Origin of the sequence: Streptomyces sp. NPDC050287 (genome assembly GCF_044459385.1) — a bacterium.
Lineage (GTDB): Bacteria > Actinomycetota > Actinomycetes > Streptomycetales > Streptomycetaceae > Streptomyces.
In genome coordinates this window covers 1-55247 of the sequence record NZ_JBITIY010000023.1, presented here as the reverse complement: position 1 = coordinate 55247, position 55247 = coordinate 1, and the positions used below count along the sequence as shown (strand labels likewise).

General features: G+C 69.2%; 53 protein-coding genes and 10 pseudogenes. 33 read left to right on the top strand and 30 right to left on the bottom strand.

The annotated features are described in order from the left end of the window. Positions 1 to 132: 132 nt before the first annotated feature. The gene (locus ACIBK3_RS44015) at positions 133 to 915 is read left to right on the top strand and encodes a phosphatase PAP2 family protein (RefSeq protein WP_399374065.1); all 783 of its coding nucleotides are present in this window, start codon (positions 133 to 135) and stop codon (positions 913 to 915) included. A gap of 116 nt (positions 916 to 1031) precedes the next feature. Here ACIBK3_RS44015 and ACIBK3_RS44010 read toward each other — a convergent pair whose 3' ends face one another. The 4 genes from ACIBK3_RS44010 to ACIBK3_RS43995 all read right to left on the bottom strand — a co-directional run bounded on the left by ACIBK3_RS44010 (position 1032) and on the right by ACIBK3_RS43995 (position 5744). Continuing rightward, entirely contained in the window at positions 1032 to 2438 is a 1407-nt protein-coding gene (locus ACIBK3_RS44010; protein ID WP_399374064.1) for an adenylosuccinate lyase family protein, read from the bottom strand. Then, positions 2435 to 3994, bottom strand: a complete 1560-nt coding sequence (locus tag ACIBK3_RS44005; protein ID WP_399374062.1) for an NAD-dependent succinate-semialdehyde dehydrogenase — start codon at positions 3992 to 3994, stop codon at positions 2435 to 2437. The genes ACIBK3_RS44010 and ACIBK3_RS44005 overlap by 4 nt, the downstream gene beginning before the upstream one ends. A gap of 163 nt (positions 3995 to 4157) precedes the next feature. Then, the gene (locus ACIBK3_RS44000; protein ID WP_399374060.1) at positions 4158 to 4850 is read right to left on the bottom strand and encodes a type 1 glutamine amidotransferase domain-containing protein; all 693 of its coding nucleotides are present in this window, start codon (positions 4848 to 4850) and stop codon (positions 4158 to 4160) included. Positions 4851 to 4883: 33 nt separating this feature from the next. Then, positions 4884 to 5744 carry an SDR family NAD(P)-dependent oxidoreductase gene (locus ACIBK3_RS43995; protein WP_399374058.1) on the bottom strand — a complete coding sequence of 287 codons (861 nt, stop codon included), beginning with the start codon at positions 5742 to 5744 and terminating at the stop codon, positions 4884 to 4886. Between the two features lie 184 nt (positions 5745 to 5928). On the opposite strand from ACIBK3_RS43995, the gene ACIBK3_RS43990 reads away from it, so the two are divergent. Beyond that, positions 5929 to 6810, top strand: a complete 882-nt coding sequence (locus ACIBK3_RS43990) for a helix-turn-helix transcriptional regulator (protein WP_399374055.1) — start codon at positions 5929 to 5931, stop codon at positions 6808 to 6810. A gap of 697 nt (positions 6811 to 7507) precedes the next feature. Here the strand turns inward: ACIBK3_RS43990 and ACIBK3_RS43985 are convergent. Continuing rightward, positions 7508 to 8368, bottom strand: a complete 861-nt coding sequence (locus ACIBK3_RS43985; protein ID WP_399374131.1) for an alpha/beta fold hydrolase — start codon at positions 8366 to 8368, stop codon at positions 7508 to 7510. A gap of 61 nt (positions 8369 to 8429) precedes the next feature. Between ACIBK3_RS43985 and ACIBK3_RS43980 the strand changes: the two genes are divergently transcribed. Beyond that, positions 8430 to 8867 (top strand): winged helix-turn-helix transcriptional regulator, encoded by a 438-nt coding sequence (locus ACIBK3_RS43980; RefSeq protein WP_399374054.1) that lies wholly within the window; start codon positions 8430 to 8432, stop codon positions 8865 to 8867. Between the two features lie 101 nt (positions 8868 to 8968). Then, positions 8969 to 9164 (top strand): annotated as a pseudogene (locus tag ACIBK3_RS43975) (LysR substrate-binding domain-containing protein); the annotation flags it as partial. 62 nt (positions 9165 to 9226) lie between these two features. Here ACIBK3_RS43975 and ACIBK3_RS43970 read toward each other — a convergent pair. Genes ACIBK3_RS43970 through ACIBK3_RS43960 form a run of 3 tightly spaced genes read right to left on the bottom strand, consistent with a single transcriptional unit; the run spans position 9227 to position 10766 of the window. Further along, a complete protein-coding gene (locus tag ACIBK3_RS43970) occupies positions 9227 to 9433 on the bottom strand; it encodes a hypothetical protein (RefSeq protein ID WP_399374052.1) in 207 nt (68 codons plus the stop codon). Between the two features lie 23 nt (positions 9434 to 9456). Continuing rightward, positions 9457 to 10323, bottom strand: a complete 867-nt coding sequence (locus tag ACIBK3_RS43965) for an NAD(P)H-binding protein (RefSeq protein ID WP_399374049.1) — start codon at positions 10321 to 10323, stop codon at positions 9457 to 9459. Next, positions 10320 to 10766: a nuclear transport factor 2 family protein gene (locus ACIBK3_RS43960; protein WP_125506522.1), complete on the bottom strand. Its 447-nt coding sequence runs from the start codon at positions 10764 to 10766 to the stop codon at positions 10320 to 10322. Before ACIBK3_RS43960 ends, ACIBK3_RS43965 begins: the two co-directional genes overlap by 4 nt. Before the next feature lie 135 nt (positions 10767 to 10901). Here ACIBK3_RS43960 and ACIBK3_RS43955 point away from each other — a divergent pair, with 135 nt between their 5' ends. After that, positions 10902 to 11747, top strand: coding sequence for a helix-turn-helix transcriptional regulator (locus ACIBK3_RS43955; protein WP_399374048.1), 846 nt, complete (start codon positions 10902 to 10904; stop codon positions 11745 to 11747). A gap of 186 nt (positions 11748 to 11933) precedes the next feature. On the opposite strand, the pseudogene ACIBK3_RS43950 reads toward ACIBK3_RS43955, so the two are convergent. Next, positions 11934 to 12123 (bottom strand): annotated as a pseudogene (locus tag ACIBK3_RS43950) (ISAzo13 family transposase); the annotation flags it as partial. On the opposite strand from ACIBK3_RS43950, the gene ACIBK3_RS43945 reads away from it, so the two are divergent. The 3 genes and pseudogenes from ACIBK3_RS43945 to ACIBK3_RS43935 all read left to right on the top strand — a co-directional run. Continuing rightward, positions 12113 to 12430, top strand: a complete 318-nt coding sequence (locus ACIBK3_RS43945) for a transposase (RefSeq protein ID WP_399374046.1) — start codon at positions 12113 to 12115, stop codon at positions 12428 to 12430. The pseudogene ACIBK3_RS43950 and the gene ACIBK3_RS43945 overlap by 11 nt on opposite strands. Positions 12431 to 12671: 241 nt before the next feature. Beyond that, the gene (locus ACIBK3_RS43940; RefSeq protein WP_399374044.1) at positions 12672 to 12989 is read left to right on the top strand and encodes a hypothetical protein; all 318 of its coding nucleotides are present in this window, start codon (positions 12672 to 12674) and stop codon (positions 12987 to 12989) included. A 183-nt stretch (positions 12990 to 13172) separates the two neighbouring features. Continuing rightward, a pseudogene (locus tag ACIBK3_RS43935) lies at positions 13173 to 13418 on the top strand (hypothetical protein); the annotation flags it as partial. Positions 13419 to 14126: 708 nt separating this feature from the next. Here ACIBK3_RS43935 and ACIBK3_RS43930 read toward each other — a convergent pair. Then, entirely contained in the window at positions 14127 to 15044 is a 918-nt protein-coding gene (locus ACIBK3_RS43930; protein WP_399374043.1) for a cupin domain-containing protein, read from the bottom strand. 170 nt (positions 15045 to 15214) lie between these two features. On the opposite strand from ACIBK3_RS43930, the gene ACIBK3_RS43925 reads away from it, so the two are divergent. Together ACIBK3_RS43925 and ACIBK3_RS43920 are read left to right on the top strand one after the other, a co-directional pair. Further along, positions 15215 to 15901 carry an SDR family oxidoreductase gene (locus ACIBK3_RS43925; protein WP_399374041.1) on the top strand — a complete coding sequence of 229 codons (687 nt, stop codon included), beginning with the start codon at positions 15215 to 15217 and terminating at the stop codon, positions 15899 to 15901. Between the two features lie 132 nt (positions 15902 to 16033). Then, on the top strand, positions 16034 to 16951 hold the full coding sequence (locus ACIBK3_RS43920) for a zinc-binding dehydrogenase (RefSeq protein ID WP_399374039.1): 918 nt from the start codon (positions 16034 to 16036) through the stop codon (positions 16949 to 16951). Between the two features lie 703 nt (positions 16952 to 17654). On the opposite strand, the gene ACIBK3_RS43915 is transcribed toward ACIBK3_RS43920, so the two are convergent. From ACIBK3_RS43915 to ACIBK3_RS43905, 3 genes are all read right to left on the bottom strand, one after another. Continuing rightward, a complete protein-coding gene (locus ACIBK3_RS43915) occupies positions 17655 to 18182 on the bottom strand; it encodes a hypothetical protein (RefSeq protein WP_399374038.1) in 528 nt (175 codons plus the stop codon). Positions 18183 to 18604: 422 nt separating this feature from the next. Then, positions 18605 to 19645, bottom strand: coding sequence for a fumarylacetoacetate hydrolase family protein (locus ACIBK3_RS43910; RefSeq protein WP_399374036.1), 1041 nt, complete (start codon positions 19643 to 19645; stop codon positions 18605 to 18607). Positions 19646 to 19660: 15 nt separating this feature from the next. Continuing rightward, complete coding sequence (locus ACIBK3_RS43905; RefSeq protein WP_399374035.1) at positions 19661 to 20533, bottom strand: pirin family protein; 873 nt, start codon at positions 20531 to 20533, stop codon at positions 19661 to 19663. An 85-nt stretch (positions 20534 to 20618) separates the two neighbouring features. Here ACIBK3_RS43905 and ACIBK3_RS43900 point away from each other — a divergent pair, with 85 nt between their 5' ends. Then, complete coding sequence (locus ACIBK3_RS43900) at positions 20619 to 21080, top strand: MarR family winged helix-turn-helix transcriptional regulator (protein WP_399374033.1); 462 nt, start codon at positions 20619 to 20621, stop codon at positions 21078 to 21080. Here the strand turns inward: ACIBK3_RS43900 and ACIBK3_RS43895 are convergent. From ACIBK3_RS43895 to ACIBK3_RS43880, 4 genes are read right to left on the bottom strand one after another with little or no spacing between them, the layout of a single operon-like run. Continuing rightward, positions 21069 to 21959, bottom strand: coding sequence for a fumarylacetoacetate hydrolase family protein (locus tag ACIBK3_RS43895; protein WP_399374031.1), 891 nt, complete (start codon positions 21957 to 21959; stop codon positions 21069 to 21071). The genes ACIBK3_RS43900 and ACIBK3_RS43895 overlap by 12 nt on opposite strands. A 58-nt stretch (positions 21960 to 22017) precedes the next feature. Further along, positions 22018 to 22683: a GntR family transcriptional regulator gene (locus ACIBK3_RS43890; RefSeq protein ID WP_399374029.1), complete on the bottom strand. Its 666-nt coding sequence runs from the start codon at positions 22681 to 22683 to the stop codon at positions 22018 to 22020. Position 22684: 1 nt separating this feature from the next. Further along, the gene (locus ACIBK3_RS43885) at positions 22685 to 23227 is read right to left on the bottom strand and encodes a VOC family protein (RefSeq protein WP_399374027.1); all 543 of its coding nucleotides are present in this window, start codon (positions 23225 to 23227) and stop codon (positions 22685 to 22687) included. A 1-nt stretch (position 23228) separates the two neighbouring features. After that, the gene (locus ACIBK3_RS43880) at positions 23229 to 23906 is read right to left on the bottom strand and encodes a polysaccharide deacetylase family protein (protein ID WP_399374026.1); all 678 of its coding nucleotides are present in this window, start codon (positions 23904 to 23906) and stop codon (positions 23229 to 23231) included. A 385-nt stretch (positions 23907 to 24291) separates the two neighbouring features. On the opposite strand from ACIBK3_RS43880, the pseudogene ACIBK3_RS43875 reads away from it, so the two are divergent. After that, a pseudogene (locus tag ACIBK3_RS43875) lies at positions 24292 to 24432 on the top strand (IS30 family transposase); the annotation flags it as partial. A 167-nt stretch (positions 24433 to 24599) separates the two neighbouring features. On the opposite strand, the gene ACIBK3_RS43870 reads toward ACIBK3_RS43875, so the two are convergent. Continuing rightward, a complete protein-coding gene (locus ACIBK3_RS43870) occupies positions 24600 to 24980 on the bottom strand; it encodes a MerR family transcriptional regulator (protein WP_399374024.1) in 381 nt (126 codons plus the stop codon). Between the two features lie 150 nt (positions 24981 to 25130). Between ACIBK3_RS43870 and ACIBK3_RS43865 the strand changes: the two genes are divergently transcribed. Both ACIBK3_RS43865 and ACIBK3_RS43860 read left to right on the top strand, forming a co-directional pair. Beyond that, positions 25131 to 26210: an amidohydrolase family protein gene (locus ACIBK3_RS43865; protein ID WP_399374023.1), complete on the top strand. Its 1080-nt coding sequence runs from the start codon at positions 25131 to 25133 to the stop codon at positions 26208 to 26210. Positions 26211 to 26225: 15 nt separating this feature from the next. Then, positions 26226 to 27161 (top strand): alpha/beta hydrolase family protein, encoded by a 936-nt coding sequence (locus tag ACIBK3_RS43860; RefSeq protein WP_399374021.1) that lies wholly within the window; start codon positions 26226 to 26228, stop codon positions 27159 to 27161. On the opposite strand, the gene ACIBK3_RS43855 is transcribed toward ACIBK3_RS43860, so the two are convergent. Next, positions 27074 to 27943, bottom strand: a complete 870-nt coding sequence (locus ACIBK3_RS43855; RefSeq protein ID WP_399374020.1) for a Tn3 family transposase — start codon at positions 27941 to 27943, stop codon at positions 27074 to 27076. The genes ACIBK3_RS43860 and ACIBK3_RS43855 overlap by 88 nt on opposite strands. 21 nt (positions 27944 to 27964) lie before the next feature. Between ACIBK3_RS43855 and ACIBK3_RS43850 the strand changes: the two genes are divergently transcribed. Together ACIBK3_RS43850 and ACIBK3_RS43845 are read left to right on the top strand one after the other, a co-directional pair. After that, positions 27965 to 28210: a hypothetical protein gene (locus ACIBK3_RS43850; RefSeq protein ID WP_399374019.1), complete on the top strand. Its 246-nt coding sequence runs from the start codon at positions 27965 to 27967 to the stop codon at positions 28208 to 28210. A gap of 246 nt (positions 28211 to 28456) precedes the next feature. Further along, the gene (locus ACIBK3_RS43845; RefSeq protein WP_399374017.1) at positions 28457 to 29407 is read left to right on the top strand and encodes an SDR family NAD(P)-dependent oxidoreductase; all 951 of its coding nucleotides are present in this window, start codon (positions 28457 to 28459) and stop codon (positions 29405 to 29407) included. Between the two features lie 73 nt (positions 29408 to 29480). Here the strand turns inward: ACIBK3_RS43845 and ACIBK3_RS43840 are convergent. Both ACIBK3_RS43840 and ACIBK3_RS43835 read right to left on the bottom strand, forming a co-directional pair. Then, positions 29481 to 29813: pseudogene (locus tag ACIBK3_RS43840) on the bottom strand (transposase); the annotation flags it as partial. A 74-nt stretch (positions 29814 to 29887) separates the two neighbouring features. After that, a complete protein-coding gene (locus ACIBK3_RS43835) occupies positions 29888 to 31231 on the bottom strand; it encodes a class I adenylate-forming enzyme family protein (protein WP_399374015.1) in 1344 nt (447 codons plus the stop codon). 518 nt (positions 31232 to 31749) lie between these two features. On the opposite strand from ACIBK3_RS43835, the gene ACIBK3_RS43830 reads away from it, so the two are divergent. From ACIBK3_RS43830 to ACIBK3_RS43775, 12 genes and pseudogenes are all read left to right on the top strand, one after another. Continuing rightward, positions 31750 to 31998, top strand: a complete 249-nt coding sequence (locus ACIBK3_RS43830; RefSeq protein WP_399374130.1) for a transposase — start codon at positions 31750 to 31752, stop codon at positions 31996 to 31998. A 79-nt stretch (positions 31999 to 32077) separates the two neighbouring features. Then, the gene (locus ACIBK3_RS43825) at positions 32078 to 32305 is read left to right on the top strand and encodes an IS3 family transposase (RefSeq protein WP_399374013.1); all 228 of its coding nucleotides are present in this window, start codon (positions 32078 to 32080) and stop codon (positions 32303 to 32305) included. A 551-nt stretch (positions 32306 to 32856) separates the two neighbouring features. Further along, positions 32857 to 32991, top strand: a complete 135-nt coding sequence (locus ACIBK3_RS43820; RefSeq protein WP_399374012.1) for a hypothetical protein — start codon at positions 32857 to 32859, stop codon at positions 32989 to 32991. Between the two features lie 147 nt (positions 32992 to 33138). Then, positions 33139 to 34260 (top strand): glycosyltransferase, encoded by a 1122-nt coding sequence (locus tag ACIBK3_RS43815; protein ID WP_399374010.1) that lies wholly within the window; start codon positions 33139 to 33141, stop codon positions 34258 to 34260. A gap of 194 nt (positions 34261 to 34454) precedes the next feature. Next, positions 34455 to 34923 (top strand): annotated as a pseudogene (locus ACIBK3_RS43810) (SDR family NAD(P)-dependent oxidoreductase); the annotation flags it as partial. A 26-nt stretch (positions 34924 to 34949) separates the two neighbouring features. Next, positions 34950 to 35177: pseudogene (locus tag ACIBK3_RS43805) on the top strand (hypothetical protein); the annotation flags it as partial. A 366-nt stretch (positions 35178 to 35543) separates the two neighbouring features. Next, positions 35544 to 36548 carry a methyltransferase gene (locus tag ACIBK3_RS43800; RefSeq protein WP_399374008.1) on the top strand — a complete coding sequence of 335 codons (1005 nt, stop codon included), beginning with the start codon at positions 35544 to 35546 and terminating at the stop codon, positions 36546 to 36548. Between the two features lie 322 nt (positions 36549 to 36870). After that, positions 36871 to 37023, top strand: a pseudogene (locus ACIBK3_RS43795) (NAD(P)-binding protein); the annotation flags it as partial. A gap of 77 nt (positions 37024 to 37100) precedes the next feature. After that, complete coding sequence (locus ACIBK3_RS43790; protein ID WP_399374007.1) at positions 37101 to 37901, top strand: amidase; 801 nt, start codon at positions 37101 to 37103, stop codon at positions 37899 to 37901. A gap of 135 nt (positions 37902 to 38036) precedes the next feature. Then, positions 38037 to 38948: a helix-turn-helix domain-containing protein gene (locus tag ACIBK3_RS43785; RefSeq protein ID WP_399374005.1), complete on the top strand. Its 912-nt coding sequence runs from the start codon at positions 38037 to 38039 to the stop codon at positions 38946 to 38948. Positions 38949 to 39143: 195 nt separating this feature from the next. Continuing rightward, positions 39144 to 40121, top strand: coding sequence for an SMP-30/gluconolactonase/LRE family protein (locus ACIBK3_RS43780; protein ID WP_399374003.1), 978 nt, complete (start codon positions 39144 to 39146; stop codon positions 40119 to 40121). 29 nt (positions 40122 to 40150) lie between these two features. Then, on the top strand, positions 40151 to 41050 hold the full coding sequence (locus ACIBK3_RS43775; RefSeq protein ID WP_399374002.1) for an MBL fold metallo-hydrolase: 900 nt from the start codon (positions 40151 to 40153) through the stop codon (positions 41048 to 41050). 541 nt (positions 41051 to 41591) lie between these two features. Here the strand turns inward: ACIBK3_RS43775 and ACIBK3_RS43770 are convergent. Then, complete coding sequence (locus tag ACIBK3_RS43770) at positions 41592 to 42509, bottom strand: peptidoglycan-binding protein (protein ID WP_399374001.1); 918 nt, start codon at positions 42507 to 42509, stop codon at positions 41592 to 41594. Between the two features lie 569 nt (positions 42510 to 43078). Between ACIBK3_RS43770 and ACIBK3_RS43765 the strand changes: the two genes are divergently transcribed. Next, positions 43079 to 44107, top strand: coding sequence for a helix-turn-helix domain-containing protein (locus tag ACIBK3_RS43765; RefSeq protein WP_399373999.1), 1029 nt, complete (start codon positions 43079 to 43081; stop codon positions 44105 to 44107). Positions 44108 to 44170: 63 nt separating this feature from the next. Here ACIBK3_RS43765 and ACIBK3_RS43760 read toward each other — a convergent pair whose 3' ends face one another. Continuing rightward, complete coding sequence (locus ACIBK3_RS43760) at positions 44171 to 45226, bottom strand: aldo/keto reductase (protein ID WP_399373998.1); 1056 nt, start codon at positions 45224 to 45226, stop codon at positions 44171 to 44173. A gap of 371 nt (positions 45227 to 45597) precedes the next feature. On the opposite strand from ACIBK3_RS43760, the gene ACIBK3_RS43755 reads away from it, so the two are divergent. Beyond that, entirely contained in the window at positions 45598 to 46173 is a 576-nt protein-coding gene (locus tag ACIBK3_RS43755) for a TetR/AcrR family transcriptional regulator (protein ID WP_399373996.1), read from the top strand. Between the two features lie 53 nt (positions 46174 to 46226). On the opposite strand, the gene ACIBK3_RS43750 is transcribed toward ACIBK3_RS43755, so the two are convergent. Together ACIBK3_RS43750 and ACIBK3_RS43745 are read right to left on the bottom strand one after the other, a co-directional pair. Then, positions 46227 to 46628, bottom strand: coding sequence for a hypothetical protein (locus ACIBK3_RS43750; protein WP_399373995.1), 402 nt, complete (start codon positions 46626 to 46628; stop codon positions 46227 to 46229). Between the two features lie 357 nt (positions 46629 to 46985). Then, a complete protein-coding gene (locus tag ACIBK3_RS43745; protein ID WP_399373993.1) occupies positions 46986 to 47387 on the bottom strand; it encodes a RidA family protein in 402 nt (133 codons plus the stop codon). 57 nt (positions 47388 to 47444) lie between these two features. Here ACIBK3_RS43745 and ACIBK3_RS43740 point away from each other — a divergent pair. Next, a pseudogene (locus ACIBK3_RS43740) lies at positions 47445 to 47591 on the top strand (winged helix-turn-helix transcriptional regulator); the annotation flags it as partial. 23 nt (positions 47592 to 47614) lie between these two features. Here ACIBK3_RS43740 and ACIBK3_RS43735 read toward each other — a convergent pair. The 3 genes from ACIBK3_RS43735 to ACIBK3_RS43725 form a co-directional block, all read right to left on the bottom strand. Next, on the bottom strand, positions 47615 to 48412 hold the full coding sequence (locus ACIBK3_RS43735; RefSeq protein ID WP_399373992.1) for an SDR family NAD(P)-dependent oxidoreductase: 798 nt from the start codon (positions 48410 to 48412) through the stop codon (positions 47615 to 47617). 44 nt (positions 48413 to 48456) lie between these two features. Next, on the bottom strand, positions 48457 to 49410 hold the full coding sequence (locus ACIBK3_RS43730) for an alpha/beta hydrolase family protein (RefSeq protein WP_399373990.1): 954 nt from the start codon (positions 49408 to 49410) through the stop codon (positions 48457 to 48459). A 68-nt stretch (positions 49411 to 49478) separates the two neighbouring features. Then, positions 49479 to 50363: an NAD(P)H-binding protein gene (locus ACIBK3_RS43725; RefSeq protein ID WP_399373989.1), complete on the bottom strand. Its 885-nt coding sequence runs from the start codon at positions 50361 to 50363 to the stop codon at positions 49479 to 49481. Positions 50364 to 50529: 166 nt separating this feature from the next. Here ACIBK3_RS43725 and ACIBK3_RS43720 point away from each other — a divergent pair, with 166 nt between their 5' ends. Together ACIBK3_RS43720 and ACIBK3_RS43715 are read left to right on the top strand one after the other, a co-directional pair. Next, on the top strand, positions 50530 to 51417 hold the full coding sequence (locus ACIBK3_RS43720) for a LysR family transcriptional regulator (RefSeq protein ID WP_399373988.1): 888 nt from the start codon (positions 50530 to 50532) through the stop codon (positions 51415 to 51417). A gap of 483 nt (positions 51418 to 51900) precedes the next feature. After that, on the top strand, positions 51901 to 54357 hold the full coding sequence (locus tag ACIBK3_RS43715) for an RICIN domain-containing protein (protein ID WP_399373987.1): 2457 nt from the start codon (positions 51901 to 51903) through the stop codon (positions 54355 to 54357). Positions 54358 to 54413: 56 nt separating this feature from the next. Here the strand turns inward: ACIBK3_RS43715 and ACIBK3_RS43710 are convergent, their stop codons facing one another. Further along, positions 54414 to 54983: an FCD domain-containing protein gene (locus ACIBK3_RS43710; RefSeq protein WP_399374129.1), complete on the bottom strand. Its 570-nt coding sequence runs from the start codon at positions 54981 to 54983 to the stop codon at positions 54414 to 54416. Further along, positions 54981 to 55151: pseudogene (locus tag ACIBK3_RS43705) on the bottom strand (transposase family protein); the annotation flags it as partial. The gene ACIBK3_RS43710 and the pseudogene ACIBK3_RS43705, both read right to left, overlap by 3 nt. Positions 55152 to 55247 lie beyond the last annotated feature (96 nt).

Below are 55247 nucleotides of genomic sequence, written 5' to 3'. Positions count from 1 at the left end.
CAGCACGATTCCTCCACCTCGCCCACGCACCGGCCGACCGGCCTCGACCCGACCTCACAAGCCCCGGCCGGTCCCGGCCCCTGGCCAACGACACGGCCGTGGACCCCAACTCTGCTGTATTCCCTGGGGTTCGTGGCGATCTACCTGCTCGCGGTCTGCACTCCGGTCGGGCAAAGGGCGGAGAACGCCGTGTTCGATCTCGGTGTACACGACATGGAGAAGGCATGGATCTATCCCTGGTCGGGAGCGGCCTACGGCTCGACACCCCTGCCACCGCTGGAAGCCAGCCACACCAAGACCCTGATCGTGGGCTTGGCCGTCATCGCGGTCGTGACCCTGGTGCGCAGGTGCTGGTGGCAGGGGTGTGCGGCGGTCGGGGTCGTTGTGGCCGCGATCGGGTGCAAGGAGGTGCTCAAGCCGGTCCTGCCCCGCCCGGACCTGGTGAACGCAAGGGAATCGCTCATCGAGGGGAGCTTCCCCAGCGGGCACGCGGCCATCCCCGCCGCGCTGACCCTCGGCGTCATCCTCGTCGCGTCCCCCCGCATCCGTCCCTACGTCGCCACGGTCGGCGTGCTGTGGCTGGCCTGCATCGCCGCTGCCGTCCAGGCCCTCGGTCACCACCGGCCCAGTGACGTGCTGGGGTCAACACTGCTGGCCTGCGTCTGCTACAGCCTCGTGGTCTGGCTGCTGCCCACCGCCGCCGCACCGGACATCACGCGCAGCCCCCGCGCGCTGCCGCCCGTCGCCCTGGCACTGTCCGCGGCCGTCGCGCTCGTCGCCGGAGTACGGAGCGACTCCCTCGCGCGTTCATTGATCGACTCCGCCGCGGGCTTCGTGTGTGCCTTGCTGCTCTGGTACACCGCGACGGAGGGGCCCGCACACAGCGCACGCCGCACACGTCCCACACCGGGCTGACCAACCCGGCCCTCACCGTGGGCAGCGGGAACCGGGGGCGGTTGTCAGCGGCGCCGCTGCCGGCAACAGTACGAAGCGCGTTTCCCGAACACCGCCGCAAGCTGTCCCGATCGCGCCTATTCGCACGTCTTGAACTGACGAGAGCCGTCTCGGTCCTCCGCGTCGGTTCGCTCCGCGGCAACCCCCACTGCGCTACGGACCATGGCCCGGGCGCTTCCCAGGTAACCGGCGGGGTGGCAGAGCGCGTCGATCCGGTCTTCGCCGAGGATTGCCGCGACATCCGGGTCTTTTCGCAGTTCGACGGCCAGCTCTGTGCCGGTATCTCGTACTCGACTGCAGGCGGCGTAGACGAGTTTGTGGGCGTGCTGACGGCCGATTTCGGGTGCGAGTGCCATCATCACGGCTTCCGCGGCGATGAGCCCGCCAGTCAAGCTCAGGTTGGCTCGCATTCGCTCCGTATCGACATGCAGACCGGCCATCGCCTGCTCGGCCTGAGAAAGCGATGAGGCGAGCAGCAGGAATGCCTCGGAGATCACGGCCCATTCGACGTGCCAGGGCCCGGTGGCGCGCTCGAAGTCCTGCATGATCGCGTCGAGCATGGCGGAGGACTTGTCACGAAGCAGCTTCGCCGCTGCCACCATGAGTTCGCTGGAGATGGGGTTGCGTTTCTGGGGCATGGTGGAACTCGCCCCCCGACCCGGCACGAATGGTTCGGCGAGTTCGCCGAACTCCGTTGAGCACATCAACGCGACGTCGGTGCCGACCTTGCCGATCGAAGCACCGATCGCCGCGAGCAGGCCGACAATCTCAGCAAGGCCGTCCCGCGCGACGTGCCACGTGATTTCGGGGTCGCGAAGGCCGAGTTCCTCGGCCAGTTCGGCCCGTACCCGAAGGCCGGCCGGGCCCGGGCCGAGAGAAGCCAGGGTTCCTGCTGCTCCTCCGAACTGCACCATCAGGTCCCGCTCCTGCACAGCGGTCAGCCGATCGGCATGGCGGTCCAGCGCGGACAACCAGACGGCCACCCGGTAGCCGAAGGTGACGGGCAGGGCGTGTTGGAGATGAGTGCGGCCGGCGGTGACCGTGTCGATGTGCTCCGTGGCCAGATGGCGCAAGTGTGCGCGCAGGCGATCGAGCGCATCCGAGACCAGGGTCAAGCCCTCGGCGCACTGGAGAACCGTCGCCGTGTCCATGATGTCCTGGGTGGTGGCTCCCCAATGCACATATCCGCCGGCGTCACCACATTGCTCAGCGAGTTGCTCGACGATGGGCAGGATCGGGTATCCGACCGTCTCTGTGTCGCGGCGAAGCCGATCACGGTCGAGTCGCGCCGGGTCGCACGATGCCGCGATCACGTCCGCACTGTGGCGCGGTATGACGCCGACTCGTGCCTCTGCCTGCGCCAATGCGACTTCGACGCGAACAACCTGATCCACGTAGGCCCGGTCACAGAAGACAGCCCGCATCTCGGCTGTCCCGAACAAGTCCCGGAACAAGAACGAGTCGAAAACGGTGCTGCCGGTCATCGCCCGCCCTCCGGCCCACCGACGCCGGATCGGATCGGCGTTGCCGCGGCGAGGGCGCCGTTGTCCCCGGACTGGGGAGTACCCATGTGGATGGCTACGTACTTCTGCTCCAGATATTCGTCGATCCCCGTGTTACCACCTTCCCGGCCGATGCCGGACTGCTTCATGCCACCGAAGGGAGCGCTCGGGTCGGACACGTAGCCGCGGTTGAGACCCACCATGCCCGTTTCGAGCTGTTCGCTCATCCGGAGCGCCTGACCCAGATCCTGGGTGTAGAGGTAGCTCACGAGACCGAACTCGGTGTTGTTGGCGTCGTGAAGGGCTTCGGCTTCGGTGGTGAAGGTCTGGATGGCAGCGACCGGGCCGAAGATCTCCTCGCGGGTGATGCGAGTGCCGGCGGGGACGTTGGTGAGTACGGTGGGCGGGTAGAAGTAGCCCGGTCCCTCGGGAAGCCGAGCGCCGGTGCGCACTCGGGCGCCCGCGTCGACTGTTTCGTCGACCAGGTCCGCGACCCTGCGCCGCTGGCGTGCGTCGATCATCGGCCCGAGGTCGGAGGCAGGGTCCGTGCCGGGTCCGACAGTGATGGTGCTCATGCGCGCGACGAGCTTCTCACTGAACTCGTCGACGACGTCGGCGTGTACATGGAAGCGATTGGCGGCGATACAGGCCTCACCGACGTTCCGGAGCTTGGCGGTCATCGCACCCTCGACTGCGGCGTCGATGTCGGCGTCGCGGCAGACGATGAACGGAGCATTGCCCCCTAGCTCCATCGAGGTCCGCAAGACGGTGTCGGCTGCCTGGGACAGCAACCTGCGGCCGACGGGCGTGGAGCCGGTGAACGACAGCTTGCGCAGCCGGCCGTCCAGGAGGAGGGACTCGGTGATCGCGGCGGCTCGTGTGGTGGGAACGATGTTGAGCACGCCACCGGGGAGGCCGGCTTCGGTCAGAAGCGCCGCCAACGCAGCCGTAGTCAGAGGGGTCTGCGGCGCGGGTTTGACGACCATGGTGCAGCCGGCAGCCACGGCCGGGCCGATCTTGCGGGCCGGCATGGCCAGCGGCGCGTTCCAAGGCGTGATCAGCAGGCAGGGCCCGACCGGCTGACGGGTGACCAGTACTCGGGCGGTGCCGTCCTCGTTGACCTTCCAGCTTCCGTCGATCCGGACGGCTTCCTCACCGAACCAGCGCAAGTAGTTCGCGCCGTACTCGACCTCCGCCCGGGACTCGGCCAGTGACTTGCCCATCTCCAGGGTGATCAGCAACGCGAACTCGTCAATGCGCTCGATCAGCAGATCGTGGGCACGCCGAAGAATCTCGCCCCGCCGGCGCGGGGGTACCGCAGCCCACTTCGCCTGTGCGGCACTTGCAGCGTCAAGGGCGGCCAGCGCATCCGTCGGGGTTGCGTCCGACACCTCGCACAGTGTCCGCCCGGTGGCCGGATCCTCCACCGGGAAGCTACCCTCGCCGGATGCCGATCGCCATCGACCGCCGATGAACAAGCCCTTCTCGACACGTCCAACGGCATCGGGTTGAGACAGAGATGTGACCACGGATTCCACGCTTCTTCCTGAGCGATCATGATGGGGATCATCAGCCGACGGATGCGGTTGGTGCCGCCGTTCCCGGACCAGTGGGGGCGGGCGGCACAAACCGCGGCAGCCGGGGAAAGACGGAGTGGAGGGCAGGCTGTCGGCTTCCCGGCTGGTCAGCTGGTGCGCACTGCTACTTGAGCGCGCCGATCATGGCCTCGGCCATGGGGGCGCTGGAGGCCGGGTTCTGGCCGGTGAAGAGGTTCCGGTCCTGCACGTTGTACGCCTGGTACGCCGGTCCTCCGGAGTGCTTCGCACCCTTCTGACGCAGCGTGCCGGCCAGCAGCCACGGAGCGCCTTCCGCAGTGCCGAAGCTCTGCTCCTCCTCGTCGGTGAAGGCCGTCATCTCCCGACCTGCGAACAGCCACTTGCCGTTCTCGTCCACGGCGGACAGAAGGCCGGCCGGGCCGTGGCAAACGGCCCCGATGATCTTCCCGGTCGCGTCCGCCTCGGTGAGCAGGCGGCCGAGGTCACGGTCCTGGTAGAGGTCGACCACAGGACCGTGCCCGCCGGGGATGACCACAGCGACGTAGTCGTTGATGTCGATTTCGTCCAGCTTGAGCAGCGGACCGAACTCACTCAGGGCCCGCGCGGCGTGCTCCACGTAGTGCGCACAGTCCGGGCCGGCGATCTCCGGGTCGGCACTGTGGGCGTCGAGCGGCTGCAGAACGCCGCCCGGGGAAGCGAAGTCGACCGTGAAGCCGGCCTGCACGAACTTCTCATGGGGCGCGGCGAGCTCTTCGGCCCAGTACCCGGTCGGGTATTCCGATCCGTCGTTGCGTTCCCAGATGCCGGCAGCGGACATGACGATCAGAATCTTGCGCACGACCAATTCCTTTCTATGACAAACAGGGGATTCTCACGCATCAGCGAAGTCAGTGGCGTCGGCGGTCCGCGCGGTGGCCTCCAGGTTCGCGCGCAAGGCATCGACCTTCGCGGTGGCGTAGGTGTGGGCGTCCGAGCCGAGCAGCTGGCGCAGCGGGCCCTCGCCGCTGACAACCTGGCGGATGATCGCCTCCGCGCCCTTGACCGGGTTGCCCAGCTGGTTGCCCTGGAGCTTCAGGTGGTTCTCGGTCATCTCACGCAGACCCGGGTACGCATCCGTCGTCGAGGCGGGCAGCGCGAGCGAGTCGGTGGTGAGGAAGTCGGTGCGGAAGTAGCCGGGCTCGACGATGGTGACCTTGACGTCGAAGTCGGCCATCTCCTGGGCCAGCGCTTCGGTGAGACCCTCGAGCGCGAACTTGCCCGCGCAGTACAGGCCCCAGCCCGGAACCGCGGTCAGCCCGAGAATCGACGACACGTTGACCACATGACCGCTCTTCTGCTCGCGAAGCACCGGCAGCGTGGCACGCAATACGTTCCACACCCCGGCGACCTGGACGTCGAGCATGTCGCGAACCTCGCGGGCACTCGTCTCCTCCACCGCGGCCAGGTAGCCGTAGCCGGCGTTGTTGACGACCACGTCGAGGCCGCCGAATCGCTCCGTGGCCTGGCGGACAGCCTGCCGGACCTGCTCGTCATCACGCAGATCGACAGTCAGCGGCAGCAGCCGCGAAGTGTCGGCGCGGTCACCGAGGGCCGCCAGCAGCCGCTCCGTGGAACGGGTCGTCGCGGCGACCTGGTCGCCACGCTGGAGCAGCTGCGTGACCAGCTCCAGGCCCAGACCGCGGGAAGTACCGGTCACGAACCAGGTCGCGGGTCGATCCGTCGGGAAACTCATGGTCGTCCTTTGCTCACGATTTCGGGGATGCGCCTCCGGGCTGTTCCCGTGGTGGCGTGCTTCAACAGTGACCCGCCGCAAACCCCTCTGGGGGGCCTGTCTCGCGCCCTGTGGAGGCGCGGTCCTCGGAACCTAGGACTCGCCGGTCCACCCAGGACCGCGCCGGCTCAGAGATACTCGAACCGTGAACAGAACCAACCAAGAACTCGCCGATTTCCTACGGCGCGCCCGCAGCCAGATCGACCCCGCCGGCGCCGGCCTGCCCCCCGACGGACGCGTCCGCCGCGTACCCGGCCTCCGCCGCGAAGAAGTCGCCCGCCTCGCCGGCGTATCCACCGACTACTACGCCCGCCTCGAACAAGGCCGCCGCATCACTCCCTCCGCCGCCGTCGTCGAAGCCCTCGGCCGCGCCCTCGGCCTCGACGCCGCCGGACGCGCCCACCTCAACGACCTCATCGGCCTGACCTCGGCACCCACCCCCCGCCGAAGCCACGACGTCCAACGCGTCCGCCCCGGCCTCTACCAGCTCCTCGACGCCCTCGACGGCGAACCCGCCGTCATCCTCGGCCGCCGCACCGACATCCTCGCCGCCAACCGCATGGCCAAAGCCCTCTTCACCGACTTCGACCAGCTCCCCGCCGCCCACCGCAACTACGCCCGCTGGATGTTCCTCGACGAAGACGCCCGAGCCCTCTTCCTCGACTGGCCCGACCAAGCCCGCGCCGCCGTCGAAAGCCTCCGGTTCGAAGTCGGCCGTAACCCCGACGACCGCGCCATCGCGGACCTCGTCACCGAACTACGCGAACACAGCCGGGAGTTCGACCAATGGTGGGAACAACACCGCGTCCACCAGCGCACCCACGGCTCCAAACGCCTCCGTCACAACCTCGTCGGAGACCTCACCGTCGAATACGAAACCCTCACCCTCCCCGGCGACCCCGAGACCACCCTGTTCATCTACACCACCGAACCGGAATCACCCTCACGACGAGCCATGGACATCCTCGCCAGCTGGACCGCAACCACCCCCACCCTCGAACCGAACTCCAACATCACCGAGCAGTAACGCCTATCCGAGTTCGCCGGCAACAGCAGCATCGCGGGCGAATCGACCTGCGGAAGGCCGCCGCATCGGCCCGTTCGTCGTTCGCCGACCAGCTGCTGATCATGCGCAGCGCCCTGTAACCGCCCCGGAACGACAAGGGTGTTGTTGTTCACTCACACGGTCAACGACTATGGACCGCGCCCAAGTCTGGGCAGCCCCGATCGCGGGCACAACAGAGTGCGTTGGCGACCATGAAGTTCTCCACGCTGTTCACAGCACGCACACCGTCCCAGCACCGGCACACATCAACCGAATCGAAGGTCAGCGGCTGAGACTCGGTCCACCGGACAGTCAAGCCGCATCCACCGATCGGTTGACCACGGTGTGCGGAACCGGTCATGACGGCCGCCCGCCGAGCTGCCAGTCGTGGACCTCGATGTCGGCGTACCGGCCGGCAGTCAGAACCACGCGAGCCATGTCCGGATCCGCGCGGCCCGGACCATCACCGCCGTACCCAGCCGGCTGGCGCCATCGGACAGCAGCGGCCCGTACCCGACCAGTTCGTCGCGAGGGGGCGTCCCTGTTCTGTCGCGGATGCGTCGCCGAGGTGGCCACGCACGCGGGGTTCGAAGGCGGTGCGGCTCACGACGAAGCCCGCCGCGGCCCCTTGCTGTGGGTTCGGTCGGCTTTCTTCCGGACGGGTCTTGAAGGCGTGAGCTCAGACGGCCCTGGCGTGCGCGATGAGAAGGTCGGCGAAGGCGTCCGGCTGGTCGATCGGGGTGATGTGACCGCAGTCTTCAAGCAGGTGCTGGTCGAGGCAGCCGGTGATCGGCTCGAGCTGGCGGGCGGTGGCCGTGCCGATCACGCCGCCGCCGATGGCGAGGGTCGGCGTCGTCAGTCGCTGGTCCTGCGCCCAGTTTCCGATCCACTCCGCGGTGGCCGGCATCGCGCGGTAGTGGTCGAAGGCGTTGCCGAGACTTGATTTGCCCCGATAGGCCTCGACGATCACTCGTGTGAGGTCTGCCGGCACACCTCGGCGACTGCCGGCGGAGAGGAAGAAGCGGACGTAGCGCTCCGCCGAGTTCTCCAGGACGTCCTCGGCCAGACCACCGGGCGCCTGGTGGAAGCCGAACCACCATGGCGGCCCCTGCCGCAGGAAGGCCTCGGCGCCGGGCAGAAGTCCGATCAGCCCTTCGGACAGGGTCAGGCTGGTCACGCGCTCGGGCGACGATGCTGCCAGGGCGAATGCCGGCGTGACACCCAGATCGGTGCCGACGACGTGTGCCTCGCGGTCCCCGAGGACGTCCAACATTCGGAGCAGGTCCGTGGCGATCGCGGATGCCTGGTAGCCGCGGACGGCGGGTGTGCTGTCGCCCAGCCCGTGCAGGTCCGGCGCGATGGCCCGGAAACCTGCCGCGGCCAGCCGGGGCGCGACATCGCGCCAGATCGCGCGGGTGTGCGGGAAGCCGTGCAGCAGCAGCGTGGCCGGCCCCTGCCCGAGAGTCTCCACGACGAGTTCGACCCCGTCGATCGGTACGCGGTGCACGGTCGCGCCGGGAAGGTGAGGAAACAGAGTCATCTGGCGCACAGGGGCCCTCCTTGGTTACGATTGGGAACGTGGTAACCATAGGAAACCCCCGATGAACGGGGAAGAAGGCACTTTCCCGGAACCAGGTGACGGCGTGGTAACTGCCTCGCGGCAGGGGAACCTGTTCGATCCTCTGTGCCCGACGAGGCACCTGCTCGACCGGGTTGGCAGGCGATGGTCGACCATGGCGGTGCTGTCACTTGCCGCCGCCGAGGGCGAGCTGCGGTTCACCGAGCTGAAGCGCGAGATGACCGGTGTGTCGCAGAAGATGCTGGCGCAGACCCTCAGGGCACTGGAACGAGACGGGCTTGTCAGTCGTCGTGTCGAGGCGAGCAAGCCTCCACGGGTGTACTACCGGCTGACCAGCCTGGGCACGACGCTCGTCGCGCCGCTGCGGAGTCTGCGAGCGTGGGCTGAGCAGTACATGCCCGTGGTTCAGCACAACTGCTCCATGTTCGACGCCGCGGACCGCGAGGACGGGCACAGCTGACAGCCGCAGGGGCGCTGCTCGGCACGCGGCTTGTCGGGGACAGTCCTGCCGAACCCGGAACGGTTCAGTCGTGTGATGTGCCGGCCTGGCGTGCCCGGTGCCGCGTCGGCATCCCGGCGACGACCACGGCCCCCGGTATGTCGACGCTGGTGGCCGGCGGCCTCGGGGTGACGCTGCTGCCGCGCACCGCCGTTCCGCGTGGAGACCTCCCGCTCCAGCCAGCTCCGCACCGCTTCCTTCGCCGACCCGGCCCTCACCTGTCGCGTCGCCCTCGCCATGCGCACGGGCGCGGCCCGCTACGACGGGGGCCACGTACGGCCAGCGCCTCGGGCAAGCGCCCCGCCCGGGTGAACCGGCCCTCAGGCCGGCGGGAACGCCCAGCTCTGTTCGGCGTCTCCGGAGGCCGGCCGGGGAGAATCGGGGCGCGGGCCGTCCAGGTGGGCGATGACGACGGCGGCCCAGTCGGCCGCGCGGTGGATGCCCACCAGGGGCGGGGCCGGGGCGCCGGGCGGCAGCGCGCCAAGGACGGCGGCCGCGCTCACGAGCTGGTCCAAGGAGGAGTTCACGCCGGGGCCGGCACAGATGTCGGTCAGTCTTCGGGTGTCCCGACGTTCGCCCAGTGGGGTGCGTGGTCCTGGACGAACTCGGCGAAGGTGCGGGGCGGGCGGCCGGTCAGGTCCAGCACCGCGGTGCTGACCTGGCCGTCCCGGCCGGTTTGGATGCCGGCGTCGACGGCGGCGAGGGCGGTCGCGAAGGCGTCCGGCATGCCGGACGCACGGTAGGTGTCCGCCTGCTCGGCGACCCCGACGGGCACGACCCGGATCGGCCGGCCGGTGTGGATGGTGATGATCCGTGCCGCGTCCTGGTAATTCAGCGCCTTCGGCCCGGTGAGTAGGTAGTCACGCCGGTCGTCGGGGTGACCGTCGGGTTCGGTCAGTAGCCCGGCGGCCACCGTCGCGATGTCTCGAGCGTCGATCCAGCCCACCCGGCCGGTTCCGGCAGCGGTGCGGATCTCACCGCGTCGCCGGATCCGCTCACCCAGCGGGTGGGGGGCCAAGAAGTTCTGCATGAACCCGGAGGGGCGCAGCACCACCCATCCGGGCCGGGTCCGCACGTGCGCGGCCAGTTCCAGCGCGCCGGCGGCACCGGGCAGCACGATGGCGGAGCCGAGCAGCACCACCCGGCGCACGCCGAGGCGTTCGGCCTCGGCCAAGAACGGTTCGACCAGTGGCATCGGATCCGTGGTGTCTACAGGAGGCACCAGGTAGACCCGGTCCATCCCGTGCAACGCGGCCGGATGGGTGGCCGTATCGCTCCAGTCGAACCGAACCGCGTCCGGGGCGTCGGCCGGTGGGATGCGGCTTGCCACCCGGACCGGCACACCGCTTTTGCGGAGCAGTTCGGCCAGGGTGCTTCCCGTCTTCCCGGTGCCGCCGGTAATCAGCACGCCGGTCATCGGGTGGCCTGCGAGCGCAGCGAGCCGAGCAGTTCGGGCAGCGTGCCCGCCGCTGAGGCGGCCGCCAGCGGGTTCCAGTAGTCCCGATAACGGGTGATCAGGCCCTGGTGGGTGGTGAGCACCGTGATGTAGTCCAACTGGTACGGCGCATCGGTGGCCACCGTGCGGCCGCGCGCGGTGAACTCCACCACGATGGTGTCCGGCTGGTCCGTGTGGCGCACGGTGAGGGTCGGGATCGCCTGCACGTCCATCAGGTCCGGGTAGCCGGCCAGATAGCCCCGGACGGCCTCACGTCCGGTCAGCCGTCTCGGTGAGGCCCCTTCGGCGAAGGGGAACTCGGCAGTGCCGTACTCCGCCCACAGATCGGCGACTGCATCCATGTCTTTGGCCAGCAGCAGCTCCAGCAGCCGGCGAAAGGTCTCTTCGGAAGTTCGCGGTGACACGGTGATTCTCCAGCGTTCTGCGGGACGTGTGACCGCACCAGAGTGGGCGCACGAGGCAGTGCCGTGGAACGCACCAGTGAGCCCCGGACCACTGGTCCGTGGCTGAGCCGAGTGCCGTTGTGCCAACCTGGCCGGGTGAGCAGAGCAGATCTGGCTGACTTCCTGCGCCGTCGACGGGAGGCGCTGCGCCCGGCCCAGATGCCGGCCACGGCTGTCCACCCACCCGGCCTGCGTGCCCGGCGCACCCCTGGGCTGCGGCGGGAAGAGGTGGCCGCCCTGGCCGGGGTGTCCACGAGCTACTACGAGCGACTGGAGCAGGCCCGCGCGCCGCGTCCGTCGCCGCAGGTGCTGTCCGCGCTGGGCACGGCACTGCGCCTCACCGACACAGAGCGTGAGCACCTGGCACGGCTGGCCGGGCAGATCCCGCCCAGTACTGACGCCGATCGCGCGCCGGTGCCTGCCGATGCACGCCGACTGCTGCAGCGGCTCGGGCCGATTCCCGCCTATGTGGTGAACGACCTGGAGGACATCGTGGCCTGGAATGCTGCGGCGGCCACGTTGATCATCGACTTCGCGCAATTGCCCGTCCACGAGCGCAACACCGTGCGCCTCGCCATCCGGCTGGGCGGCACCCTCTGCTCGGCACCCGTCGGCGCGGAAGGCGACTTCGCCCGGCAGTCCGCCGCCCACCTGCGCGCGGCCGGCGCCCGCCACCCGGCGGACCGTGCGCTGGGCGAGCTGGTCAACGAGTACGCCGCGCACAGCCCGGACTTCGTCGCCGGCTGGCGCAGCCACGACGTGCACCCCCGGCCGACGCTGCGCAAACGCCTGCGTCATCCCGAACTCGGCGAGCTGGAACTGGACCGTCAAACCCTGCTCATGCCCGGCACCAGCCTGCGGCTGGTGCTCTACACCGCAGATCCCGGCAGCCCGAGCGCCACCGCACTGGCCCAGCTGGGCCCTCCCGACGCGGCGCCGTGACCGTTGGCCCAGGCCAGGCGGGGCTCGCGAGAGGGGACAGGCTTTGGTACATCGCCCGGAGGTACCTGGGGGATCCCACCGGGTGGACTGAGATCTACGAGGCAAACCAGACGCTGATGGATGCGGCGGCCCGGGAGCACCCCGGACCGCCGGTGTTCGGGAGGAGTGTCGGGCCGAGTGACCCGGCACGGTGGCCAGGACCTGGTCGGGGAAGGCGAGCCGGGGTGGACGGCCGCGCCGCGTATCGCCGTCGTGGGTCAGGGTCTCTGTGAGGGCGTCCAGTTTGTTGCTGGGACATGCCGGTCAGGGCGGGATCGGACAGCAGTGCCTGGTCCCACTGCGGGGCGGCGCCTGCGCGACGCGCCTTGAGCACCGGGAAGCCGACCATCGAGCGCGTCTACCTGATCACCAGCCTGAGCATCTTCGACGCCACCTGCACTGAACTCGCCACCTGGATCCGGGGCCACTGGGGTATCGAGAACCTTCTGCACCACGTCCGGGACCGCACGTTCCGCGAGCACGACTCCGAGGTCCGCACCGGCACCCTGCCCCGCGCCATGGCCTTCTTGCGCAACCTTGCCATCAGCGTCTTCCGCCAGGACGGCCAGACCAACATCGTCGCCGCCCTCCGCCACACCGGCCGTGACTACCTCCGACCCCTGCAAGTCCTCGGCCTCACGTGACGAACCCGGACAGATCCCGATCAAGCAATGACCCTTTCAAGGCAGGCTGTTGTCACCAGGATTTCTGGACAGGGCACGCAGCGCCAGAACCCGTGACCTGTGACGTTGCTAATAGTGGACCGTCGGTAGAGCTGGTGCGGCCCCCATGCACTCACCTGAAATGTTCTCGCTTCCGCAACCCACGTCGATGCCTCGGCGTCCTTCTCCATGACAGACGGCTGCCGATCACCCGGGAGAGCACGTGGCGAAGAAGGACCAGACGACCGACGCGGCAAGGAAGGACCGCGAAAAGTGGATGGCGCGTTTCCAAGTACGGCTGGCCATGCAGCCGGGCGTGGACCGGGCAGTCGTGCTCCAGGCGGTCAAGGATGTCACGGCGCATTGCGCGGATACGGGGGAGGACCCGCAGACCGTCTTCGGTGATCCGGACGCCTACGCCGTGCAGGCCGCCGCGCGGCTGGTGCCGGCGGACCGGGCGGCGCGCGCGAGGCGACACAACGCCGTGGCGGACGCGTTCAGTTCGGTGCTCAAGAGGGTCAGGGATGTCCCCGGTCTGTGACCGGTTGAAGCGACGGGCCTACGCGGACGAGCTTGCGCACATCTACCCCAAGGTCATGGTGGAGCCGAGCGTTCTCTACATCGCCGAGGAGGGCGCACCGGCGACCTCGGCCGGAACAGCCGCCGGTATCGACTTGTGTCTTGAACTTCTCAGGCGTGATCACGGAACGGCCGCAGCGCTCTCAACAGGCATTTTCAAGCAGAGTTTGGGCATGCCGCCGCTGCACTGGCTGACAAACGCAGCGGGTGCGGCACGCGCAGCAGTTGCTGGAGACCACGGACCACGGACCTCGGTATCGAGTCGATCGCTCGTCGGTCCGGGATGGGTAGCGCAACGAATCTTCGTGCGCACTTCACCCGCCAGGTCGGCACGACTCCTAGGGCGTACCGTGCCGCGTTCCGAGGCGAGTCTGCGGTGGTGGCGCTGTGACGGCGCGCAAGAACGCGGCAGTGACTGCCGGCTCCGCCGCATCCACGGGACCAGCCGACTCCACCGCATCCACCGGACCAGCCGACTCCACCGGCTTCCCCAAGTACATCGCCGCCTCCGGCGCTTCCGCCGCCACCTGAATCCGATCACCGAGCTCCCGCTGGACGTTGGCCATCGAGAAGCCCCCGGGCGGCGGTCAGCCGATGAAGCTGTCCGGCCTCAAGACGGCCGCCCTGGTCAACGATCAGCTCACCGTCTTCCCGCCACAGGCGCGGTGTACCAGCTCCAGCGGCCCGTCGACTTCGCTCTGGTCGACGCGCCCCATGAAGTTGTCGCCACTCTGCGGCAGTCCTCCCCGACGGTCTCCTACAGCCCCTGACGCACACATCGCAGCGGGCCGGAACCGTCAACGGTTCCGGCCCGCTCCCGGACAGCTCTCCACAGCGGGAAGAAAGAGACAGGATGGGGGTGGGACAGCTGGGCCGGGCAGACCAGTCGCCCGGATGGTCCTGCCTAGTTGGGCCTGCTTGGCCGGAGCCCCTGGCGACGCGCAGGTCGCTGCAGGCCGCGGTGTCCCGGGTGCAGCATGCACCGGGATATCCAACAAGGCTTCAGCCGCCGCGCGAGGCTCAGCCTCGTCCACAGGAGGAGTCGGTGACGGGCCGGTGCCGTCGCAGGAGCCCGAAGCGCCCCTCCCCGATGCGTTTGTCATGCGTGGCGACTTCTGCTGCGGTACGCGCCCGGCGCGAGGCCGCGGTTGCGTCGGAACGCCCGGCTGAAGGAGTGCGCCGAGGTGTAGCCCACGGCGGTCGCGATCGACTCCACGGTCTCGTCGGTGTCCCGCAGCCGCAGAGCCGCGAGGTCCATGCGCCACCGGGTGAGGTAGTCGCCCGGGGTCTGACCGGTCGCCGCCGGGAAACGGCGCGACAACGTCGCCCTGGACACGCTGATCGCGGCGGCGAGGGTGGCGGTGGTCCACGGGTGGGACGGCTCCTGGTGGATCTTGGTGAGGGCGTCCCGGACGGGCGGGTCGAGAAGACCTCTCAGCCAGCTGACGCGTTCTTCGGCTCGGGCGTCGATTCGCGTGCGGATGACCTGGATCAGCAACAGGTCGATGAGGCTGTTCAGCGCCGCCGTCGTACCGAACCGTGGGTGGGAGAGTTCTCGCACGAGGAGCCGGACGACGTCGTCGAGATGGGGGTGCGTGAGCGCTTCGATGTGGACGACGTCGCTGAGTGCGCCCAGGATCGGAGTGCGCACTTCAGGGTCCTGCTCGTAGTGCAGTGTGACCAGTCCCGCGCAGGCCGGTCGTGAGCCGAGCCGGACCACGTCGCCCCTCTCGCGGGCCCGGGCCGCCTCGGCCCGGTCGCAGGCACCCGGCCTCACGCCCGGCTCACCGGACAGCCCGTGCTCGGTTCCCGCGGGCAGGAACACGACGTCCCCGGTCCGCAGTTCCCGAGGGCGTCGATCCGGCAGGCTGAGCCACACGGTGCCGGCCGTGACGGCGTGGAGGGCGGCACCGGGGTAGGTGTCCAGCCACAAGCCCCACGTACCGCCGGCCTCGATCTGGGTTCCGAGCGAACCACGGGCACCGGCGGCGACAAGGGCGTTGGCCAGGAGATCCACCTCCCCATCTTCCCTCGTGACCGAGTGGTGCCGGGGTGCGCGTGGGGAGCGTCACACCAGTGAGGCAGAAGGACACATCATCGAGGCTGACGGGCGGCGACGAGCCGCGCGGGCCCGTCCTAGCGTGCCACCTGTACAGGCGCCACACGCAGGAGAGTGAGAGCCCGATCATGGAAAACACCGTCGCCCTGGTGACCGGCACGAACCGAGGGATCGGTCAGCAGTTCGCCCGGCTGCTGCTGGAACGAGGCGCGAAGAAGGTCTACGCCACGGCGCGCAACGTCGAACGGATCACCGTCCCCGGTGCCGTGGCGCTGCCACTCGACATCACCGATCCGCAGTCCGTGTCCGCCGTGGCCGAGCAGGCCCAGGACGTGACCCTGCTCGTCAACAACGCGGGGGTCGCCCACGCCCAGGACGTGGTGACCGGCGATCTCGACAAGATACGGGCGGAGATGGAGACCAACGTGTTCGGGACACTGGCGATGGTCCGCGCGTTCTCCCCGGTGCTCGCCCGTAACGGCGGGGGCGCCATCGTCAACATCCTGTCAGCCGCCTCCTGGTTCACCTATCCGGGCAGCAGCTCCTACGCGGTGAGCAAGGCAGCGCAGTGGAGCCTCACGAACGGGATGAGGATGGAGCTGAGGGCCCAGGGAACCACCGTCACCGGCGTCCATGTCGGAATGGTCGACACCGACATGACCGCGGCGCTGGATGTCGAGAAGACCGATCCGGCCGAGTTCGTGCGGATCGTTCTCGACGGGCTGGAAGAGGGCCGCTCGGAGATCGTCGCGGACGACCTCAGCCGGCGTGCCAAGGCCGCCCTCGCCCACGAGCCCGGCCTGTTCGCACCCTGACCCGCACCGTTTCCGGGCCGAGTCATCGGTTCCGGCCCAGTCATCGGTTCCGGCGAGCAGCCGGTTCCGCTTTTTCCCGCGGCACGGCGCATACCCGGCTCGTGACCGTACAGTCCAAGAAGGGACAACCCTGTGCGTGCTCTGGTAGTGGATCCGGACGCCGCCGCTTCCGTGCGACTGACCGAGGTGGCCGAACCCCGCCCCCGCCCGGACCAGGCGCTTGTGGCGGTTCGTCACATCGGCCTCAACTACGGCGAGCTGGTCTTCGCGAGCCGGTGGCCCACTGGCTCCGTACACGGCCACGACGCCGCCGGCGTCGTCGTCGAGCAGGCGGCCGACGGTACCGGCCCGGCTGCGGGCACCCCCGTGGCGATCGGCCTCGCCGCCCACACGTGGGCAGAGCGCGTGGCCGTCGATCTGACCCGGCTGGCCGCTGTCCCCGAAGGGGTCGACCTCGTGGACGCGGCCGCGCTGGGGGTCGCCGGCGTGACCGCCCTGCGCGTGCTGCGCACGCGCTCGGTGTTGCAGAGGCGGGTGCTGGTGACCGGAGCGAGCGGCGGTGTGGGGCGGTTCGCCCTCCAACTCGCCGCCATCGCCGGTGCGCACGTGACGGCTTCGGTCGGCTCCGCCGAGCGCGGGGTCGATCTGCCGAAGCTGGGCGCGGACGAGGTGGTGGTCGGTGTGGAGGGTCTGGAGGATCCGTTCGACCTGGTGCTGGACACGGTCGGTGGTCCGCAACTGGCCGCGGTCTGGTCTCTGCTCGCGGCCGGCGGCACCGTTCACGTCGTGGGACATGCCTCAGGGGAGCCGACCGCCTTCGACACCGGCGCGCTGTTCGCCTTCGGTGAGCCCAGATCGATCACCACGTACGGCGACGTGACCTCTCCGGTCGATGCCGACCTCGCTGACCTGCTCGCGCTGCTGGCTGCCGGGAAGATGTCGGCGCAGGTCGACCTGCGCGGAAGCTGGGAAGACACCACCGACGCCGTGACGGCGCTGAAGAGCCGGCGGGTCAAGGGGAAGGGCGTGCTCGACGTGACCGGGGGGTGACCTGGGCTGTCCTGGGCGGGAACGGTGTATTCGGTGAGGCCGTCGCTCGGCGCGATTCCGTAGTCGTCGGCGATTTCCTTGCCGCCCGCCCGCAGCGAGCTCGTCACCGAGGTTGTCTGGCTGTGCCCCAGTGCCCGCCGCCGTCGCCGAACAGGGGCAGACAGGCCCTGATGACGTTCCCGTACCGCACAGCGCCGGGGAACCCCGTCAGCGGTCCGGCGTCCGTGGTGCCGTTCAGAGCCGGGCCGAACACGCCGACGTTGAACTGCTCGCGGTAGCTCCGGCAGTAGCTCGCGACCAGGGTCCCGTCGGACGTGTGGGCAGTGACCTCGGCCTGGACCCTTCTGCCCTCGACGGGTACCCCGCCCGGAAGTCGACCTTGGCGAGCTGCTTGCGCTGCACCTTCTCGCTGAAGCCGCCCAGCTGCCCCGTGTGTTCCCAGGCCAGGTGATAGGTGACCGGCCGGCCCTCGCCGTCCTGGCGTCTCCAGCCGCCGGCGTACAGGGCGGATGCTTCGTCCCCGGGCTGCTCGGGCCCGAGCAGCCCGAACCGCGCGCCCGTGAAGGTCGGCAGCAGGTACTCGCGGATGCCCTTGGTGAGGCCCTCGCCCGCTCGTAGCTGAAAGTGGCCGTGGCTTCGATGTTCTCGGCCGCCGCGTCGGGCACGGTGATCCTCACCGGCTGCGCCTGCCGGGCATCGACGGTCACGCTGGTGTCGCGTCCAGCCGCAGCCTCGGCTGCACCAGCACGGCGTGAGTGGGTGAGGTGTAGTCCGGGTGGATGACCCCGCTGAGGGTGTAGTCGCCTTTGGGCAGGCGTACCGTCAGCTCGCCGTCCTCCGCGTCGGCGTAGCTCTCGTAGAACTTCCTGCCGATGGCCTCCAGGGAGGTGGCGGTGTCCCCGGTGGGCTCGCCGTTCTCGTCGAGGTGCTTCAGCGTCAGGTCGTACGACTCGATCTCGCGCTCCACCCCGACGGCGGTACGCACCTGGACCGTGCCGTCCGCCGACGCGGCGGTGACCGAGCCGCCGAAGGTGCCGTCGGCGCTGCCGGCGCGGGTGTCCGCCGTGACGTTCGCGCTCGCCTCGCCGCCCGCCGGGACGGTGAGCCGCTGCGGCGACACGGAGAACATGCCCTCGGCGGCCGGTTTGCCGTCCACCGAGAACGCGTCGACGGACAGCTCCAGGGTGACCGGCTGCGTACCGAGGTTGCGGTACGTCAGCTGGCTGGTCACCGGTTCGTCGTCGTTGTGCGGCCACTGCTGCGTGCCGAAGCTGACCGGTTCCTGCTCGGTGATGACGCTCTGGTCCAGCGCCCGGACCAGGTCGGTGCGGCCGGTGCCCTGCTGGAAGGAACTGTACGGACCCGGCTTCGCGGAGCCGGTGAGGACCGCCTTGAGGCGCTCGCCGCTCCAGTCGGGGGGCGGGCGGCCGTCAGGTTGTCAGGCGTCCGCGGTTGTTTCCTGACAAGAAGTCACCGTCGGCCGCCCCCGCTTCGGACACGGGGGCGCCTCCATGTCTTTCGTCAAGCGAGGCGTGAGGTTCGGGGTTCGGGGTTCGCGGTTGGGGGATACGGGATGACGATGTCGAGGGTCACGACGTGCTCATGGCGGGGGTGGCGCGGGGCGGCGCTCCAGGACAGCATCGCTCCTGGGGCTCACGAGTCGAATGACGGTGCCGGGGATGCGCCGGTTGACGGTGCCGGGGGTGCGCCGGTGTAACTGGGCACTCCGGCGCCACGCGGTGCGATCTGCCGTGCGCCGACCGGATTGCTGAGCACTCCGACGCCGGAAGCCTCCAGCTCCACCACGTCACCGGGCTGGATCCAGCGGTCGAGCTCCAGGCCACAGCCTCCGCCGACCGTGCCGAGGGCCAGGAATTCGCCGGGGTGGACCGGCTCGTCGAGTGAGGCCCACGCCAGCACTTCGGCGAAGGAGAACTGCCGGTTCCGGGTGGTTCCAGTCGCCCAGGTCTCGCCATTGACGCGAGCTGTCATCTCAACTGCCCACTCGTCCACTTCGTCCATCGTGAGCACGCAGGGCCCCATCGCGGTGCAGAAGTCCTTGCCCTTGGACGGCCCGATGCCGAGGCTCATCTCGAACAGCTGGATGTCCCGTGCGCTCACGTCGTTGAAGATCGTGACGCCGGCGATCAGGCCGGCCGCCTGGTCCGGGGTGAGGTTCACGCCGCCGCCGGAGGTGAAGAAGCCGAGTTCGAGTTCGAAGTCGAGCTGCCCCGTGTACGACGGCCACAACAGTGGTTCACCGGGCCCGATGACCGTCTCGGTGTTGCACTTGTAGCAGATGGGCATGGAGGTGAAGGCGGGCGGAACGGGCAGCCCGGAGCCCGCCGCGTGGTCGGAGTAGGTGAGGTAGTCACGGATCCGGCGCGGTCGTGGGACCGGCGCCAGCAGCCGGACCGTGTCCCTGGGCAGGACTGCGGGTGCGCCGTCCGGCGCGATCAGCTCGGGCCCGAGCTGATCGGCCAGCTGCACCGCCCGCGCTGCCAGGTCCTTGCCGCGTCGGCCGCTTTGGAAGAATGACACCATCTCTGTGGGCAACTGGGGCACGTCACCGCGACCGCGGTGCTGCATTTCCGAAGCGGCACGCAGGACACGATCGGGATCGACGACGGCCTCACCGTGCTGGATTCCCAGCCTGGGCTGCTCGCTCAGGTCGGCGTAGGTGACCAGACGCATTTGTCTCCCGTTCTCTCAGCGGTACTGCAGGCGGGCCTGGCGCGGCACGTCGCCGAATGCGCCTCGGTCGAAGTCATGGAAGGCCTGTTCGATCTCGGCCCGGGTATTCATGACGAAGGAACCGCCGATGGCGACGGGTTCCCTGATCGGCTCTCCGCTGTAGACCATGACGACGCTCGGCGTGTCCCCATCGCCCGTCTCCAGGGCGATCGACGACACGAGCGCTCGGGGAACGGGGTCGGACCAGGCGGTCTGGCCTTCCCGTACGGTTCGTCCGGCGATGGTGAGCTGCCCGGTCAGGACGTACAGGAACGCGCGGTCTCGACCCGGCAGGACGTGGTCGAGACGCCGCCCGGGCTCCAACGTGATGATCGCGCCGGAGACGGGCCACTCGTTGACCGCCGGCCCGGTGATGCCGCCCACCTCGCCCGCGATCAGGTCGATCCGTGCCCCGTCCCGCTCGATGACCGGGCGCCGTGACGCGCGCAGGTCCTGGTAGCGGGTGCCGGTCAGCTTGCGGTGTGCCGGCAGATTGACCCACAGCTGGAGCGTGTGGGCCCGCTCGTCACGGAAGGCGAGTTCGAGGTGGATGATGCCGCGTCCCGCCGTCATCCACTGCACGTCCCCCGTGGTCAGCGCGCCGGCGTTGCCGGCGTTGTCACCGTGCTCAAGGACGCCGTCGAGGACGAGGGTCACGGTCTCCAGCCCGCGGTGCGGGTGCCAGTTGAAACCGGGGGAGGAGAACCAGTCTTCCCCGAGCACCACGAACGGATCGGTCAGCTCCGGCCGCGCCGGGCTGATGATCATGTACTTGTCGTCCACCTGTGCGTCCGGTCCAAGATGTGTCTTGGTCTCGACCCGGACGACGGTGCGCGGTGCGGCTTCCATCAGTTCCCCACTCCATCGAGTTGACGTGTCACCCCAAGAGTCATGCCGCGGAGTTGATTAGTCAACTCGCGAGTATGATGGCCTCATGGTGCTGAAGGGACTGACCGAACGTGAGCTTCGCGCATGGCGGACGTCCTTCGAGATGCTGGAGCTGCTGAGGACACGTATCGAGCAGCAGCTCCAGGCCAGCAGCGGTCTGTCCAACGCGGACTACACCGTGCTCGCGCTGCTGTCCGAGGCGCCCGACCGACGGATGCGCGTCTTCGAGCTCGCCAGGGGAGCCGGCTGGGAAAAGAGCCGCATGCACCACCAGCTCACCAGGATGGGCAAGCGAGGCCTGGTCATCCGGGAACGGTGCGGCTCGCGCGGGATGGAGGCGGTGATCACGGCGGACGGCCTCGCCGCGCTCAGGAAAGCTGCTCCCAGCCACGCTCAAGAGGTCCGGCGCCTGTTCGTCGACCGCCTGACACCCGAAGAACTCGACCAGTTCGCGGGCCTCTCGGCCACCATCCTCGACTCCCTGCGAGCAGACTCGTCACCCGGCTGACGCCGATGCGACAACCGAGTCGGTACGTGAGAGGAAACGCTGGCGGAGTTCTCCGATGCCCACCACCCAGCTGCGCAGTTCGTCGCCCGGGCCGAGGAAGCGCGAAGGTGTCCGGCCCGCTCCGACCCCGGCTGGTGTGCCCGTGAAGATCACGTCGCCGGGGTACAGGGTGACGATCGACGACAGGTATGCCACCAGTTGCGGGATCGAGAAGAGCATGTCGGCCGTCCGGGCCTTCTGCATCTCCTCGCCGTTGACCGCGCACCCGAGCGTCAGATCGTCCGGATCGGCCAGTTCGTCGGGCGTCACCAGCACCGGGCCGGTGGGCGAGAAGCCGGGGTGTGACTTCGCCAGGCAGAACTGCGGGGCCGGGCCGCGCATCTGCAGCCGCCGTTCGGAAAGGTCCTGGCCCACCGTCAGGCCCGCCACGTGGTCCCAGCCCTTGCTGACGTCCACGTCGCGGGCGGTCCGGGAGATGACCGCCACGATTTCCACCTCCCAGTCGACCTCCCCGTAAGGCAGCGACACGTCGGTGACGGGGCCGGAGAGGGAGCTGGAGAACTTGGTGAACACGGTCGGCTCTTCGGGCAGGGTGGTGAAGCCGCCCTCGGCGGCGTGGTCGCGGTAGTTGAGGCCAATGGCGAACACCTGGCGGGGCGCGGGCGCGGGCGGACCGAGCGTCGCCGGGTCGAGCGTCGACAGGTCGAACTCGGCGGTCGCAGGGACGCCTTGCGCGGCGGCCCACCGCTTGAGGTCGTCGAAATTCTCGTAGGCGGCTTGCGGGTCCGGGCTGAACCGGCCGTTGCTGGCAGTGGCGACGTCTATGACGCCGTCAGCGAGCAGGAGGGTCAGACGACCCCCGAGGTTGGCGATCCGCATGGGTGCAGACTCCTGTGAAGACTCGAGTGCTCATGAATTTTCGAAAATCTGGCCGTGCTCAGTCTTCCAACGCGGCCAGCAGTGCGGTGGTGGTCCTGCGGATGTGCGCCCGCAGCAGCGCGGCGGCCAGGTCGGCGTCGCGCTGGAGGGTCGCCTCCAGGATGGCGGCGTGCTCGGCCGCGACGTCGCGATCGCGGTCGCGGCCGAGCGAGAACGCCCAGCGCCGGTACACCTCGGCGGCATCGCGCAACGACGCGGCGATCGTCCTGAGTCGTACGTTGGCGCAGCCATCAAGCAAGGTGTCGTGGAAACAGGCGTGCGCCGCGGCCCAGTCCTCGCTCACGCGAGGGGTGACTTCGCCGTCCACGACCGGAGTGCGCGCCAGCTCATGGTGAGCGGCCAGCAAACGGGACTCCCAGGCGACGTCACCATCGGCAACGGCGCGGCGCAGCGCCAAGCCCTCGATCTCCTCACGGGCATCGCTCAGATCCCGTAGGTCGGTGCCGGACAACGGGGACACCTGGAAGCCTTGCTGCTGCTCACCACGGACCAGTCCTTGCTCGGCGAGCCGGACCAGAGACTCCCGCAGCACGCCCATGCTCGTCCCGTAAACCCCGCACAACTCGCCGTAGCGGAGTCGCTGTCCCGGGCGCAGTACGCCGCCCAGGATGTCGCCGCGCATGCGCATGAATACGTCCTGCGCCTTGGTCCGGCCCGGTGGCACGTCAGCGCCAGGGGTTGTTGCTGGTGTGGTCGCCGCCGAGCCAGCGCGCGAGGTCGGCGTGCGCGGTCTCGCGCCGCTCGGCGTAGATCTTCTCCGCCTCGGGGTGGTCGACGGCGAACTCGACCATCAGCCCGTCAGGGTCCGTGACGTACAGCGAGAGGCAGTACCCGTGGTCCATGACGAACGTGTCCGGCTCGCTGTAGCCGGCTGCGGCGAGACGCTTGCGAATGCCGTCCTGGGTCTCCTGGTCGACCTTGAAGGCGATGTGGCTGCGCGGCGGCGCTCCGGGCGCGAGTTGGCGGTCGCGTGTGAACTCCTCGTGGTCCTTCGGATCGGCGTACTGGAAGAAGGCCAGGGCGCTGCCGTCGGCCATGCCGTAGAAGGTGTGGCAGTAGGTGCGCTCCGCCCCGAACACCTCCTCGACCTCGGTCCACGTGGCCAGCAGGGGCAGGCCGATCAGGTCCTCGTAGAAGCGCCGGGTGGCCTCCTGGTCGTCGACCGTCCAGGCGTGGTGGTGCATACGGAAGGGAAGTTTCGTACTCACGTCAATCAGCTCCATTGGTGAGGTGGGAGAGTGAAGACTGCTGCCGGCCCTGCCTGATGGGCACGCAGGCGTCCGGGAAGTCGGTGACGAGTTCGGCGTTCATCGCGGCCAGTCCGTCCAGGAACGCCGGAAGCCGTGCCATGGCACCGGTCTCCATGTCATGAAGGACCACGACGGCCCAGTCGGTGCGGGCGACGCCCGCCAGGGCGTCGCCCACCCAGCCCATGGGATTGGCCCAGTCGTGCGGCAGGGTGTTCCACAGCACACACGTGTAACGGTGTTCCCGCAGATACCGCACGGCCGCCGGACTGAACACCCGCTGGTCGAGAACGCCTCCCGCCGCGTACGGCCGGAACAAACGTTCCCCCTCGGTTTCACCGGTCCCGGCCAGCGCGTCGATGTCGGGCTCGATGGCCGTGATCTCCGCTGCGACGGCCGCGTCGGGATCGTCGGCCGCGCCGAGTTGCAGGGTGTGCGTGGCCGTGTGATGCCCGATTCGGTGCCCTTCCGACGCGGCCCGCTTCGCGAGATCCAGGCCGCCTGGCCGCCTCAGTTGGGCCCCGACCACGAAGAACGTGGCGGTGACCCGGTGTTGCGCCAGCACATCCAGCACGCGGTCGGTGACCCCTGGGGTCGGCCCGTTGTCGAACGTCAGCGTCACCCGCCTGTTACCGGACATGGGCAGCCTCCGAAAACCGTTCGAGTTGATGTGTCACCTCGTACGGTAGGCCGCCGTGGTATCGAAGACAACAGATTCTCGAAAATTCGCGGACCGAATCAGGTGGCGAACGTCGGGCCTTCACTGGGGCTGGGGCGAGTTCGCTCGGTGGAGGGGTGCCTGCTTGATCACCTGCGCGGGCGGGCCGACGGGGTGCGAGGGTGAGTCGTTGACCGGAGTACGGAGGGCTCACCGGACGCGGGCGCCCTCAAGGGCACGGGCGACGCGATCTACGAGACCACGTGATGATCCTCGACATGCCGGTCATCTTCGACCCGGCTGCAGCCGCGCGCGGGCGGGCGCTCGGGCTCCGAGGGCGACCTCGTGATGGGACCGGGGCCGCGAGATGGCTGAACACCAGGCCATCACGGCCGAGACCGGCATGCCGATCTACCTCTGCAAACCACGCGGCACTTGGCATCGAGGCGCCAACGAGAACACCGACCGCCTGCTACGGCAGTACTTGCCCAAAGGCGCGGACCTCCGCACGTTCAGCCAGGCCTACCTCGACGCCATCGCCCTCGAGCTCAACCACCGTCCCCGCAAAGTCCATGGTCACCGCACTCCGGCAGAGGCCTGCGCTGACATCCTGAACAGCGGTGATGCACTGACCGCTTGCGCTCGCCACCCTTTTCCGACGGGGCTGGTGCAGGTCTATGCAGTCGCGTCTCGTGGGCAGGGGGCGCCTGTGCGCATGTTGGATGAGGCGCCGTCGATGACGGAGTCGAGCCTGTCCCGGGTATGGGTGAGATCCGCGATGCGCCGGTCGAGGTGGTCGCGTTCCGCGGCCAGGCGCTGGAGCAGTTCAGGGGTGGCCTTGCCGTCGATGACGCACGGCGTCAGCTCGGCGATGGCTTTGCTGCTCAGTCCGGCGGCGTACAGCTGGCGGATGAGGTGTATCCGGTCGACGGCGGTTTCCGCGTAGTGACGCTGGCCACTGCTGCTGCGCTCGGCGGTGAGCAGGTTCTGTTCCTCGTAGTACCGCAGGGCCCGGGTGGTGACTCCCGTGCGTTGGGCGAGTTCCCCGATCCGCATGTCTGCCCCTTTTTGCGTGTTCCGCATCACACGCATTTGCCTTTCACGTCAACGTCAAGTTTTACGGTAGCTCATGTGCCCGCTAGCGGGCGAATGATCCCGTCAGATCCCTTATGGGACTGAGGTGAACGACGAACGGACGGAATGTCCATGAGTGAGGACACTGCGACGGCCCGGCGGGTGATCGGCGTCGAAGAGCACGCCTGGACCCCGGAACTGCGCCGCGCCCTTCTGCGGTGGGGCGGTGACGCGACCGTCAACAAGATGAGCAGCCAGGGGGAGGTGAACCTGCGCCTGCTCGACGTCGGCGAGGAACGCCTGGCCCGCATGGACGCCAGCGGCGTGGACATGGAGGTCCTGTCCATCACGACGCCCGGGACCCAGCCCCTGCCGCCGCAGGTCGCGGTCCCGCTCGCCCGGGAGGCCAACGACGTACTGGCCGACGCGGTGCGGCGCCACCCCGACCGTTTCGCGGCTTTCGCCACGCTGCCCACGTCCGATCCCCAGGCCGCCGCCGCGGAACTCGAGCGAGCGGTCACCCTGGGACATGTCGGGGCGATGCTCTTCCCGCGAACGAGCGAAATCTTTCTCGACCACGCCAGCTTCCGGCCCGTCTTCGAAGCCGCTGCCCACCTCGGTGTGCCGCTGTATATCCACCCAGCCATGCCGCCCCGAAAGCTCATCGATACCGCCTACAGCGGCTTCGATGAGATGACGGGCCTGCTGCTGTCCACCGGAGGATGGGGATGGCACTCCGAGGCCGGCCTGGCGACTCTGCGCCTGATCCTCGCCGGGACCCTGGACCGGCACCCGGACCTGCAGATAGTCCTCGGTCACTGGGGCGAGATGCTCGTCCCCTTCGCCGATCGTGCCGATCTGCTCAGCACCGCTGCCCCGCACTTGCAGCGCCGCGTCCTGGACTACATCACCGGAAACCTCGCCGTCACCGCCGGCGGCCTCTACAGCCACCGCATGCTCAGCGCGGCCGTGGACGTGCTGGGACCCGACCGGGTCATGTTCGGAGCCGACTCCCCCTACGGCGCCCCCACAACAGAAGACGGCCAAGAGCACCGGGGTCTTGGCGGCGTCGACTCCCGCGGCACGTTCGGCGGGCCGGGCGGCGCCCGCGGCTTCGTCGACCAAGCCCCGCTCGACGAGCGGGGCCGGGACAAGCTCGGCCACCTCAACGCCGAACGCATCCTCCGCCTCTCCCGGCCCGCTACCTCCTGAAAGGCAGACACACGCATGACCACCCACCACACCACCGGCCTCACCGGCACTGCCCCCACCGCGACGGTCTCCGTCAAGCCGCTCGTGATGAGCGCACCGCAGCGCGGCGAGGACCTGCACGTCCGCGTCACCGCCCCCACCACCGGCACAAGCCTGCCCGTCGTGCTCTTCGCCCACGGCTTCGGCTCCAACCTGGACGGCTACGCCCCGCTGGTCGATCACTGGGCCGCCGGCGGCTTCGTCGTCGTCCAGGCCACCCACCTGGACTCCAAGCGGCTCGCCCTCCCCGCCGACGACCCCCGCCGGTCCGGGATATGGCGCTACCGCGTCCAGGACATGCGGCGCATCCTCGACGAGCTCACCACCCTGGAGGCGAGCATGCCGGGGCTGGAAGGCCGCATCGACCACAGCCGCGTCGTTGCGGCCGGGCACTCCTTCGGCGGCCAGACCGCCGGCATCCTGGTGGGCCTGCGCGTCACGGACCCGGACACCGGCGCCGCCGAGGACCTGTCCGATGCCCGGGTCATGGCCAGCATCCAACTGGCCACGGCGGGACAGGGCGGCGACGAACTGACCCCCTTCGCCTACGACAACCTTCCCTGGCTGCGCGACCAGGACTTCTCCCACATCACCGCCCCCGGCCTCGTCGTCGCCGGAGACAAGGACGACCTCCCGCTCACCACCCGAGGCCCGGCCTGGACGACAGACCCCTACACCCTCAGCCGCGGCAACAAGAGCCTCTTGACCGTCCACGGCGGCGAGCACTTCCTCGGCGGCATCTCCGGCTACCAGGCAGCCGAGACCACCGACGAGAACCCCGACCGTGTCGCCCTCGTCCAGCAGGTCACCCTCGCCTACCTGCGTCACATCACCGGAATCGACCACACTGACTGGAACAACGCCCGAGCGATCCTCACGGACCACCCGCTGGGGCACCTCGAAACCAAGTGACCCCGCCACCCGCAGCCGCATGTCCTCCTTGCGCCCAGCGGATGACCGGGACACGCCGGGCGCAGCGCGCCGGCGGCCGGGGTGGAGGCGGTAAAGCTGTAGCGGCCGAGCACGTTCAGGTTGCGGTGCTTGAGCGGGGACAGGCGGGCGACATCCTCGTCGCGGATCTCGTGGCCCTCGGCCTGGAGTTGGGTGACGTGCGGCGTCGATGTACTTCGTCGTCCAGAGCACGACGGCATTGAGGACCAGGCCGAGCGCGCCGAGTGGTCCTCCAGCCCGTCGTGGTACGCCTGGTGGATGGTGCCGCGCTTGCCGTGGCACACGTCGCGGGCGAGTTTGTGGCGGGACTCCTGCACGGTCAGCTGCCGGTTCATCTGCCTGCGGTAGGTGTCGTCGACCGGGTCGACCACGCGCAGCAGGTGCTCGGTCTTCGCGATCCGCCCGTACTCTGCGAACGCCTGCCCCAGCGGGACCGGGCGGTTCTCCCGTCCGAGCATCCGCGGCAGGTCGTAGGCGCGGACCTGGTTGGTGACCAGGGAGCCGGCGACCTTCAGCATGTCCGGCCAGTGCGTGATCACCTTGTTCAGGTTCACGCGGTTGCGGGCCAGGTCTTCCAGCGCGCCGTACGTGCTCGTCCCGACGCCGGGCACCGTGGCCCGCCAGAACCGCTGGTCGTCCAGGTCGCGGAACCGGAGGCTGAAGTTGTAGCCGAGGATCTTGAACTGGCCGAACACCATGTCGAAGTACGAGGCGTTGTCGGTGGCCACCATCTCCGGCTTCACGCCGCCGTCCCCACCCGGCCGGTGCCGCCTCCGGCTCACGACGCCGGCACCGAGGGGCTGCGGTCCACTGGGCCCGTCCCACGGCCCGAACTGAGCGAGGCCCTGTTCACCGTGCTCGAGCAGGAGCTCGCCAAGGGCCCCGTCGCGCACGGCTGGCGGGACCAGACGTGGACACTGGCGCGCATCAAGACGTTGATCGGGCGCAGGTTCTACATGAGCATGACGCTGTTCCGGGCGCAGGACACTAGGGCCTGTGTGATGTTGTGATCAACCAGTGTGACTGGGCGCCCGAGTTGACCACTGAGTGCTTCATCTGGCCGCGCTCGCGACCAGTTCTGCGCCGGTCGTGGCGTAGCGGCGTTCTTGCTCTCTGCAGTTAGCCGGGAGGGGTATCGGAAGTCTGTCGGCGCTAACCGTGATCCTGTCGGCGGTATGTCGGTGGAGGTTGCGACCGTGGTCGGGTTGGTGTTCTTCATGAGCACGCTGCCCAAAAAACGCAAGGAGCCTGTCATCGTGTCATCCGCATCCCAGAGCCGAGCGTGGGACGTTCACCGGCTGCCGTCTGCCGAGGGCAGGATCTTCCTGGTGACCGGGGGGAACGCCGGGATCGGCTACTTCGCCGCGGAGCAGCTCGCCGCCACCGGCGCCGTCGTCGTACTCGGCAGCCGGGACGCCGCGAAGGCCGACGCCGCCATGGCCTCGATCCGCTCGCGCGTTTCCGGTGCGCGTGTGCGGCACTTGCAACTTGACCTCGCCGACCTGTCGTCCCTGAAGACCGCCGTGGACAGGCTGGACCTCGATCATCTCGACGCGGTGGTCTACAACGCAGGGGTCGCTCTCGACGACCCGCCGCGTCGAGAGACCAGGGACGGTCACGAGCTGATGTTCGGCACCAACCACCTCGGTCACTTCGCGCTCACCCAGTGGCTGGCTCCCCTGCTGTCCGCGGCGTCGGCGGGTCGCATCGTGACGGTGGGAAGCTTCGCGGCGCGGTCCGAGCGACTGGACATGGGCGATCTGCAGTCCACCCAGGACTACCGGCCCAAGCGCACCTACGGCCGATCGAAGCTGGCGCAGATGTGCTTTGGTTTCGAACTCGACCGCCGCCTGCGTGCCGTCGGCAGCACGGTTCTCAGTGTGGTGGCCCACCCCGGCGGCGCACTGGACTCCCTCACCCCGTCCCGCCCGCCGGTAGGCGTGACAACCCCCGGCGAGCGGCTGCGCGCCTTGCCCTCCGCGCTCTTGGTGCAGGGCAAGGACGCTGGAGCATGGCCCGTCGTCCGCGCCGTCCTCGACTCGGAGGTGCAGGGAGGGCAGCTATGGGGGCCGAGGGTCTTCGGCCTGCGTGGCATACCGCGGCGTGAGCCCGTCCCCTCTCATATGGCCGACCCGGCCGTCGCCGCTCGCCTGTGGGCCGTCAGCGGTGAGCTGGTCGGCACCGATCCGCACCTCGGCTTTCGATAGACGCGGAGCCGCGCCCAGGACGGCCGCCCTGTGGCAAGCTGCCATGTTCAGCCCGGCCAACCGGGCTCAGTCACAACCCGGCGGCGTCGTGGTGGGCGCGGGCGGTAGTGGAGTCGACGCTGACCAAGGACAAGTCCGTCTTCCCCTGGCGGGCGGCCTCGGCGATCAGGCCTTCCAGCAGCGTGGTGAAGACGCCGACGTCCCTCCAGACCCGGAAGCGGCCGTAGACCGTCGGCCAAGGACCGAACTCACGGGGCATCTCCCGCCACTGAGCGCCGGACCGGAACCGCCAGATCACCCCCTCAAACTGCTCCCGTAGCCGCTCGGGGTACGGGCCGAACCCGCCGACCGGCAGGTAGGGCTCGATCAACGTCCACCGCTTGTCGGTGAGTTGCCTGCGCGTCACGTGCAGCGTCTTACCGGATCCCGTCTGTGCACGGGGACGGGAACCCGAAGACCGATCGCAACATCACACAGGCCCTAGACGAACTGATCCCCATCTGCGCGGAGCTGCCTGCGTAGGATCTTGCCATTCCCGTTTCGGGGCAATGCATCCAGCCATACGACGTCCTGCGGGACCTTGTACCAGGACAGGCGGGATTGGGCGAGATCGACCAGCTCGGCAGCCAGGGCATCGGTCTCCATGCTTTCACCCGACCCGGTTGCGGGGACGGCCACCACATACGCGCGCAGACTCGTGTCCCCGGCTGGACGACGCACAGCGCTGACTGCCGCTTCAAGCACGCGCGGGTGACTCTCGAGGAGCCGCTCGACTTCGCCCGGCACCACGTTCTGCCCACCGATAACTTCGACATCGTCGAGCCGGCCATGCACGTGCACGACGCCGTCCTCGTCAAGCGACGCCAAATCCCCGGTCGGCCACCAGGTGTCAGTCAGCTGATCGGGAACGAGGCTGCCTCCCTGGGCAACGCCGCGAGTGGCGAAGGGTACGCGTATGCGCAACTCACCACGCCGCCCCACGGGCATCGTGTGCCCGTCAGCGTCGACAATTCGCACCGGCCTGCCCTCGAACGCTGGCCCGACTGCCGAAGGCAGTTCGTACGCGGCTGGTCGGCCGAGAGCGATGCCGCCGATCTCGGTCGCGCCGAAAACATTGACCAGCCGCTCCCCGAGGATTGGCACCAACTGCTCGCGCAGCCGCGCCGAGAGCACTTCCCCAGCGCACGTCACCCGCTGAAGTCGGCCGAGTATCTCGACGTGACCGGGCTCGAGCAGCAGCCGCGCAAGGAAGCTCGGCTGCGCGAACAGGGTTGTGACCTGGTGGCGGCGCATGAGCTCAAGCGCTGCAGCGGGGGTCGCACGAGGACGCGAGAGCACGGTGAGCTGCCCGGTTTCGAGCGTGGTGAGCAGTGAGACGCTCAGCCCGCCCAGGAAATACATCCGCGACACCGACAACCCGACAGCCCCGGGCCCGACAACGCCGGGCTCGGCTGTCATGTGCGGGCCGCGCGCGCCACCGAAGTTGTCATGGAGGAAAAAGCACAGCTTCGGCGCGCCCGTGGTGCCGGATGTGAAGAGGGCGAGTGCTGGCGCATCCCCGCCATCGGCGAATCGGGTGTCCGGCTCTCCCGCGACCAGCGGTTCGATCCCGGTGGTCGGGGCCAGCCCCGCAGTGTCGAGCCATCCGGCGGTGTCCGGGTCGACCACCGCCAGTGCTGGCTCCGCCGTCGCCACGTCCCGCGTCAGGTCCTCCCGGCTCATCTGGACGTTGACCGGCACCGCGACGAGACCGGCCTGCCAGGCTCCGAGTAAGCACCAGACCAGCTCGATGCTGTCGGGCAGAGCGAGCAAGACCCCGGTCACCGCGGTGTAACCCTGCGGCCCGGTAACCGCTCGCAACCCGCGCCGCACCCTCGAAAACTTGGTTGAACGTCCAAGCACGGTCGTCAACCAGGAAGGCAACTCTGTCGCTCCACCCCTGGCCACGAGCATGCTCAGCCAGGTATTGCGTCAGGTTTTCAGACATAGCGACGGACAATCTCCACATCTCTCTTCCGCGCGGTGACGGCCGGCAGCGCGCCAGCGACCGTACAGGCCAGGCGCGCGGCGCGGCGGCTGGTGAGGCGTGTCATCAAAGGCTCCCGATCAGTCGATGATCGTCCCAGTGGAATGCAGAGCCGACAACCGGTCAGCATGCAACGCCGCTCAACCTATGGAGATCGACACGGCAACGCTTGTACCGCAGCGCCACCACATGGAACCTCGGTGCCAAGTCCCCTGAGCGTCTGATCAGTTGTGGGTTGGGTTGCCCCGGTCCCAATGGAGTCGGATTGCTGACAATTGACGATCCAGAAGCCTTCGGAGGCCATGATGCCCCGTAGCTGTCGCCCGAGTTCCGCCGTAAGGTCCTCGATCTCGTCGCTTCCGGAAGGAAGGTCGCCGAGGTCGTCCGGCTCCTCGGCGACAGCGACCGGACGATCTACGTCTGGCGGCGCCAACACCTCATCAACGCCGGACAGTTGCCCGGCACGAAGAGCAGCGACCTGTCCGAACTGGCTGCGGCCCGCAAGCGTATCGCCGAGCTGGAGGCCGAGTTGGCCATCCACCGGCGAGCTGCCGCTGCTGGGTGAGGTGACGTCCCCAAAAGGCGGTTCGAAGTCATCCGCGGATGGCCCGTGAACACCTGCCAGTGCAGCCGGCCTGCCGAGCGTGCACGTCGCGGAGTCCGGTTACTACGCCTGGCGGGAACGGCCGCCGTCCTTCTGGGCCCGGGTCCAGGTCGAACTGCTCAACCGCAGACGGTGGCGGACCCGGCTGGAGCTGCCGACCGCGCTCTTCGAGTACCTGGAAATCTTCCATGACCGACAGCGCAGGCACTTCGCGCTGGGCATGCTCAGCCCGGTGGAGTACGAACTCCGCACCCCGCCAGTAGCCTGAAACCAAGCAACTCGGCTCCGCCCAACTCGGGGCAGTCCGGAGCCTCCATCAGACTCGGAGCGGTTCACCGTGGGAGATTGAGTCTGCCGCAACTACGGCCGGATCGCTGCCGGGTGGCCGCGCAGGACGCTGACCGCCCTGCGCCGGCCAAGGCGGCCCGGCGGTCGGCTCGTGCCGGCCGCGGACGTGGCCAACCGGCTGCGCCCGGAGTCGCCGTCAAAGCCCTCGGATGATGGGGCACTTGCCGAACCATACGTCCGTCACAGAAATGGCGTTGATGTTCCATTGACGTGGCGCAGCGGTACAAGCGTGCCCACTGTTGATCTTCATAGAGTTGGGCGATGTCAGCATCGGCAGCGTGGTGGAGATCATCTGAAGTGAGCGGGCCTTGCCCCAGGCAATGCGTGCCATGTCCCGTCGTCGGCGTTGCCACCGACGAGGGGGCGAGGAACGACGACCCGGCGTTCAGAGACGCAGAACCTGGTTCAAGCGCGGCAGGTCTGGTCACGCCCGGCGACAAGCCACACGCCACCACGCTGATCGACCGCATCATGCTCGCCCTCACGACCGGCGAGGAACGCGGCGCAGCCGAGTGGCAGGAGCTCTTCTTTGCTGCCGAGTTCGCCCTGGACCGGATCGTTCCCGCGCGGGAGAACTTCTCCATCGTCGAGGCGCGCCTGCTGTGACAGGCGAAGTCATCGGGACCCTACGGGCTCGGCCGATGCCCGGCACGATGTCTGGGCGCCGACGCACGAGGTGGCCGGGGCCTCGTCCCTCGCCGGTCTCCGCTCACCGGCAATATTCACGAAACCGTATCAACTCAGGAGATATCCGTGCGCATTCTGTTCTCTGGTGTTCCCGCTTTCGGGCATCTGCTTCCCCAGCTACCCCTGGCCCGTGCGGCCCGCCAGGGCGGCCACGACGTGGCTGTGCTGACGGCCGCTGTCATGGACGGCCCGCTCGGCCTGCTGGTTCTCGGGGCCGGTCCTACGGGCCTCGAAGTGGTCGAGGAGCTCGCGCAGCGCACCGGCAGAAACATGTTGGAAGTGCTGGTGCCCGAGCCCGAGGATGTGGCCGAGCTTTTCGCCGGCGCCCGGGTCGACCTGACCATCGAAGAAGCCATGGATGCCGCCCGGGCTTGGAAGCCGGACCTCATCGTCGCCGAGGCCTACGATTTCGTGGGACCGCTGGTGGCTGCCGGGCTGGGTGTGCCGTGGAGCGTCCTGACCCTCGGCCCCGCCCTACCGGATGAGCAGGCGGCGCTGTTTTCCGCGACGGTCGCTCCACGCTACGAGCAACGCGGCCTGATTCCCACTCTTCCCCTGGCGTTCATCGACCGCTGCCCCCCGTCGTTGCAGATTCCTGGTTGGGTCGCTCCGGGCAACCGGATCGCGCTGCGGCCGGAACCACACCGTGAGGAGGGGTACTCCGGGGACGTTCCGCGGTTCTCTGGCGGGGAGGACCGCCCGCTCGTTCTGGTCACCTTGGGCACGGTGTTCAATGACCCGGGCTTGCTGGAGGCCATCGTGACGTCACTGGAGCCGGCCGGCGTCAATGTCATTGCGACCCTCGGTCCGGACGGCAGCCCCGACGCCACGACCGTCGAACGGGACTGGGTGCGCCTGGTGGACTTCGCCCCCCTGGACAGTCTCCTGGAGGACGTGAACGTGGTGGTGACCGCCGGAGGATCGGGCACTGTTCTCGGCACGCTCAGCCGTGGGATCCCGATGGTGCTGGCACCCCAGGGTGCCGATCAGGCTGTGAACGGCACTCGCGTGGCTGAGGTGGGGGCGGGAATCACAGTCGAGAAGCCGGACCAGATCGGCGAGGCCGTGGCCCGGTTGCTCGCCGACCGCTCGTTCTCGGACCGCGCGGGACTCCTCGCCCAGGAAATCGCCGACATGCGTTCTCCCGCGGAGGTCGTGCGGCAACTGGTGGCGCGCATGCCCGCATGACCGTCCGCGCGGTGTGATCGGCAGCGGCCTCCGGCCTGGTCGGGCCTTCGGCGCCGATCGGACCGGGGGCTTATGGCGGGCGGCAGCGGCGCAGGAGGTGTTGCGCGCTGCTGGCAGGCGCCCAGTTCCTGGTCGGCTGCCAGAAGGCGCAGCCGGCGCAGGGACAAAGCGCCGGTGGCGCTGGGGCGCGGTCCGGCCCGGTGAACCAGATGCCGGGGGCTGACTTCGACCACGTCTACGAGGTGAACCTCAAGGTTGTCTGGGTGGCCATGGTCGCCGACATCACCGCCATCCGCGCCACCGCCGGAACGGGAGCCATCGCCGACAACTCATCTGTCGGCAGCCTGATGGAAAACCCCGAACTGCCCGCCTATGGCGCGATGAAGCGAGCGGTCAACAGCCTCACCGAGTCGGCCGCCGTCACCTACGGCCCGGAAGGCAATCCGCGTCAACGCGATCGCCCCCGGCAACACGGCGACCGAGATGATCCGCACCTGGGAAGCGGATTCCCCCGGTCTGCAAGAGCGGCTCAACGCGCACACTTTTCTGCGCCGAGCCGCCGACCCCGGCGAAATCGCCCAGGCAGCCGCCTGGTTGCTGAGCGACCGTTCGTCCTACGTGACCGGCACGGTCCTGCGCGTCGACGGCGGCACACGGACCTGAGACTGAGCCGGGACGCCGCACGAGGCGCCGAGACCACGGACGAGAACCCCGAGCGGGTGTCCGCAGTCCAGCGGCTCACCTCGGCCTACCTCCGCACCGCGCGCCATCCCGGGGATTCCGCCTGGCAGACCGGGAGGGGCGCGCTGACGGCCGGTTCCAGCCCTCTCGGACGAGTCGACTCCAAGGAGGCCGCAGCGGCCTTGGCGGCGTGCCGGCAACGTGCCTGGTCTTCACGTCATCTCCCAGCGCCATGAGCGGGGCTCGATCCGGCGCGCGGGCATCTTCCCTCGCGGCACACACATTCCAGGAACCGGCGCCGATGTTCCATTGACGTGGCGCTGCGGTACAAGCGCGGCCGGTGTTGATCTCCCTAGGGTGGGCGGTGAGGCAGGTTCCGGCAGAAGTGCGCGGAGGCCGGGTCGTGTCATGTGTGAAGCGGACGGACAGCAGCTCAGGTCCACTGCCGTTCCGCAGCTCAAGGGCTTGCCGTGTCGCCGCCCCTCCGGTTCTGCCGGCCCTGCTCTCCAGCGCCTCTTGCGGCGTGCCCCTGAACACATGAGAGGACTTTGGTTGTCGTGACCGACGTGATACGTGGCGTTGACGGTGTGTCGAGTGATCCCGTGGCGGATGCCGCCGCAGTTCTCGACCTGCTCTCCGGCGGATTCGTTGCCCAGACCCTGCATGCAGTGGCCGCGTTGCACATAGCCGATCACCTTGCCGACGGTGCCCTGACGGCCGAAGAGGTCGCCGAGCGCGAGGGCAGTCATCCGCGAGCCACCTACCGTCTGATGCGCGCTGCCTGTTCCCTGGGCGTGCTGACGTACGAGGGGGACCGCCGGTTCGGCCTCACCGGGCGAGGCCAGGTCCTGCGAGAGGACGTGCCGGGTTCCCTGCGGAATTTCCTTCTGGTGCAGACCGGACACGCGCACTGGCAGTCCTGGGGCCACTTCCCGGACGCGGTCCGCAAGGGGACCAGCCAGACGAAGAAGGCACTGGGCACGGACATCTTCGAGTACTACGCGCAGCCGGAGAACGTCGAGGAAGCCACACTCTTCTCGCGGGCGATGGGAGATCTGTCCGGTCTGGTGACGGACGGCACCGTGGCCGCGGTCGACACCGCCGGTGTGTCCAACGTGGTGGACGTCGGCGGCGCCGACGGCCATTTCGTCCTGGCGCTGATGGAAGCCAACCCCGGGATGCTCGGGCAGGTGCTCGACCTGCCCCACGCCGTCGAGGGCGCCCGCCTGGAGAGCGAGAAGCGCGGTCTGTCCGACCGCTTCTCCGCCGTAGGGGGTGACTTCTTCGCCGAGGTTCCCGCCGCGGACCTCTACCTCCTGAAGTCGGTCCTGCACGACTGGGACGACGACCAGTGCACAGCCATCCTGCGCAACTGCCGGTCCGTCGTGAACGAGGGCGGGCGCGCCCTGGTCGTGGAGATGGTCATCGGGGAGATGGGCCGGCCCGACTTCGCCACCCGGATGGACATGCTCATGCTCAACATGACGAAGGGCATGGAACGCGACCTGGACGAATACGATGCCCTCTTCGCCGCCGCCGGCTGGCGCCGCTCGAAGACCCACCCCGTGGGAAGCGGCTACTCCGCCCTGGAACTCGTCGCCCTGTGACAGCTTGACGACGTGAAGCCCGGCCACGTCGGTCCGTACGCACGGTTATCTCACGTCCCGATGTGGGCGGGGTTCCGGCGTCGACGTATCCCGTGGCCGGCCGGCGGATGGCGAGTGTCGGGACGTGGCCGTGCCGCACGCAGGAGGCGCGCGGCGAGGAGAGCCGGGTCAGTTGCACGAGGGGCATGCCCGATGGCTCCCCGCCGCCACGTCCGACGCCGCCCTCAGGGCCTGGAACAGGACAGCCGATCGCCTGAGGGACCAGCACGTGTCGCCACGTCGACCACCGCGCCGCCGGCCTGATCAGGCATGTCACCAGGCCATGCCCCGTTGCCCCATTGGCTTCCAGAAGCTCACACCTGGAGAGACCGTGCCCGAGTCACTCAGCGTCCTGGTCGTCGGCGCGGGAGTCGCCGGCCTGTCCGCCGCCCGCGCACTTGGCCGACGGGGCATATCCGTCGACATCGTCGAGCGCACGGCTGAGGCCCGAACGGGAACGGGCCTGTTCCTGCCGGGTCCCATCTCGATCGCGTCGAGGCCGTGGATCCCTCCGTGCATGGTGTCATCACCCTGCTCGGCGAACAGGCCCTGGCCGAGGCGGATCGGGCCGATGCCGCCGTCGCGCGCGGCGACGACCTTGGTCCCCTGCACGGAGTTCCCTTCACGGTCAAGGATTGCCTCGACACCGCGGGCGTGGTGACCACGCGCGGGTCGCGACTGTTCGCCGACCACGTTCCGGCGGCCGACGCTACTGCCGTGGCGCGGATGCGTGCTGCGGGTGGCGTCCTTCTCGCCAAGACGAGTTTGCCGGAGTTCTCGTACTGGACGGAGACCGACAACCTCCTGGTGGGTCCGGCCCGTAATCCCTGGGACCTGCGGCGGACTCCGGGTGGGTCCAGCGGTGGTGAGGCGGCGGCGATCGCGGCCGGCATGTCACCGTTGGGGCTGGGCAGTGACGTGGCGATCTCGGTGCGCGGGCCCGCGCACTTCACCGGCATCGTGGCCATGAAGGCCACCCACGGCCGCGTCCCGTACACGGGGCACTGGCCCCCCGTGCTGCGCCGCTACTGGCATGTCGGGCCCATGGCCCGCACGGTCCGGGACATCGCGAGCGCCTACCGGATCCTCGCCGGCCCCGACGGCGTCGACGGATACGCGACCCTGCCGCAGGACCTCCGCCATGACCCGGACGGCGGTCGGGTGGTGCGGCGCGCCGGCATGCTGCTGGAACTGGTCACCACCTGGTACGCCGACGATGCACTGCTGAGGCCGGCATCGCTCCTGGAGTCCGCGAGCCCGGTCCGCGGACACCGCCCGCCGGTGACCACCGGCCCGACGGACGCCGACTCCTGAATCTCCCCACATGAGGAGACGCGCGGCACCTGCGCCGGCCGACCCTGCGCCACGCCTTGCGCTTTGCCACGCCCTGCCCTGCCTAGCCATGGCAGGGGATGGCTGGTTCCGGAGCGGCACACCACACTGTGAGTCATGAACGGAAAGCGGCCCCTCGGGGAGTTCCTGCAAAAACGCCGGTCCCAGGTGCGGCCGGAGGACGTGGGGCTCCCCACATACGGGGAGACGCGTCGGGTGCCCGGCCTGCGTCGCGAGGAGTTGGCGCTGCTGGCCGGTGTGAGTTCCTCGTACTACACCAGGCTCGAGCAGGGACGCTCGTCGAACGCCTCCCCGGAGGTTCTCGAAGCCATCGCCCGCGCCCTGGACCTGGACGAGGCCGAGCGCCTGCACCTGCACGATCTCGCCGCGGCGCAGCGCCGCCCGGTGAGGCCGCGCCGCGTGCCGCCCGAGCAGGTGGCGGCATCGGTCGGCCAGCTGGTGTCGGCGCTGACCGATGTGCCGGTGGTCGTCCTGGGCCAGCGGTGTGACGTGCTGGCCTGGAACCGGACGGGGCACCTGCTGTTCGCCGGGCATCTCGACCCCGACAGCCCGGACCGGCCCGCGGACCGGCCGAACATGGCGGAGCTGGTGTTCTGTGACGGCCATACGCGGGATCTGTACGCGGACTGGCAGCAGAAGGCACGGGACGTGGTGGGAACCCTGCGCCTGGCGGCCGGGCGTCATCCCGACGATCCGAAAATGGCCTCACTCATCGGGCGTCTCATGCTGCAGAGCGAGGAGTTCGAAGCGCTGTGGGGCGACCACCGGGTCCGTGCCTGCCCCGTCGCGGTCTACACCATGAGGCATCCGCTGGTGGGCTCGATGGAGGTGACGCAGCAGACCCTCCAGGCCGAACTGGACCAGCGGGTCGTCATGGTCACCGCGGCACCCGACTCGGCCTCCGCCCATGCACTCGCCCTCCTCGCCCGCACCGCCCAATCCGGCCGGGACGGCGGTCGGGCCGCGCAGCCCGCGGCATCGGACCATGCAGTCCACAGCGCGAGCTGAGACGCCGCCCGGCCGCACGCTTTCCCCTCTCATTCCTGTGCCTCCGCTCATTCCTGGGCCTCCGCGCTGACCCCTGCCGGAAGGCTTTCTGATCCGGCGCTCCATCGGCGTGCCCGGAAACACTCCCGTCCACATGTCTCGTGGGCGTGTCTCGTCGGCATGTCTCATCGGCATGTCCAGAACCCAGAAGGACGCATGAAGAAACGACTCATGGGTGCCGTTCTCGCCACCGCTGCGGCCGGCCTCTCCCTCACCACGGTCGCCGCGGCGACTCCCGCGACGGCCGACCTCGCCCCCCTGTCCCGGGCCCGGGTGGTCACCCACTTCGACCTGGACAAGGGCCAGATGCCGGAGAACGCCGTCATCGAACCGAACGGCTCCGTGGACGTGACCTTCGCCGCCGCCCGTCAGGTGGCGCGCATCGACCGGCACGGCACCACGCGCATCCTGGCCACCCTGCCGGCCCCCTCCGACGGCGGCGTCCACACCCCGGTCCTCGGCTTCCCCCTGACCACCGGCCTGGTCCGCGCCCACGACGGAACCCTCTACGTCCTGTACGCCACCGGTACAGCGGACTTGACCGGCCTGTGGCGGCTGAAGCCGGGACACGCGACGCCGCAGCGCATCGCCGCCCTCCCGGCCGACGGCCTGCCCAACGGACTGGCCTTCGATCCCCGCGCGCACGCCTTCTACATCACGGACTCGGTCCTCGGCACCATATGGTCCGTCCCGGAGAACGGCGGACGGGCGACGGCCTGGTCGACCGCACCGGAGCTCGCCGCACGGGGATTCCTCGGAGTCAACGGCGCACGCGTGCGCGAGGGCGCCCTGTGGGTGACCAACCTCGACCAGGGCAGTGTGGTGAGCTTCCCGATCCGCGGCGGCCACCGCGCGGGCACTCCGACCGTCCGGGCGACCGACCTGGAGGGCATCGACGACTTCGCCTTCACCGGCCGCGGCAACGAGATCCTTGCCGCGCTCAACGGGCCCGGCAAGGTCGTACGCATCGCGGCCGACGGTACGAGCAACACCGTGCTGGACGCCTCCGACGGACTGCAGAACCCCACCTCCGTGGCGATCCGCGGCAAGGACGTCTACGTGCCGAGCGCCGCCTACATCACCGCCACCGACCCCAACCTGATCCACGCCCGCCTGAACCGGCACGGCCGCTGACTCACCGACGGCCGCGAGGAGATCCCTTCATGAACAGCATCACACTCGGTGACGTTGAAATTATCCGGGTCGAGGAAATGCACGGCCCGGTCGGCATGACACCGGAGCAGTTTTTCCCCGGCTCACCACAGCACCTGTGGAACGAGCAGCATCCGCTGCTGGTCCCCGACTTCCTGAACCCGGACACCAACATCTGCGAAGTGGCCGTGCAGACCTGGGTCCTGCGGAGCCAGGGCCGGACCATCCTCATCGACACCGGCATCGGCAACCACAAGGAACGCCCCGCCGTGCCGTCCTGGGGACACCTGGACCTGGACTTCCTGGGCAACCTTGCGCACGCCGGCGTCCTACCCGACGACGTCGACCTCGTGATCAACACGCATCTGCACGTCGACCACGTCGGCTGGAACACCCGCCTGGAGGGCCAGTTCTGGGTTCCGACGTTCCCCAACGCGACCTATCTGATGCCCAAACCGGACTTCGAATACTGGAACCCGGCCAACAACCCGAAGATCACCGGCGGTGTGAACCAGAACGTCTTCGAGGACAGCATCGCGCCCGTCCACGCGGCGGGTCAGACGGAGTTCTGGGAGTCCGAGTACGTCATCGACTCCGCTCTCCGCCTGGTGGCGGCGCCCGGCCACACCCCCGGTTCCAGCATCGTGAAGCTGGAATCCGGCTCCGACCGCGCCCTTTTCGCCGGCGACCTCATGCACTCGCCCTTCCAGCTCGCGCACCCGGACCACAACAGCTGTTTCTGCGAGGACGCGGAGCAGTCCCGCGCGACGCGGCGCAGCTTCCTCGGCTGGGCGGCGGACCACCACGCCCTCGTCCTGCCGGCGCACTTCAGCGGACACGGCGCCCTCGAAGTCGACCGTCACGCGGACGCGTTCGCCGTCAAACGATGGTCCGAGCTCGCCGCACTCTGACCGCCTCGACCGCCGCCCGCCCGACCATACGGAAAGGCGGGCGGCGGACTCGTTCCCGCCGTACACCGAGCACGGTGCCACGCCGCGGAAGGAGCACCACCAGATGCCCTCCAGCTACCCGAATCCATCCCACCCGGGGCACACCGACATCTCCACCGCGTCCGGGACCGTCCGCGGACGGGACCTCCCCACGGGCACGGCCAGCGCGCCCTGCTCGGTCAGATCGCCCCGCCGCAGGACCTGGCCCGGCGGATGCACGCCGCCTGGATCCGCTTCGCCACCACCGGCGATCCGGGCTGGAACCCCTACAGCCCGGCACACCGGACCGTCATGCGCATCGGGCAGACCTGGACAGCCACCACTGGGCCCTGACCCGCCCCCGCCCTGCCCCACGCGGTGGCGGACGTGCACCGGGGAAGACACGGCACCCGAGACGGCGGCAGCGGACGCGGCGGCAGCGGGCCGTGGCCGGCGGTGAACCCGGCAACGGCCGGGAAGGCCGGCGCCCCAGGGGCCGCGCTGCCGGCCGCGGTGCCACCGGTCAGGAGAAGAGCAGCCGCCACGTCAGGGGGCCCGGCAGGCCGTCGGCGTCGCCACGCAACTCCTTGCGGGACTTCTGGAAGTCGCGGACATTGAGACGGTCGGCCTCGCCCCAGGTGCGGCTGGGACCCACTTTGTAATGGTCGCCGAAGCCGCGCTTCACCAGCTGCTTGCCCAGCTGGAGCACGTACTGGTTCGATTGCCCGTCCCGGAAGTACTTGCGGCCCGGGTAGGCGGGCACGGCCGGCTTGGTGGTGCCGGGCTTGCCGGGGGTGTCGTCGTCCACGTCCAGGTCGGCCTTGGCGTACTTGAGGATCCGGGCGATATCGATCGCGCCGGGGTCACCGTGGACGTTCTCGGGAACGTGCATATGGCCGCAGACACCCTTGAACTCGGTCCACCCGGCGCCCGTCATCCGCTGACCGCCGCCGTTCCCGTACGAACTCGGGTACGCAGGCCACTGCTTGGGGCTGGACAGCGCCACGCCGTGCTCCTCGTGCATCCAGGACAGGAACCGCGCCACACCCTGAAGGGCCCAGTCGGGAGCGTCCGGCCAGTACACGTGGGACTGCTTCGCGGTTTTCCACTTCGCGTGCGTCGCGGGGTCGCAGGTGCCGACCAGCTCCACCTGGCACACGTTCAGCGTGTTCGTCTCCACACCCCCGCTCTTGTTGACCAGCGCACGGGAGGATCTCTCGATGTCGAAGTGCTGGTACCACTTCAGCTTCTTGGCGGCGAGATCGGGAACGGCCGTCAGGTTGGGCGCCGTGGAGCCACCGTCGTAACCGGGCAGCGTACGGCCCTCGGTGGTGTGCAGGACGACGACGTTCACCTCCATCGCGTCCCCGGAATGGTCGTCCTGGTACCAGCTCGCGCGGCTGGAGCCGGGAAAGCGCTGGGGCCCGGTCATGATGCTCATGCACAGCCTCCTGATGCTTGGTCTCCCGGGGCGTGAAAGCACGGGAGTTGGCGGGAACAGTACGCAACAACCGTGACGCGCAGGGCGGTTGTGGCAAACACCACGCCGGGTCGGCCCGGTGAGCGGAGGCAGTGTCCCCGTCGCGGAGAACACCGCTTCACACCGAAGTACGAGCCATTGAGCGCGCCGGTTCACCACGGCGTAGGGGAGTGCCCTTCCACCCGGTGCGTCGGGTGCCGGCCCCGGAGATGATCGTCCTGGTTCTTCGGCACCGCACAGCAAAATGCCCGCACCGGGGCGCGGACAGATCCTGCGAACTGCGACATCTGACGACGACGCCACATGGCGAAGCCGTCCGTCACCACAGAGCAACGGCCACAGGCTTGAATCTGCTCCGGGTCCACGACGGCAAGGCCCGGTGGGCCGGCGAGCGGGACTCGCCGGATGAGACGACGCCGTATGGAAAATGTGTGCCGTGATGGAACACGTGCGCCAAGGGTGTCGTTGAGGAGAGGGATGGGGTGGCGTGACACCGCCGCCGGCCATCCGAGAGTGGGGATCGACAGTCGATGGACAGCACCGAGCGCACCGATCCGGGGGCCGGCGGAGAGCGCGGGACGCTCGCCGCGGACGTCACCGCCGGGATCACGCGATGGGACAGCTTCGACGCGTTGCGGCGCGAGTGGGACGTACAGGTCAGCGGGGCGTTTCCGTTTCCGCCCTTCAACAAGCACACGCCCGACACCTTCCGGGTCCGATGGCACGCCTCCAAGGCGCGCGATGCCGTGGTCGCCGACTTCTACGCCGAGGCGACGGACGGCGAGACCGAGGGCAGCCACGCCCACCACCTAGACGACCGGGTCGTGGTGCACGTGATCCGGAAAAGCGAGCTGCGCTTCGCCCGGCCGCGCGATCGTGGCGGTCCCACCGTGCCGGCCGGTCAGTTCATCGCGTGGCGCACCAGCCCGCCCTGGCACCTGGGGCTGGGACCGCGGACGACGTCGAAGATGCTGGTTCTGCCCGGGGCGGAGATCGGACCGCTGATCGGTGACCGGTCGGTCGTCGGGCCGGCCGACTCGGCCGAGATGCGTGTGCTGATGGCTCACGCGCAGATGGTCGGCTCGCTGCTGCATGACCTCACTCCGGGCGGTGTGCAGGCCGCCCGCGACGCCCTGATCGAACTGTTCAAAGGAGTCCTGGCCCAAGGGCTCGACGACAACGAGCCCCGGCTGGCCCCCGCGCTCGCCCAGGCGGCCATGAACATCGTCGACCGCCGCCTCACCGATCCTGACCTCTCGCCCTCCATGCTCTCCCGCGAACTCAATGTCTCCGTACGGACGTTGCACCGGGCGTTCGCTGCCGTCGAGGAGTCGGTGGCCGGGTACATCCGCCGCAGCCGCCTCCGACAGGCCCGGGCCGAACTGACCTCCTCCTACGGCCGGCCGAGCATCTCCGAACTGGCCGCCCGCTGGCAGTTCTCGGACAGCAGCCACTTCATCCGCGCCTTCAAGCAGCAGTACGGCCAGACCCCCGCCCAGTACGCCCGGTCGGGTGACCGCACCGTCCCCGGGCGCGGGTCCGGACTGATTCCGGACTGATCTGGCGGGTCCTGCCGGCGGCCGGGTCCGTGAACGCCGCAGCGGGTCACGTCGTCACTGTGATCAGATCACGGGCACGGGGTGGCGATCGACCCGCTGAGCGTCGCCTCCGAGGCTCGCGGCCAGGGCGGCGGCGGCCGTCTCGTGGGGTGTGCCGAGCGCGACGGCGCCGGCCTGCTCCAACCGCTGGTACTGGTCATCGGTGAGGGCGACGTCGAGCGCTCCGAGATAGGCGCCGAGTTGGGTGGTGGTTCGCGGGCCGATGACCGGGACGAATGCGGTGGCGGCGCGAGCGGCGCGGGTGCGCAGCCATGCCATCGACACCTGGGCGGCGTCGGCCCCGGTCTCCTCGGCGATGGCCAGGACGGTGTCGAGGACCGTGGTCTTGCGTTCTCCGTCTTCAGTGTGCACTCCGGCGCCCCACCGTGTGAGGCGGCCCTCGCTGCTGTGGCGGTACTTGCCGGTCAGCAGGCCGCCGGCCAGCGGGGCGTAGAGGGCGGCGCCGAGGCCGAACGCTTCGGCCATGGGCAGCAGTTCGCGGTCGGCGGTGCGGTCGGCGAGGCTGTACTCGATCTGTATGCCGACGATCGGCGCGCTGTTGCGCAGGTCGGCGATGGTCGCGGCGGCCGCCACCCGCCAGGCGGGGAAGTTGGACAGGCCCCCGTGAAGGATCTTTCCTGCCCGGACCAGGTCGTCGAAAGCGCTGACGATCTCGTCCACGGGTGTGAGGGTGTCGGGCAGGTGGGCCCAGTACACGTCGATGTAGTCGGTCCGGAGCCGCTTCAGACTCGCCTCCAGCGAACGGACCATGGTCTTACGGCCGTTGCCCGTCTCGCTGATCCGGGTGTGCTCGCCGCTTCCGCGGGTGTACTTGGTCGCCAGGACGAAGTGGTCGCGGTCGGCGGCGAGCAGTTCGCCGACCACTGTCTCGGCCTCCCCGCGCTGGTAGTGGTCGGCGGTGTCGATGAAGGTGCCGCCCGCTTCCGCGAAGGCGTTGAAGATCGCCCCGGACTCCTCGCGCCCGGCGCCCACGCCGGGCGCGGTGGAGAAGTTGGCGGTGCCGAGCGCGTACTCCGATACGCGCAGGCCGGTGCGTCGGCCGAACGTGGTGTGCTGCATCGTCTCGTTGCCTTACTTGTCGGGGGCCGTGAAGCGCGATGAGAGGTGACTGCCTTGTCGAACGGGTGACTGCCGTGTTGCGGAGGTGACTGCCGAGGTGGGCGGACGACTGCCTGGTGCGCGGGGTGCCTGCCGTGTCGCGCGGGTTGACTGCCGTGTCGTACGCAGGAGGCAGCGGCGGCACGTGACGGATGACGGGTTGCCGCCACAGAAAGCGGAATCCGATTCCGGAATCATAGCGGAATCTGATTCCGGTAAGCTGGGCGGGGACAGAAACACAGTGCCGGGCGCCCGACGGGCATCCGGCACCCGACGCGAGGAGCAGTGCATTGGCCACCCGTGTCCCGGGAGCAGCCCCGGAGTCCAAGGCGGTGGCCGACAAGCCGTTGCGCGCGCACGCGCTGCGCAACCGCAACTCCCTCCTGACGGCAGCGCGCGAGGCGTTCGACGCCGCGGAATCCGACATCCGTATCGAGGAGATCGCCCGCAGGGCGGGAGTCGGGGTAGGCACGTTCTACCGCCACTTCGAGACCCGCGAGGCCATCGTCGAGGCCGTGTACCGCCAGCGAGTCGAAGACCTGTGCGGCACGGCACCACGCCTTCTGAGCACGCTCCCCCCGTACGACGCGCTCCAGGCGTTCCTTCAGCAGCTCATCACCCATTCCGCGGCCAGCCAGGGAATGGCCATGGCGCTGCAGACCGTCATGAACACCGGATCACCGGTTTTCGCGCAGGCCCGGGCGGCCATGACCGATGCCATCGCCGCCGTCATGGCCGCGGCGGTCGAGGCCGGCACGATCCGCGCGGACATCACGCCGGAAACCGTCTTCCAGGCCATGGGCGGCATCTGCACGTCGCACGGCCAGCCCGGCTGGGAAGCGAGAGCGCAAGCGGTGGTCCGCCTGCTCCTCGACGGGCTGCGTCACAATGCCGCCGACCCACGCTGACGGCCCGGTCGGGCCGCACCTCCGCCGGCTCCGTCGAGGCGGGGACAGGCACGTCAGCTTGCGTGCCGGGTCCCTGAGAAGTACGCATTGGACGCCGGAAGGAACATCGATCCGATGGCGCCGGTATACAGCAGACTCTGGGTAGCGCCGGGCAGCAGATCGTGGAGGTCGGCCGCCGTCGGCCAGTGGTAGCCGTCCATGCTCATGCCGGTGAGGAAGAAGGACACGCTGACAGTGCCGAGACCGACGAGCGTGAGCCGTGCCCAGTTGCGGCCCGCGCGCATCTTGAAGGCGAAGAGCAACCACAGCGCGTTGACGACGATCAGCGCACCGATGGATCTCGCGGCCTGCGCGGCGGCGCCGTGCCGTCCCACTTCCGCGCGCATCTGTTCGAGCCCGGAGTCGGGTCCGACGAAGGTGCCCGACACCGTGGTGACCAGGTCGACCAGAGCCACCGCGAGGCACATGGCGAAGGCTGCTTGCACTTCCCGGGGAGCCCCTGTTCGGCCCGCTTCTGTGCTGTTCATCCGTCCGTCCTGATCGTCCGTCCTGAATCGGCGGCACAGGCGATTTTGCCCGCTTGCTCATGGAGAGACGGCCGGCTGAGCCTGGAGGTTGCCAGCGACGACACGACAACATGCTGTGCCGCGCCCAGGAGTTGACGCTGCCGCCCAGGACGCGGGCGGCTTCGAGGTTACGGCCCGGTAGCTGGTGGACGCGTGCAGGTACAGGATCCACCGCCCATGGTCCCCGGAGCGCTGCCGGTCCGGGGGACCGTCGGCTGTGACCCACTGTCGGGCCTTGACCGGGGTTCAGGCGGGCAGTTTGGTGTCGACGACGAAGCTGATCTCGGTGGCCTGGCCGGGGAAGGTCAGTTCGAGGGCCCCGAGGACGGTGCTGGCCGGGCGGTGGTCGCCGAAGTACGCCAGGTTGCCTTCCGCCGTCGCCGCTGCGTTCTGCCGCAGGTTCACCACGTACAGGGTCTGCGAGACGATCTGGTTGCGGGTGGCGCCGTAGTGGTTCAGGACCCTGTCGAAGTTGGCGTACGTCTGCTTTTGCTGGGCGGCGGAGTCGTCCGCGTGGCGGAAGTCGCCCGCCTCGCCTAGCGAGAGCTGGCCGGAGACGTGGACCAGGTCGGCGGACCTGATCGACTGCGAGTAGCCGAAGTCGCTCTCGGCCGGGATCCGGTGGTCGAAGACGTCGATGGCGGTCATGCTGCCCGCCTCACTTGTCAGGGGAGCCCGCGGGTCCGGTTGCACCGAACGACGACCCGCACGGTGCACCTCACCGTGCCGCCACGCGTCGAGTACACCCTCACCGAGGCGGCCCAGGCCCTGCGCGCCACGGTCGACGGAATGTGCGGCTGGACCCATCAGTACCTCCACATCGAGGACGCCCGCCGCCGCTTCGACACCTGACGGGCGTGCGGGCTTGACGTCGATCACGTGGCCCCGCTCGGTGTTGCTGACCCGGCAACGGGGTCCTGGCCCAGCTGGTCCGGGTCGGCGGTCGGCTGTGTCCGCGTGATGTCGGGTCGTTCGGGGCCGTGGGGGATGTCGATGCGTTCCTCGCCGGTGCGCAGGGCACGCAGGATGACGGCGGCGACGTACTCGGGGCTGTGCGCGATCAGGCCGGCGGGGGTCGCGACCCCGGGGCGCAGGTCTCCGTTGCCGAACTCGGTGGCGGTGACGGACGGCAGGACCAGGGACACGTCGATGCCGTCACCGGCGAGTTCCTTGCGCGCGACCGTGCTGAGCATGTTGACCGCGGCCTTGGAGGCGGCGTAGGCACCGACGCCGGGCGGGGCGAGCACCGTGGTGCCGGAGCTGACGTTCACGATCCGTCCGGCGTGCCGGCGGCGCATGGCGGGCACCACCGCCTGCAGAGCGCTGACGACGCTGACGACGTTGAGGGTCAACAGGCGTGCGTACGCGGCGGGGTCGACGTCTTCCAGGCGGTGGTGGAGACTGGCGCCCGCGTTGTTGACCAGGCCGTCGATACGGCCGTGGCGGCGCAGCGCGGCGTCGGCGAGGGCGTGGAGTTGCGCGGGGTCGGTGACGTCGGTGGTCACGTGGAGGGCGTCGCCGAGTTCGCTGCTGAGGGCGGCCAGCCGGTCGGTGCGGCGGGCGGCCAGGACAGGGCGGGCCCCGGCGCGGTGCAGCAGCCGGGCGGTGGCCTCGCCGATGCCGGAGGAGGCGCCGGTGACGATGACGACGCGGTCGGACAGATCCAGGTTCACGTCTCTCCTGTCGGTGCCCGCCGGGGTGGGGCGGGTGTGCGGGGTCAGTCGTTCAGGTGGGTGGCGAGCCAGTCGAGCATCGGTGCCGGGCGGCGCTGGAACTCCAGGTAGCCGTCCCACCGGGCGGTGGTGTCTTCGATCCACTGCAGCTTCTTGTCGGCGGCGGGGATGTTGTCGAACATGGCCTGTACGTCGCTCGGGTGGGTGAGCACGTCGTCGCGCACCTGGTAGAGGTACGTGGGGACGTGGACGTTCTTCGCCCATTCGGCGGGGCTGCGGCGGGCGAAGCCGATGCTGGTGCGGGCGACGATGAGCCGTTCGAGCTGGTCGATGCGGTCCGCTAGTCCCAGCAGGTCCAGGCGCCGTCCGATGATGACGCGGGCGGTGACGGGCTGGACCGCGAGCAGGCAGCGCACGTCCTGGAACGCGTCGGGAAACTGCGTCATGGCGGCGAAGGTCGAGCTGGCCCCCAGGCAGCGGCTGAACAGGCCGACGGCCGTGTCGCGGGTGTCGGGACGGCGCCGTACGTAGTCCAGCGCGCCGGCGCCGTCGCGGGCCTCGTAGATGCCGCTGGAGGAGATTCCGCCGTTGCCCTCTCCGCTGTGGCCGTGATTGCGCAGGTCGTAGGCGAGGACGTGGTATCCGGCATCGTGGAGGATCTTGTAGTCGGGGGTGAAGTCGACCTCGAAGCCGTTGCCGCTGGCCGCCCACTGCGCGTGCCAGGGCTCCAGGTGGGCGGGCAGGCCGGAGCGGGTGAAACCCATGGGGTGGTTGGCGATGACGAGCCTGTCCGAGCCCGGGCAGGGGATGAACCAGCCCTCCAGGGGCACACCGTCCCGTGCGGGGAAGGTGACGTCCTCCCATTGGAGTCCCTGCTCGTCGGGAGTGTGCAGGATCGGGGAGCGCCGCTGACGACCGAAGGCGTCGGCGAAACCCTCCAGCACGGACGTGACCTGTTGGTCCGTCATCGCGGTGCCTGTCTGTACGTCGTCGCTCATGTGGCTGCCTTCTTCATCGCTTCCCTTCCGGGCTTTCCCGCGGACGGGCCTTCCGGCTCCCGCGCGGATCAGCCGGTGACGGCGGGCAGGAGGGTGTCCCGGCACCACTGGCGGAAACTGGTCGGGGTGCTGTTCTGCGGGGTGCGCACGACCGCGTTGTCGAGACCGGCGTCCTTGGCCAGTGCCATGTCGAGCAGCCCCTGCGCGATGGCGCCGGAGGACCCGAACCGCATCATCCGCTCCTTGTACTCCTCGCCGGAGATCTGCTGGAAACGCACGGGACGCCCCAGCACCTCGGTCATGATCCGCGCCATGTCGTCGAAGGAGAGGTCCTCGGGGCCGAGCACGGGTACTTCGCCGACCCCGTTCCACGAGTCGTCCAGGAGCAGCTCGGCGGCGACCGCGGCGATGTCGCGGATCGCGCAGGAGGGCATCCTGCGCTCGCCACGGATCGGCGAGGTGAACACGCCCCGCGTCCTGATGAGCTCCGCCTGCCACAGCAGGTTGTCCATGAACGAGGGCATGGTCAGCGCCCGGTAGTGCACGCCCGTGGCCGCGATCAGTTCGTCCATGGCCAGCGAAGCCGTCACATGTCCGGCGTGGGCCGCCTGCGGTGTGCCGCGGCCCAGGGCGGAGACGCCGACCACCCGGTCGACCGGCTGCGCCCGCAGGGCCTCGCACGCCGGCCGGGTGAAGTCCAGGTAGGCCGCCTCCAGCGAGGGCGCCCGCGGGTCCGGTGGCGTCAGCCAGAACACGGCCCGCGCACCGGCGAACGCCTTCGCGGCCACCTCCGGGTCCCCGTGCGAACCCTCGACGACCTCGACGCGCTCACGCACCGCCGAGGGCAGCCGGACAGCGTCCCGGACGACCACCCGGACAGGCACGTCCTCCGCCAGGAGACGCTTGAGTACCTGCCCGCCGATCTGGCCGGTGGGCGTGGTGACAACGATCACGACAGCTCTCCCTCACACATGAACGGCGACCACGGACAGGCGGACGGACGGCCGCGGCCACGCAGTGGAACCCCAGCTCCGGCGGTTCCAGTTGACGCCGTCCAGTGAAGACGGGCAGGCGGTGAATCGGAAGGATCAAGTGGGTTGGCACTGATACCCTCAAGGTATGAGTGACCTCGAAGTGCGGCAGCTCCGCTATTTCATGACGGTGGCGGAAGAACTGCATTTCGGGCGGGCCGCGGAGCGCCTGGGCATGGCCCAGCCGCCGCTGTCCCGCGCGATCCGCGATCTGGAGCGGCAGTTGGGCGTCCAGCTCCTGGAACGCACCACACGGCAGGTCACGCTGACACCGGCCGGACAGACCCTCCTGCGGGATGCCCGTATCGCCCTGGACGCGGTCGTCGCCGCCGCGGAGCGGGCCAGCAACGCCGGAAAGGCCACACCTGTTCTGCGCGTGGCTCTCAAGGCGGACTACGACGGCGGGCTCCTCCCCGGCATCCTCGCCGCCTACCGCACACAGGAAGCCGCCCTCCCGGTCGACCTCGTGCTGGGCGGACGCGGGGAACAGGTGCCGGCCCTGCGCCAGGGCCGTGCGGACGTCGCGCTGCTGCCCCGCCCCTTCGACGACCAAGGCCTGGACAGCGAACCGCTGCTGTCCGAACCCCGGCTGGTGGCGCTGGCGGCGACCGACCCGCTCACTGACCGTCCTCACCTGAACCTGGCCGACCTCCACGGCAGGGTCCTGCCCGACGGATCACCCGCCGACCAGGACGGGCGACCGCCCAGCCCCACCAGCAAGACCGCATCCGCCGGTCCGCCCCGGCGCCTGGACATGTCCCAGATTTTCAGCCTCATCGAGGTCGGCAGCATCATCTGGTTCCCCCCGGTCTCCGTCGCCCGCCGTCACCCCCGCCCCGGCATCGCCTACCGGACCGTCGAAGACCTCCGGCCCCTCGAACTCGCCCTCGCCTGGCCGCAGCACTCACGCTCGCCCGCCGTCGCCGCGTTCATCCGCACCGCCACCGGCGTCGCCGCCGCAGCGCCCGCCGCGTAGCCACCCAGACGGCACATCACCGCCTGCGCCCACGACGCCGGGGGGAGCCGTTCGGCCGGGGGAGTGCCAGAGGGGACGCCGTCCCGGCGCGCCCGGCGCTCGCCCCTCGACCGCGGCTGCCGGGTCAGAAGCCGCATCGGCCGTGCCCTGATCGGGGCGCAGGCGGGAGGAGTCCTCGTAGGTCAGGTCCCGGGTTCGTCTCCCGCCCGAAGCAGCCCTTCCCGCCGCCCTCGTAGGTCAGCAGGACGTCGACGGCGTCGTCGTAGTGCTGGGGCACGACCTGCCCGCCTCGGACGACCCCGTTCTCACTCCCGCACCCACCTGCTGACGCAGGAGAAGTGTCGGCAGCGGGGATGGACAGGGTGGGGGACGCATGCTGTCATGCGACTACGTCAGTCCACAGATACGAACACGTCTCCCCAAAGTCCGACGTTGAACAGTGCGTGCCCGTCATCCGTCGGCAAGACTGTCCAAGGAGTATCAGTGCCCCTCAACCGACGACGTCTTCTGCGTTACGGCGCGCTTTCCCTCGGTGCGGCCGCCCTGGGTCCGCGCACAGCCGCGGCCGCGGCTGCCGCCGAGTCCGCCTCGGCCAGGGACACGGTCGTGCGCCCGGCTCGTGGCGGGTTCTACGCCCCGAACGCCGCGCCGCTCGCACCGACAGCGTTCCTGAAGCTGCCGCTCGGCAGCGTCACCGCCCACGGTTGGCTCTCCCGGCAGCTGCACCAGCTCCGCGACGGCCTGTTCGGCCGCTACGCGGAAATCTCGCGCTACCTCGACTTCGACAACTCCGGTTGGGTACACCCTGAAAAAGACGGCTGGGAGGAGCTCCCGTACTGGCTGCGCGGCCACATGGACCTCGCCGTACTGACCGGTGACAACGATGCCATGGCCACCAACGACCGCTGGATGGAGGCGATCACCGCCACCCGGCAGTCCGACGGCTTTTTCGGCCCGACGCTGCTGCGCACCAAGCTCAACGGCAACCCGGACTTCTGGCCCTACCTGCCGTTACTCCAGGCGCTGCGCAGCCACGAGGAGCACACCGGGGACGGGCGTGCCGTCGGGCTGATGCTGCCCTTCCTGCGGTACATGAACGCCCAGGGGCCCGGCGCCTTCAACACCGACTGGATCTCCAAACGCTGGGGCGACGGCCTCGACCTCGCCTTCTGGCTCTACAACCGCACCGGAGAGGCCTTCCTCCTCGACCTCGCCGACAAGATGCACCGGTACGGCGCCAACTGGGTCGACAACTTCCCCGACCTGCACAACGTCAACGTCGCCCAGGGCTTCCGCGAGCCCGCCCAGTACGCCCTGCGCTCCGGCTCCGCCGACCTGACCCGCGCCACCTACCGCAACTACGCGGCCGTCATGGGCGCCTACGGGCAGTTCCCCGGCGGGGGCTCCGCCGGGGACGAGAACGCCCGGCCCGGGTTCGGCGACCCCCGGCAGGGCTTTGAGACCTGCGGCATCGTCGAGTACATGGCCAGCCACGAACTGCTCACCCGCGTCACCGGCGACCCGGTGTGGGCCGACCGGTGCGAGGAACTGGCCTTCAACCTGCTGCCCGCCGCCACCGATCCGAACGGCCGCGGCGTCCACTACATCACCAGCGCCAACAGCGTCGACCTCGACAACGTCGCGAAGAACCAGGGGCAGTTCCAGAACGGCTTCGCCATGCAGTCCTTCCAGCCCGGCGTCACCCAGTACCGCTGCTGCCCCCACAACTACGGCATGGGCTGGCCGTACTTCACCGAGGAACTCTGGCTGGCGACACCCGACCGCGGGCTCGCCGCCGCGATGTACGCGCCCAGCCGGGTACGGGCCAAGGTCGCCGACGGCACCGAGGTCACCATCACCGAGGACACCGACTATCCCTTCAAGGAGACCGTCACCCTCACCGTGTCCGCGCCGAAGCGGCTCGCCTTCCCGCTCCTGCTGCGCATCCCCGGCTGGTGCTCCGCCCCGGACATCCGTGTGAACGGCGCGCGGGTCACGGCCCCGGCGGGCCCCGCCTTCGCCCGGATCGACCGCACCTGGGCCAGCGGTGACACGGTCACGGTGCGCCTGCCGCAGCGCACCACCGTACGTACCTGGACCGGCAACCACGGCGCCGTCAGCGTCGACCACGGGCCGCTCACCTACTCCCTGCGCATCGGTGAGCGCTACGAGCGTTACGCCGGCACCGACACCTTCCCCGAGTACGCGGTGCACGCCACAACTCCGTGGAACTACGGTCTGCTCCCCGATCCCCTCGACGGCCTGCGCTTCACCGCGGACTCCGGACCGGTCACCGGCGACCCCTTCAGCCAGCGCGCCACTCCCGTTCGCATCACGGCGCGGGTCCGAAGAATCGAGGCATGGACCTCCGACAGCCAGCATGTCGTCAACCCCCTGCAGCAGAGCCCCGCACGCAGCACCGCTCCGGTCGGGGACGTCACCCTGATCCCCATGGGCGCGGCCAGGCTCCGCATCACCGCCTTCCCCACCGCTTCTCCCGACGGTCATGCCTGGGTGCCGGAGCCGCCGTTCCACCGCGTCCTCAACCGCAACAGCAACAAGGTCCTCGGCGTGGACGGCATGTCGCTGGCCGACAGTGCCCGCGTCGTCCAGTTCGACGACAACGGAACCGCCGACCACTCCTGGCAGTTGGTGGACCGAGGCAGCGGCTGGTACCTCATCCGCAACGGCAACAGCGGAAAGGTGCTGGGCGTGGACGGCATGTCCACCGCCGACAGCGCCGTCGTCGTGCAGTTCGAGGACAACGGCACCGACGACCACCTGTGGGAACTGCTCGACAACGGCGACGGCTGGTACCGCATCCGCAACCGGCACAGCGGCAAGGTTATCGGCGTCGATCGGATGTCGACGGCCAACAGCGCCCAGGTGGTGCAGTTCGACGACAACGGCACCGAAGACCACCTGTGGCGTCTGCTCTGACGCAGAGCCGACCCGCCTTGCGCGGCCGGTGAGTTAGCTCGGGAGCGGGGGCGGCGTCAGCGCGCGTGACGGTCGTCCTCGAGACCGGCCTGGACGGGTGCCGACGGCGAGCGCTGCGGATGCGTGAGACTGATCATGTCCGTGTGATGAAGCCTCGCCGCCGTTTCGAGGCCTTTGCGGTGCTTGAGACGGATGGCCTCCAACAGCCGGGCCTGCACCTCCAGGTTGTGGCGCACCGTCTCCTCGGCGCCGTCGACGTAGAAGGCACGGATGAGCGCACCCGTCAGGACGAGGACCAGGGCGCCGTACATGCCGCTGAGCAGCGGCACCCGAGCGGCACGAGCGATCACCCGGTGGAAGTCGACGTTCGTCTCGAGACAGCGCCGGGGATCGTGGGCCGAGCCCTGCATCGCCCGCAGCGCTGCCTCCATGTGACGCAGGTCTTCGTCTTCGGCTCGCTGGAGCGCGAGATTGTTGAACACGTCGTCGAGCAGTGTCCGCGACTCGAAGATCTCCAGCGGGGGAAGAGTGAGCCTTTTCAGCGATGCCTCTCCAGGGTGAGGACGGCCTTGGCGATGACGGTCATGCGGCCGGGACTGACGCGGGCTCTGCGGAGGATCTGCCAGGTGGACGACAGCCGTGACATAGGCATGAGCGGTGCCGACGGATATCCCGAAGCCGGCCGCGACGCGCGCGAGGGTGTCGTGGCGGCGCAGGTACACCAGCGCGACCGGCACACGCTGGTGCGGCGGGAGCTTGCACCGCCGGTCACCCTCACGGGTGACGATGAGCATCGTGACCCCTTAAGAATGGTGGTGGTCCGGGAGGACTGGGTGTAGCTGATGGTGACCTGCCGTTTGTGGCTCCGAGTGAGTGGCTGCCCAGTTCTC

Excerpts from the sequence above, each read along its gene's own strand:
- ACIBK3_RS43905 (WP_399374035.1), bottom strand. The coding sequence starts at position 20,533 with ATGGAAGCCGCACCGCGCACCGTCGTCCGGGTCGAGACCAAGACACAT.
- ACIBK3_RS43775 (WP_399374002.1), top strand. The coding sequence starts at position 40,151 with ATGAACAGCATCACACTCGGTGACGTTGAAATTATCCGGGTCGAGGAA.
- ACIBK3_RS44010 (WP_399374064.1), bottom strand. The coding sequence starts at position 2,438 with ATGACCGGCAGCACCGTTTTCGACTCGTTCTTGTTCCGGGACTTGTTC.
- ACIBK3_RS43900 (WP_399374033.1), top strand. The coding sequence starts at position 20,619 with ATGGTGCTGAAGGGACTGACCGAACGTGAGCTTCGCGCATGGCGGACG.
- ACIBK3_RS43870 (WP_399374024.1), bottom strand. The coding sequence starts at position 24,980 with ATGCGGATCGGGGAACTCGCCCAACGCACGGGAGTCACCACCCGGGCC.
- ACIBK3_RS43910 (WP_399374036.1), bottom strand. The coding sequence starts at position 19,645 with ATGCGTCTGGTCACCTACGCCGACCTGAGCGAGCAGCCCAGGCTGGGA.
- ACIBK3_RS43865 (WP_399374023.1), top strand. The coding sequence starts at position 25,131 with ATGAGTGAGGACACTGCGACGGCCCGGCGGGTGATCGGCGTCGAAGAG.
- ACIBK3_RS43995 (WP_399374058.1), bottom strand. The coding sequence starts at position 5,744 with ATGAGTTTCCCGACGGATCGACCCGCGACCTGGTTCGTGACCGGTACT.
- ACIBK3_RS43765 (WP_399373999.1), top strand. The coding sequence starts at position 43,079 with ATGGACAGCACCGAGCGCACCGATCCGGGGGCCGGCGGAGAGCGCGGG.
- ACIBK3_RS43760 (WP_399373998.1), bottom strand. The coding sequence starts at position 45,226 with ATGCAGCACACCACGTTCGGCCGACGCACCGGCCTGCGCGTATCGGAG.
- ACIBK3_RS43745 (WP_399373993.1), bottom strand. The coding sequence starts at position 47,387 with ATGACCGCCATCGACGTCTTCGACCACCGGATCCCGGCCGAGAGCGAC.
- ACIBK3_RS43965 (WP_399374049.1), bottom strand. The coding sequence starts at position 10,323 with ATGACCGGCGTGCTGATTACCGGCGGCACCGGGAAGACGGGAAGCACC.
- ACIBK3_RS43985 (WP_399374131.1), bottom strand. The coding sequence starts at position 8,368 with ATGACTCTGTTTCCTCACCTTCCCGGCGCGACCGTGCACCGCGTACCG.
- ACIBK3_RS43785 (WP_399374005.1), top strand. The coding sequence starts at position 38,037 with ATGAACGGAAAGCGGCCCCTCGGGGAGTTCCTGCAAAAACGCCGGTCC.
- ACIBK3_RS43780 (WP_399374003.1), top strand. The coding sequence starts at position 39,144 with ATGAAGAAACGACTCATGGGTGCCGTTCTCGCCACCGCTGCGGCCGGC.
- ACIBK3_RS43880 (WP_399374026.1), bottom strand. The coding sequence starts at position 23,906 with ATGTCCGGTAACAGGCGGGTGACGCTGACGTTCGACAACGGGCCGACC.
- ACIBK3_RS43860 (WP_399374021.1), top strand. The coding sequence starts at position 26,226 with ATGACCACCCACCACACCACCGGCCTCACCGGCACTGCCCCCACCGCG.
- ACIBK3_RS43730 (WP_399373990.1), bottom strand. The coding sequence starts at position 49,410 with ATGAGCGACGACGTACAGACAGGCACCGCGATGACGGACCAACAGGTC.
- ACIBK3_RS43980 (WP_399374054.1), top strand. The coding sequence starts at position 8,430 with ATGAACGGGGAAGAAGGCACTTTCCCGGAACCAGGTGACGGCGTGGTA.
- ACIBK3_RS43895 (WP_399374031.1), bottom strand. The coding sequence starts at position 21,959 with ATGCGGATCGCCAACCTCGGGGGTCGTCTGACCCTCCTGCTCGCTGAC.
- ACIBK3_RS43925 (WP_399374041.1), top strand. The coding sequence starts at position 15,215 with ATGGAAAACACCGTCGCCCTGGTGACCGGCACGAACCGAGGGATCGGT.
- ACIBK3_RS43820 (WP_399374012.1), top strand. The coding sequence starts at position 32,857 with ATGCTCGCCCTCACGACCGGCGAGGAACGCGGCGCAGCCGAGTGGCAG.
- ACIBK3_RS43720 (WP_399373988.1), top strand. The coding sequence starts at position 50,530 with ATGAGTGACCTCGAAGTGCGGCAGCTCCGCTATTTCATGACGGTGGCG.
- ACIBK3_RS43770 (WP_399374001.1), bottom strand. The coding sequence starts at position 42,509 with ATGAGCATCATGACCGGGCCCCAGCGCTTTCCCGGCTCCAGCCGCGCG.